Genomic DNA, 48,492 nt, shown 5'->3' with positions numbered 1-48,492 from the left:
GGAGACTTCCTTTATATCATTTTGATGCTTATCGTTTAGAGGGTCAAAATGAAGAGTTGGGATTTGAGGAAATGTTTGAAGATGAGGGAGTATGTGTCATTGAATGGCCCATTTTCATTCAGGATATTTTACCTCAAGAAAGATTAGATATACATATTATTAAAAATGAAGATGAGACACGTTCTTTCTTATTTGAGGCACATGGCGAGGTGTATGAAGAGATAACAAAGGAGATGGCATTATGATAAGTTTAATAATGGATACATCAAATCAATATTTAATGGTTTCATTATATAAAGATGGACAATGTTTAGAAACAATCCAGGAATTGGGATCTAAACGTCAATCTGAAAATGCTATTCCATATCTATCATCGTTACTAGAAAAACATAATATCGAGTTATTAGCCATTGATGAAATGATTATTACGCGTGGACCAGGTTCTTACACTGGTGAAAGAGTAGCTATGACTATTGCAAAAACTCTCAGTGTTATTGCACCTATTCGCATCAAAGCAATTTCATCGCTGTCTGCTTATGCCGGTTTACAGAAATGTGTATCTGTTATTGATGCGAGAAGTCAGAAAGTATTTGTTTGTGTTTATGAAAATGGAAAGGCACAGACTCTAGAAGAACTGATATCTATTGATGAGTTTGAAGGATTTATGGAAGGGTATAAAGATTACGCTGTTGTAGGTCAATGTGATGTTATTGGATATCCACTACAGGAAGTTGATTTGGCAAAGAATCTTTATGAACTTGCTCAATTGGTTGAACCAATTGAAAATGTTGATTCTCTTGTTCCGTGTTATTTAAAAGATGTTGAGGCTAAAAAGATATGCTTATAAGAGCGATAGATCTTGATGATTTGGATAGGATTGTTGAATTAGAACATATTCTCTTTACTTCTGCTTGGAATAAATCAGATTTTATTTATGAACTATTAGAAAATCAATTTTCTTTTAACTATGTTTTAGAAGAGAATGATCAAATTATTGGATATGTTGGTGTTTGGCTGATGTATGAACAATCTCAGATTACGACAATCGGTGTTGATCCAGCATATTGGCGACGTGGATTAGGACGCATGTTGATGCAGGAAATGATTGAATTGGCTATGAAGCAGGGTTGTGAAAAGATGAGTTTAGAAGTGAGAATTTCTAATCAGCCAGCAATTTCATTGTATCAGAGTTTAGGCTTTGAGACAGTAGCTATTCGTAAAGATTATTATCAAGATAATCATGAGGATGCTTATCTTATGGTCAAAGGATTGGAGGGATAAAAATGAGTTTAATACTTGCTATAGAATCAAGTTGTGATGAAATGTCAATGGCTATATTGAAAGATAAACGGGAACTTTTATGTAATGTTGTGGCTTCGCAAATAGATACGCATCGTTTGTTTGGTGGTGTTGTACCAGAAATTGCAAGTCGTATGCATGTTGAATGTGTTTCAACAGTATTAAAAACAGCTTTACAGCAGGCACAAGTAGACATACAGGATATTGATGCCATTGCAGTAACGAAAGGACCTGGATTGGTTGGTTCTTTGCATGTAGGCATGCAAGCAGCAAAAACATTAGCACTTGCTTATCACAAACCATTGATTGGTGTCCATCATATTGCAGGTCATATTTATGCAAATGAGTTAGTCGAAGATATTATTTATCCTTGCTTATGTTTAGTTGTTAGTGGTGGACATAGCGAACTTGTCTATATGAAACATGAGTTTTCTTTTGAAGTTATTGGACAAACTTTAGATGATGCTATTGGCGAGGCTTATGATAAAGTAGGAAGAGTTCTTCATTTACCATATCCTGGTGGTCCTGTTATTGATCGTATGGCTCATGAGGGAAAACATCGTTATGCATTACCATTACCATTAAATGATGATTCATATAATTTCTCTTTTAGTGGCTTGAAATCAGCAGTTATCAATTTATGTCATAATGCTTCGCAACGTGGAGAAGAAATTATTCCAGAGGATTTGGCTTGTTCTTTTCAGGAAGTTGCAATAGATGTTATGGTTTCTAAAACAATAAAGGCAGCTAAAGATTATCAGGTGAAAGAGATTATTGTTGCAGGAGGGGTGAGTGCCAATAAAGGATTACGAGAAAAACTCACAAAAGAAAGCCCAATTAAAGTTCTTTTTCCACCGATGAGTTATTGTACAGATAATGCTGCAATGATAGCATCTGCTGCACGGATTATGTATGAATATCAGAAGTTTTCAGCACTTGACTTGAGTGTCAAGCCATCATATGATTTAGAGGAGGAAAGTGTTGATGAGTAATATTGAAAAAAAACATCAAAAAATCTCAAAAGCAACAATGTCTCGTTTTCCAATTTATTTAAAAGCTTTACGTAATATGCAACATGAGGGTAAAGAAAATTTCTTGTCAAGTGAGTTGGCTGAGGCAACAAGTATTTTGGATACAACAATTCGTAGAGACTTTGGTTTTTTAACAAGCAAGGAATCTCTTGGTAAAAGAGGAATTGGTTATGATACGAAAGATATTATTAATATTCTTAATAATGTTTTGGGTTTAGGCTTAGATGAGCCTATTATACTCATTGGTGTTGGGAATTTAGGAAGTGCTATTTTAAAATACAATCGTTGGCAGTATACTGTTGGTAAAATTGTTTGTGGGTATGATCAAGACCAAAATAAAGTAGGAGAACGTTTTGGTGTGAAACTATTGCATATTGATGATCTTGAAAAAACATTTCCTGATGGATGTAAAATTGCTATTTTAGCAATTAGTGAACAAGTTCAGGAAACTGTTGATCGTTTGATGAATTTAGGGGTCAAAGGAATTGTTGACTTTACACATACTCATTTTACAGTTCGTAGTGATGTGGCTGTACAAACAGTAGATGTTGTTGTTGCTATTCAGGAATTGGTTCTAAAAATGCATGCAAATGATGAATAAGATACGAAAAGTATTGAAATAATAAAGAAAAGGTGTTAATAATATTATAACAAGTGATGATTTGAGAACATATTTTTCATTTTGTTTGTTAGCGATTCCTGGATGGTGTAAGCAGGAGAAACAAAGAAAGTATGGAACACTCAATGAACTGGATAGGAGAAATATAAGTAGACTATCCCGCAAAACAGCGTTAATGTTACAGAGTGCATAATTGAAAGATTATGAATGAGGATGGTACCGCGATATTAGTCGTTCCTTAATTGGAATGACTTTTTTATTACAAAAAAGGAGGAAGAAAAAGATGTTTGAATTTATGACTGTAAGAGAACTTTATGAAATGGTTATGGCAGGCGTTGAGTTTGAAACTGAAAGTTTAGAATATGTTGAATTAGATGGTTGGGTGCGTACAAATAGGGATAATGGAAAAGTTGGATTTATTGCATTAAATGATGGGACATATTTTAGAAATTGTCAGGTTGTTTATTTGGCTGAAACATTAGAAAACTATGATGAAGTGAAGCATATTAGTACTGGAAGTTCAATTCGTGTATTAGGAAAATTTAAATTGACACCTGATGCGAAACAACCTTTTGAAATTGAGGCAACACAAATAGTTGTGGAAGGGTTATGTGATGATGATTTTCCACTTCAAAAGAAAAGACATTCTTTTGAATATATGAGAGAAATTCCTCATTTAAGACCACGTGCGAATACTTTTTACGCTATTTTTAGATTAAGAAGTGTTTTATCAATGGCTATTCATGAGTTTTTCCAATCACAAGGATTTGTTTATGTTCATACACCTCTTATTACTGGAAATGATGGTGAAGGGGCTGGAGAAATGTTTAGAGCAACGACTATTGATAACACTGATTTTGATAAAGATTTCTTTGGTAAGGAAGCTTTCTTGACTGTTACTGGACAATTACATGTTGAAGCTTTTTGTATGGCTTTTAGAGATGTTTATACTTTTGGACCAGCTTTTAGAGCTGAAAATTCTAACACATCACGCCATGCAAGTGAATTTTGGATGATTGAACCTGAAATTGCGTTTGCTGATTTGGAAGATGATATGGATTTGATTGAAGATATGGTTAAATATTGTATTGATTATGTTTTAGATAATGCTCCAGAGGAAATGAAATTCTTTGAGTCAATGATTGATAAAGATTGTATTAAACGTATTACTCATGTGAAGAATAGTGATTTTAAACGTATGACATATACTGAGGCTATTGAAATCTTAGAAAAAGCAGACGTTAAGTTTGAAAATAGAGTTGAATGGGGAATGGATTTAAATAGTGAACATGAACGCTATATTTGTGAAGAAATTATTGGAGGACCAGTATTCTTAACTGATTATCCTAAAGAAATTAAAGCGTTTTATATGCGTCTTAATGATGATGGGAAAACTGTAGCAGCTTGTGATTTATTGGTTCCTGGTATTGGAGAATTAGTAGGTGGTAGTCAACGTGAAGAAAGATATGATGTTTTAGACAAAATCATGGATGAAAAAGGTATGGCTAAAGAAGGTTTACAGTGGTATATGGATTTAAGAAGATATGGTGGATGTAAACACGCTGGGTTTGGTTTGGGATTTGATCGTTTCTTAATGTATTTAACTGGTATGCAAAATATTAGAGATGTAGAGCCATTTCCTAGAACACCAAGAAATCTTAAATTTTAAGGGCAGGAAACTGCTCTTTTCTTTTGTTTTGAAATTTCAATCAATAATATATTCATTTTATTATTTTTGTAGTATAATAGCGCTGAGGTGAATCATAGTGAAAGATATTGATTTCATAAATACATTTTTTAATATCATTTATCAAAACGAATTGGCTTATATGCGAGATCTCATGTCTTCATATGAGTATACACATGCCTTTTGTCAATGGTTAAAAAAGCGTAATATTTCTTGCTTTTTATTAGACCAATTAACAAAAGAAGATTTTCAGTTGTTTTCAAAGAGATTAAAGGCAGAAGATATTGATCATATTTTACATATTCCATTCTCAGCAATGTTAAGAGACATGGCAGATCAATATCAAAAGGCAACACATATATTATACTTGCCAGGATTTTCCTCACAGCCTTGTTTTAAAAAGAATTATACATCATATCATGATGTATATATTTATATAGTGGAAGATATATTTCAACGTAAAGATTTATCATTTTTTGATCCTTTCCCAGCTTTTTTTTGTGCTATGAATCATGCTGATTTATGGCCTGGTGTATTAATTTTTAATCAGTACAATCAAATATTTACATCTATTCAAAATGAAGAGGAATGGAATCAATTGTTTAAACATATTGATTTAGGAGATAATCTCTTTGATATTTATAATGATTATCAAAATGATTCTTACTTTATTCAATTAAGTGATCTTCACTTGGGTAAAAACAAAAGACAAAGAGGGTTGATGCAATTGTATAATTCTTTGGATTATATTATCCCTTTGTTACAATCACACCAGCAGCTCAAATTTTTAATTACAGGTGATTTAATGGAATCACCTAATCGTAAAAATATGTATCTTGCGAATGATTTTATGAATAGTCTCAAAAAGAAATATAAAGCGAATGTCACTTTTATACTAGGAAATCATGATGTCATTGTTCATGGCTTTAATATGGCACGTAATCAGAAGAGTAAAGTCATTGCTTATTTATTAGGAGAAAGTGTCAGAGTTTTAGAAAATGAAAAGATTATTTTGATTAAGATGGATACAACAAGTGAAGGAAATCTTGCGAGGGGTAAAGTTGGACAAAGGCAATTAAATGAAATAGATGATGAATTAGCAGCTATCGATAATTTAGAGAGTTATACGATCATCTTAATGCTTCATCATCATGTTTATCCGATTACCAAAGCTCAGTTTATTAAGAGTAAGTGGCATGAAAGAACATTTATTAATCGTATTGTTGAAACATCTAAGGTATTGGTTGATGCACCAATTTTAATTGATTGGATTAAAAAGCGAAATATTCAGTATATATTCCACGGACATAAGCATTTACCTTTTTTTAGAAGTCAAGGACAACGTTATTATATAGGTGCTGGTAGTGCAACAGGAGGGTTAAAAGAGAGTCAGAGTCGTTATATATCTTATAATATTGTAAAATATAATACTTTAGAGAAGAAAATGAAAACATGTATGATTTTTTATGATGATAAGGCTAAAGCTGAAAGACAGCGTGTAGAGGTTTATCTATTTAGGGAGGATGAAGAAAATGAAAATTGTTGATAAAATGAAAGATGAAGATTTAGGAACAGCTCTTCTTTATAATTTTACAAAAGGATATGGAAAGCCAGTTCCTATGGAATTATATGATCTTGTTTTACCTTTCTTGTACAATGATACTTTAAGAGTAGAAATTATGAACTTCGATACAATAGAAGCCTGTTTACAGGCATGTTCACAAAAAGAAAAACATTTTAAACAAAATATTTTAACAGCTATAGAAGATGATAAAACAATGACATCAAAAGCATTAGGTGTTGCCATGCTACAAAAAATTCTTCAATTTCAAATTGTTGAACAAACAATGTGTGGTATTGCTAATAAAACATCGATTCTTGATTTAAATGAAACGATTAGATTAGGAGAAATGCTACAAGCAAGAACTATTGATGACATGATGACTTTGTTGAAACAGGAAGATTTTCATATTGTTGTATTGCAAAGTGCATCAGTAGGAAAAGATGTTGATTTGTCAATGATAGAAACTTTAGGAAATGTTGTGATGTATGAAGATACAAGGGAAGATCAAGTGAGAGGACGCATTCTTGGCGCTGATATTGTGATTACCAATAAGAATCAAATGACAGCAGAAGTCTTAGAAGGATTACCACGTTTAAAACTAATTTGTTTATTTGCAACAGGGACAAATAATGTGGATTTAGAATATTGTCGAGAACACCACATTAAAGTTGCTAATGTTAAGGGATATTCTACGGATACAGTGGCACAGCATACACTTGCATTATTAATGCATTTGGTTGAAAAAAATGCAAATTATGATGATTATGTAAAATCTAAAGAATATGCTCATAGTGGTCGTTTTAGTTATTTTGATGATGTATTTCATGATATTGCTACTATGACTTGGGGAATTGTTGGATTAGGAGATATTGGACGTAAAGTTGCGATGATTGCAACAGCAATGGGAGCAAAGGCTCAATATTATTCTACAAGTGGACATAATGCAACAAGTGATTATTTGCAGGTTGATTTTGATACATTATTGAAGACATCTGATATTATCAGTATTCATGCTCCGCTTAATGAAAAGACACATTATTTATTTAATGAAGAAGCTTTAAGAAAAATGAAAGAAAATGCTTATTTAATTAATGTTGGACGTGGTGGAATTATTGAAGAGAATGCTCTTGTTAAAGTGTTGAATGAAGGTCATTTAGCGGGCGTTGGTTTGGATGTTTTTGAACATGAGCCATTATTAGAAGATGATGCAATTTATTCAATTAAAGATATGAATAAGATCATTTTAACACCTCATATTGCATGGGGGTCTATTGAAGCAAGACAAAGATGTGTTGATGAAGTTTATCAGAATATTCTTTCTTTTTTTAAAGGTGAAGATAGAAATATTGTGAATCTATAGATTTTGTATAGACAACAAAACAATCAGTTGTGAAATAAAAGATTTCGTTTAGAAATCTTTTATTTTCTATGAAAACTATTGTATTTTGTATACAATCATATTATTATATGACCTATATTAAAAAGAAGGAGGAGTCTACATTAGTAGCAAAGAATGTACGGTCAATTGATCGGAATTAACGCCTGTGGACTAGAAATGAGGACGAAGCAGGAAACATTTGTTATAAGTAGCATTATGTTATGGAACAAATTATTTTAGGTAGTATGATTATTGTATTAGGGATTTATGTATTTAAGTTTTATCCTTTTGAAAAGGGAAATGTCATGAAATTAGTGATTGCTGCTATTTTTATCATTTTAACAGCAATCTGTAAAAGGTTAGCTATTATGATTCCCTTATTTGGAGCTGAAAGCTTAAAAATTGGTTTTGAATATATTCCTTTGATGATTGCAGGTTTTTTCTTATCACCAAGTTATGCTTTCTTAGTTGGTTTGTGTAGTGACCTGATAGGTTTGATACTGGTTCCAACAGGATTTCCATTTTTAGGATTTACACTTGGAACTATTCTTGTGAGTGTGATTCCATCATTGGTTAAAGAACATCTGCAAAAAGTAAGTCAAAAGGTTGTGCAGTATATTGTCATGGGACTGATTCTTATTTTAGGAATAGGTGCATCGTGTTATATTTATACGATGGACCAAGTCACAATATCTCAAACTGTTCATCTAATGACTTTACAAGAAAAGATAACTTTGATTTCTATTTGTTTAGTATTGACAGCTATCTTTATTATATTGATTATGGTCTTAAAAAGACAAATTCATGATCAGGAAGCAAAAGAATTTTCAACATGGATCTTATGTGTTGTGTTAGTAGAAGTGATTGTAACGCTTTGTTTAACACCATTATGGTTAGATATGATGTATAAAATTCCCTTTGTGATTTCTTTATGTATTCGTGTTATTAAAGAATGTGCTGTTTTACCAATAGAAATTTTTATTGGATATACATTAATTAAATTAATGAAAAGAGTATTTATACGACTTGAACGTAAATAAGGATCAAGAAGCAACGCTTTTTGATCCTTTTCTTATTAAGTATGAATACCAAAATGAAGCGTTTAATGTTAGAGAAAAAGATTCTATAGGTTATGTATTGCTTGATACATATCCTATAGAATCTTATTTTGAATTGATGACTTTTTCATTTCCATCTTCATCAACTTCTACAACTTCAAAGTAGCGATATATGAAATTTTTAAACCAATTTTTTACTTTTTCCATCATCTTCACCTTCCTGAACTATTATATGTTAAAAGTGATAAGAAAATACGTGAATTTTGTAAGATGAAATTGATGTTTGAAATTTTAAAATATGTAAACACTATGTAAGAGGTGAAATTTATGGATAGAAAAGAATATGATCGCTTAGCTGAAGAATTAAAACCTGGCGGACATAGAGTTAAAAATGGATTAAATGCTTTTTTGTATGGAGGAGTAATTGGAGCCATTGCTCAAGGATTATTAGAATTTTTTATGAATGCTTATCATTGCAGTGAAAAAGATGCGATTCCAATGATGACCATTACTCTTGTATTTGTAGCATGTTTATTAACAGGTTTAGGCTTGTATGATAATATTGCCAAACATGCGGGTGCAGGCACTTTTATTCCTATTACAGGTTTTGCCAATAGCATGACTTCAAGTGCGTTAGATAGTAAAAGTGAAGGACTGATTATGGGAATTGGAAGTAATATGTTTAAACTGGGAGGAACTGTCATTACTTATGGAATTGTCAGTGCTTCATTGTTAGGAGTGATTCGTTATGTCTTCACGCTTTTTGGGTAATTCAATTAAATTTAATAATGTTTATATTGTTTCAACGGGAACAACTTGTGGTCCATTAGAATTCCAAGGACCTTTAGGAACTTATTTTGATAAGGGATTTAATGATCATCATTGTGGTGAGGATTCTTTTGAGAAAGCTGAAAGAAAGATGTTAAGAGATTCTTTAGATATATGTTTAAAGCGAGAGAAATTGAAATATAAAGATATTGATATTTATTTGGGTGGTGATTTAATGAATCAAAATACAACAGTTCATTATCTTGCTAGAGAAATCACAAAACCATTTATAGGTATCTATGGTGCATGTTCTAGTTTTGCTCTATCTATGGGATTGTCCTCATTATTGATAGAAGCAGGATTTGTGAATCAGGCTATAGCCATGGTTTCAAGTCATAATGCAACCGCTGAACGTCAATATCGATATCCAGTTGAATATGGTGTTCAAAAGAAACCAACAACAACATTTACTGCTACTGGTGCTGTTTCGACTTTGTTAACACATCAGCCAACTCAGGTACGTGTAGAATCATTAACATTAGGACGAGTCATTGATTATTCACAAGATGATCCTAATGATATGGGAAGAGCAATGGCACCTGCAGCTTTTGATACAATTACTACACATTTTCAGGATCTGAAACGTTCTTTTAAGGATTATGATTTGGTTGTTACTGGAGATCTTTCTACCTATGGTCATCAAATTTTAAAAGAAATGCTTCAACGTCAAAAAATAGATGTTGTTCATTATAATGATTGTGGATGTATGTTATATGATACGCAAAAACAAGAAGTTTTTCAAGGTGGAAGCGGCTGTGCATGTAGTGCTTTAGTGACAATGGGATATCTTTATCCTCAATTAAAGGAAAAGAAATTAAAACGTGTTTTAGTAGTAGCAACGGGAGCCTTATTGTCACCAATGATGAGTGCTCAAAAAGAAAGTATACCTTGTGTTGCACACGCAATCAGTTTGGAGGTTGTAGAATAATGAATTATGTTATGGCATTTTTATTTAGTGGTTTTATATGCTTTTTGGCACAAATGATCTATGATAATTCTAAATTAACACCAGGACATATTACCAGTTTATTTGTTGTTATTGGATCATTTTTAGATTTATTTCATATATATGATAAACTGATAGAAATCTTTCATGCAGGAGCTTTAGTTCCTATTACAAGTTTTGGACATTCATTAATGCATGGGGCAATGGAAGCCACAGAGAAATATGGTATTTTTGGTATAGCTTCTGGGATGTTTGATTTAACAGCAGCAGGTATTACAGCTGCCATTCTCTTTGGATTCTTGGTTGCAATTATCTTTAAACCAAAATCATGAACAATTCATATGATTTAAAGTTACGTGTCCTTAACTTTAGAGGAAGACTCATTTATCTCTATTTTTTAGCGAGTCTTTCTAATGATACATTAATATCAAGACTTGTAGAAGGAATAGAAAACAATCAAGGTCAAGATTTAGAGAATTGCTTAAATATGGGAGATGTTGAGATTGTTAATACAAATGATATTCAAAATATTCAATATGCTTTGATGTGTGGGAACAGTGCTTTGTTTGATGGTGAAACAACATATATTATGGATACAAAAAATTATCCTAATCGTTCTATTGAAGAACCAGAAACGGAAAAAAGCGTCCGAGGTGCAAAAGATGGATTTAATGAATCAATTTTAAATAATACAGGACTACTAAGAAGACGTATCAAGTCAGTAGAATTATGTTTTCATAAAGAAACAATTGGAACTAAAAATCCTATTGATATTGCAGTCACTTATTTAGAAGATAAAGTTGATAAGAAAGTGTTGAATCAGGTTCTTAGCCGTATCCAAGAAATTCATGCGCAAGAACTTATTATGAGTGATCGGGCTATTGAAGAATTGTTATTGGATCAGGGATATAATCCGTTTCCGTTGGTAAGATATAGTGAACGTCCTGATATTGTTGCCACGCATATACAGCATGGATATATTGCTATTATTTGTGATACATCATCTTCGGTTTTAATGTTACCAACCACAATTTTTGAAATTTTAGAACATGTGGAAGAACATCGACAAACCCCATTAATAGGTACTTTTATACGTATTATTCGATTAAGCGCAGTACTTCTTTCTATTTATTTAGTATCTATTTGGGCATTGTACGTATCTTTTATGAAATGGGATTGGACATTTTTTATTCAAATTCTTCTTGTTGAACTCTCAATAGAACTTCTAAGAATAGCAACAATTCATACACCTGAATCTATTTCCAATGCAATGGGGTTAATCGCTGCATTGTTATTAGGACAGTTTGCAATTGATTTAGGTTTTTTCTCTGAAGAAATACTTTTATTTTGTGCTGTAGGAGCTATTGGTGGATTTGCAACTCCTAATTATGAACTTTCACTTACAAATAAATATATTAAAGTTATGTTAATTGTAAGTATTATGTTATTGAATATTTATGGTTTTATTATTTTTAATATTTGTTTATGGATTTATTTGGCAAGACTAAAGCCTTTTGGAATGTCATATTTATATCCACTCTTTCCATTTGATTTGAAAGGATTAGTACAATTTATAATTAGAAAACCTAAGAAAGGCAAATGATTGCCTTTTTTCTTTAGAAAAAGAGTGGTAGAATGAAGAGAGAGATATGGAGGAATGATTATGGAAAATAAAGTTTATACAAATTATGTGCAGATATTAAAAGAGGAATTGGTACCAGCAATGGGATGTACAGAACCCATTGCATTAGCATATTGTGCAAGTAAGTGCTTTGATACACTTGGTGATGACGTTCAATCTGTAGATATATATGTAAGTGGAAATATTGTTAAGAATGTAAAAAGTGTTATTGTTCCAAATACTGATGGATTAAAAGGTATTGAAGCCAGTGTTGCTGCAGGAATTGTGGCTGGACAAAGTTCAAAAATATTAGAAGTTATATCTGAGGTTACACCACTTCAAAAAACAGAAATGAAACATTTTTTAGAAATCATTCCGATGAAAGTTCATCCTATTGAAAGTGATTGTGCTTTGGACATTTGTATTCATATTCAGGGAAATGATCATCATGCAAAAGTACGTATTGCCGGCTATCATACAAATATTGTTTATATTGAAAAAGATGGTCATATTTTATATCAATCAGGGGTTGTTGCATCAAGTGACACTTCTTTGACTGATCGCAGTTTATTGAATGTTCATGATATTTATGAGTTTGCCCAAACTGTCAATCTTGATGATGTCAAGGAAATTTTACAAAGACAGATTGATTGTAACTTAGCTATTTCTAAAGAAGGACTTAACCATGACTGGGGAGCCAATATTGGCAGCATTCTTTTAAAAACATATGGCGATGATGTTAAGATAAAAGCAAAGGCCTATGCAGCAGCTGGTAGTGATGCAAGAATGAGTGGCTGTGAAATGCCAGTCATTATTAATTCTGGAAGTGGTAATCAAGGAATGACAACTTCTTTGCCAGTTATCATTTATGCTCTTGAAGAAAACATATCACAGGATAAATTATACCGTGCTTTGATTATTTCTAATCTATGTACAATTCATCAAAAAACGGGAATTGGTAGATTATCAGCGTATTGTGGAGCTGTGAGTGCTGGTGTTGGGGCAGGTTGTGGAATTGCTTATTTAAAGGGTGGAGATTATCAAACGATTGCCCATACATTGGTCAATGCCTTAGCAATTAATTCTGGAATTGTTTGTGATGGAGCTAAACCATCATGTGCTGCAAAGATTGCTGAAAGTGTAGATGCTGGTATTTTAGGATATTATATGTATAAGAATGGCTATCAGTTTAAGGGTGGCGATGGTATAGTTTCAAAAGGTGTTGAAAATACAATTCGTAATATTGGACGCTTATCACGTGAAGGAATGAAAGAAACGGATAAAGAAATTATTAAGATGATGTGTGATTAGGAGGGATGAAACGAAAGACAGGTCAAAGAGAATTTAATCAATTCAGTAAGAAAGGACTATGAAATATCTGAATTTATATAATATGTAAAAGATAAATTGGTTGAGCAACTGAATTCTGTTGAGTTTCATAAAGTCATATTAGAAAGAGAATCTAGAGAAGTAAGTCGGAGAATATATAAAATCATATGAATAAGGATGGAGAATCTTTTAAAGGGAAATCCATCCTTTATCTAAAAAATAAATAAAGAAATTTATAAATAATTATGCTATAATAACCAACAGGAGTGTGATGGTATGAGTTATGAAGTTGTTCTTAATGATTTTCAGGGACCATTAGATTTATTGTTGCATCTTATAAAAGAGAAACAAATGGATCTTGAAACATTAGAGGTTTCTGTTATTACTGATCAGTATTTGGCTTATATTGATCAAATGTCTCCAGATCAGTTAGAAGCAATGTCTGAATATCTTGTTATGGCAGCTCAATTAATTGAAATGAAGAGTAAAATGCTTTTGCCTAACGAAAAAGTAGAACTAGATGACGACTATCAGGAAGATCCACGTGAACAATTAATTAGACGATTAATTGAATATAAAAAATATAAAGATGTTTTGGATGACTTTAGAGAGTCCTATGAACAACGACAAACATTACATACAAAAGCACCGGCTTTAATGGATGATTATGTTGTGGATACAAGTGATATGATTCCTAAAGATTTAGAAGTCTATGATTTAATACGAGCTATGCAAAAGATGTTTCAAAGAAAAGCCTTATTAACACCTCTTGAATCAAGAATAGCACGTGTTGAAATATCTATTGAAGAGCGTAGTGATCAAATTAGACAATATTTTAAAAGTCATAAAAATCAGAGAATTGATTTTGAAGATCTTTTTGAAGAACCAACAAAGATCTTCTTTGTTGTAACATTTTTATCAATTCTTGTTTTAGTCAATACGAATGAATTAATCATTGAACAAGAGGGAAACTTTGAAAAAATATATTTAAAGGAGAATAATTAATGGAACATAATGAAATATTAAGTATTCTTGAGGGTATGCTTTTTTTGTCTGGAGATGAAGGTTTGACAATAAAACAGATTTCATCAGTTTTACAGTTATCTAAAAAAGAAGCAACTGAATATATGGATGAATTAATCCAAATAGAAAATGAAAAGATTATAAAAGGTTTTGAAATTGTTAATTTTGGTGGAGTTTTTAAATTTGCTACATTATCTAAACATCATGAATATTATCAACGTATGGTTGAACAAAACGAAAACAGTTTATCTAATGCGGCATTGGAGACATTAGCAATTATTGCTTATAATCAGCCTGTAACACGTGTACGCATTGAAGAAATTCGTGGTGTAGGATGTGATGCCATGATTCGTAAACTCGTTGCAAAAGCATTAATTAAAGAGATTGGCAGAGAGGAGACACCAGGGAAACCTATTCTTTATGGTGTGACTGACGAATTTATGGATGCTTTCTCATTAACAACTTTAGATGAATTACCTGAATTAAAAGAAATAAAGGAAGATTTTGATCAGGAAGATATTTTTAATACAAAATACACAGAGAGTGCAGAAAATAGTGAAGTGGAATAAAGATATTTGTAAAGGATATCTTTTTTATTTATTTGACATTTTAGTTAGTCTATGCTAACATTCGTATATTGAGTTAGTTTTAACTAACTGATATATAGGAGGAAATAAGATGTTTGATAAAAGATTGATAAAAGAATTACCTGAAACAAAACCATATGTTATAAAGCAAGTGATTTGTCAATGGATTGCCTTATTAACAAATATTCTTTTTACAATTGGTTTATGTTTTGTATTTGTTGCTTTATATAAAAATAAACTTACGTTAAATCAATTATTGATATGTGGTATTGCTGCTATTGGTTTATTTATCATTAGAGCAATTGTTTTGAAGAAGGCAACTCTTTATTCTTATCAAGGTGCAAGTTTTGTTAAGAAAGCAATGCGTCAAAGATTGTTTGAAAAGATTCTAAGTTTAGGAACACATTATCAGGATTATGTATCGACGAGTGAATTGGTGCAATTATCAGTAGAAGGGATTAATCAGTTAGAAATTTACTTTGCCTTGTATTTACCACAACTGTTTTATAGTGTACTTGCACCATTGTCATTATTTATAGTTATAGTATTCTTTGATTTTTGGGGTGCTTTTGTTTTATTGATATGTGTTCCATTTATTCCTATATCAATTATTCTTGTACAAAAATTTGCTAAAAAATTATTATCTAAATATTGGAGTAGTTATACCACTTTAGGGGATAGTTTTTTAGAAAACTTACAAGGTTTAACAACATTAAAAATATATCAAAGTGATGAATATAAACAAAAACAAATGAATCAGGAAGCTGAAAATTTTAGAAAAATAACAATGCGTGTTTTAATTATGCAATTAAATAGTATTAGTATTATGGATATTGTTGCTTACGGTGGTGCTGGATTAGGAAGTTATTTAGCAGTGAGTCATTATATGAATCAAAGTATAGATTTATTTGGGGCGTTATTGATTATATTACTATCGTTTGAATTCTTTATTCCCCTAAGACAGTTAGGTTCCTTCTTTCATATTGCAATGAATGGTATGGCAGCTAGTGAAAAGATTTTTAAAGTTTTAGATATCAAAGATCAACATAGAGGAGAATCTTGTGTGGCTTTTCATAATATCGATATTGATATATCAAATCTTTCTTTTCAATATGATCAAGAACGTTCTCTTCTTAAAGATATTTCTTTACAGGTTAAACCTCATCAATTTGTTGGTATTGTTGGAGAAAGTGGATCAGGTAAGAGTACAATTGCCAAACTGATTATGGGTTATCATCAAAATTATAAGGGGTATTTAAAAATTCAAGGTAAACAAAGATATGATATAAATGATCAGCAATTTTTAAATAAGGTCGTGTATATTACTCATGACCCGATGATTTTTAAAGGCACATTACGAGATAATCTTGATTTCTTTCATCAATATTCTGACCAGCAGATATTAGAAGCACTTCATAAAGTATGTTTAGATGAATATTTTTTACAATTAAATGGGTTAGAAACAAAATTATTAGAATCAGGAAGTAATTTGTCTGGAGGGCAAAAACAACGCTTAAATCTTGCTAGAGCATTATTGGCAGATTGTGAATTGTATATTTTTGATGAAGCAACGAGTCATATTGATGTTGAGAGTGAAGAGAATATTTTATCTGTGATTCAAGAGTTGACAAAGTCAAAAACAATTATAATGATTACTCATCGTTTGAGCACTGTTAAGAATTGTGATCAGATTTTTGTTATGAAAAATGGTCAATTAGTTGAAAAAGGAACACATCATTCATTACGAAAACAAAGAGGATTGTATGATCATTTATTGAATCAACAAAGAGTATTGGAGGTTTATCAATAATGAAAAAAGAAATGAATAATTTACAAATCATCTGGCGTATGATGAAACTTGTCAAACCATTAACTTTGCCAATGTGTTTTGCAGTTTTGATGGGAGTGCTTGGTTTTGTATGTGCCATTGGAATTCCTGTTCTCTCAGCCATGGCTTTATTACAAGTGAGTGGAATGTATCCGCATTTACCAATCAATATATTATTGCCTATCTTGATTGGGTTAGCAATTATGCGTGGAGTTTTGCATTATGCTGAACAGGCGGCAAATCACTATATTGCATTTAAATTATTGGCAGTAATCCGTGATCATGTTTATACAACACTAAGAAGGTTAGCACCAGCAAAATTGGATGGAAAAGATAAGGGAAATTTAATATCATTGATTACCAATGATATTGAATTGTTGGAAGTCTTCTATGCTCATACCATTTCACCTGTTTTGATTGCAGTTTTGACATCAATCATCCTTTTTATATGCTTTGCTCATATGCATATAGTTGCCATGTTTATAGCCGTGTTATCTTATCTTGGTATGGCAATAGTTATTCCTTTTTATGTCAATCATAAAGGTCGTGCTATTGGACAAGAAAATAGAGATAAGATAGGCCATATGAGTAGTTATATATTAGAAAGTTTTAGAGGCCTTTCGACGATACTGCAGTATCGTATAGGAACATTACGTACTCAGGAAATGTTAAAACAAAATGATGAAATTGAAGAATTACAAAGACAAATGAAATCCATTGAATCTGATCAGGTTGTTGCTTCACAAATTCTTATTTCACTTTCAGCTATTCTCATGTTTCTTATGATGTATGGCCTATATCAAAATCAAAATGTGAGTTTCTATAGTGTTATCATGTCAACTGTTATGATGGTTTCAAGTTTTGGACCAGTGATAGCATTATCAAATTTAGCGAATAATCTTCTTTCTACACTCAGTAGTGGTCGTCGCGTCATTGCTTTGATGGATGAAGAAGAATTGATTCATGATATCACTCATCAGCCTGTTATTGAATTTGATGATATCAAAGCACAGCACTTATCTTTTGCATATGAGAAAGAAATGATTCTTAAAGATTTAAATCTTCATATTTTTAAAGATCAGACAACAGGTATTGTTGGAAAAAGTGGTAGTGGAAAATCAACGCTTTTAAAACTTCTTATGCGTTTTTATGATCCAACATCAGGAATATTGACAATTAATGGGAAAGAACTACAAAAAATAAATACCCAAAATATGCGTCATATGTTTGCTTATGTTACTCAGGAAACTGTACTTTTCCATGATTCTATTCTTAATAATATTCGTATCGCTCACTTAGGAGCAAGTGATGAAGAAATCATAGAAGCATGCAAAAATGCTAGTATTCATGATTTTATTATGTCACTACCGCAAGGCTATCAAACAACTGTTGCAGAATTAGGGTCATCATTATCAGGTGGAGAAAAACAAAGAATTGGATTAGCACGTGCTTTTTTAAGTAATGCTCCATGTATTTTGCTTGATGAACCAACAAGTAACTTGGATGTTTTAAATGAAGCAGTTATTTTAAAGGCTTTACAAAGTCAAAAAGATAAAACCATTGTTTTGGTAACACATCGTGAGTCTACAATGAAAATTGCTGATCAAGTGATCACAATGAATCAAGGAAGAGTCAGTTAATGAATATCGAAAGCAAACGTCTAAAAGAGATTGATATTGTTAAATTGATGATCAATCTCTATTGTTGTCATCATAATGATATCAATGAAAAAGAATTAATTGATTATGCAACTCTGAGAATTAAAAAATGTCCCATGATAAAAGATAAGACATTCTGCAGTCGCTGTAAAATCCATTGTTATGAAAAGAATATGCAAGAACAAATAAAAAAAGTGATGCGTTATAGTGGTCCGCGAATGATTTTTCATCATCCCATTTTAGCAATTAAACATATCATGAAAGGTTAGGTAACGATATGAAGTCTATTTATTTTATTTTAGGAATGGTTTGTTTTGCTTTAGGAGCAATTGGTGTTATTTTACCAATTCTTCCAACAACACCATTTTTATTAGCATGCGCATTTTGTTTTGCAAGAAGTTCATCAAGAGTCAATAACTGGTTTTTATCAACGCAATTATATAAAAATCATCTTGATTCGTTTGTTCAGCAACGTGCAATGACGTTAAAAACAAAAATCTGCATTCTGACATTTGCAAGTATTATGCTCGCCTTCCCACTTATATTTTCATCAAATATTTATATAAGAATAATGATTGTTTGTTTATATTTGATAAAATATTATTATTTTATCTTTAGAATTAAAACAATTTCTAAACCTGTACAAAGTATTTAACATGTTATCAATGACGAATTTTAAATATAGAAAAAGTCAGTATAGTTTAAACTATACTGACTTTTTACAATATCCTTATTAAGGATATTGTTTCATGGTTACCCGATAACTGTTACGTTAGCAGCTTGAGGCCCTCTGTCTCCTTCAACGATGTCAAATTCAACAGTTTGTCCTTCTTCTAAAGTTTTGAATCCATCTGCTTTGATAGCTGAGAAATGTACGAATACATCTTTACCATCATCAACTGTGATGAAACCAAATCCTTTATCAGATTTAAACCATTTTACTTTACCTGTACTCACTATGAAGTACCTCCTTCAATAATTTGCAAAAAACCAGTACCTCATTTTTAAAACAACTACTAAATCTTTAAAGAAATACTAATACTTTTTAAAACTGCGTGCTATGTTCCTTTGCTGAAATTATTATATCATAGTCTTTAAAATCATACAAGTTATTGTTGACTTTGATAAAGAAATGGGTATCATTTTAATAAATGAGAGAAAAGGTGGATATTTATGTTAAAAAAATATGCTGAATTAATAGTAAAACAAGGTGTAAATTTACAAAAAAATCAGGAATTGGTTATTGATGCATCGATTGAGTGTTATGAACTTGTTCGTTTGATTGCGGATGTTGCTTATCAGGTTGGAGCAAAAGATGTTATTGTTCATTATTCTGATGAAAAAATATCACGTTTACGTTATGAAAACTGTGAGGTAGAACATTTTCAAGAAGTTCCATTATATTTAGTTGAACTTAGAAATCAATACGCTTTAAAACATGCTGCAATTGTCACAATTACATCAAGTGATCCAGAAGCAATGAAAGGAGTTGATCCAAGTAAAATTCAAACTTGGAGCAATGCTTTACATGTTGCATGTCAAACGTTTTATGATCATTTAGATTTAGGAATTAATCGCTGGTGTATTGTAGGTGCTCCTAGTGTGGGATGGGCCAATAAAGTTTTTCCAGATATGAGTGATAAAGAGGCAGTTACTGCTTTATGGCAAGCTATTTTTAAAGTTACACGTTGTGATCAAGATAATCCAATAGAAGCCTGGAATGAACACCGTCGTTCTTTTGAAAAACGTGTTCAAATTTTAAATGAGAAGAAAATAAAATCATTGCATTATCATAATGATTTAGGAACTGATTTAATCATTGGAATGAATCCTGATTATTTATTTGCTGGTGGTGGAAGTTATACAACAGATGGTGTCTATTCTTTCCCTAATATACCAACTGAAGAAATCTTTACTTCACCAAATAAGAATCAAGTGAATGGTATTGTTTATAGTTCTATGCCATTAAATTATAATGGCAATATTGTTGATGAATTTTCTATAACATTTAAAAAAGGTAGGGTTGTTGATTATACAGCCAAAGTAGGATATGAAATTTTGAAAAGTATTATTGAAACAGATGAAGGAAGTCATTATTTAGGTGAGGTGGCTTTGGTTCCTTATGATTCTCCAATTAGAAATATGGGTATTTTATTCTATAATACATTGTTTGATGAAAATGCTGCATGTCATTTGGCCTTGGGAAAAGGATTTGGAGAATGCATGAAAAATGGTTTACAAATGACAAAAAAAGAATTATTTGATAAAGGTATTAATGATTCATTAACACATGTTGATTTTATGATTGGAACAAGTGATTTATCAATAACAGCATTGTTAGAGAGTGATGAAGAATTTATGATCTTTAAAGATGGAAACTTTGTATTTTAAAATTGACAAATCTTAAGAATTTCATTAATATTTAAAAGGATAACGACATAGGAGGGAATATCATGTCAGAATTTATAGAAGAAGTTAAAAAACGTAGAACATTTGCGATTATTTCCCATCCAGATGCAGGAAAGACAACATTAACAGAAAAATTCCTTCTTTATGGAGGAGCTATTCAGGAAGCTGGGATGGTTAAGGGAAAAAGACAATCTAGACATGCTGTAAGTGACTGGATGGAAATTGAAAAACAAAGAGGTATATCAGTAACCTCTTCAGTACTGCAATTTAATTATGATGGTTTTTGTATTAATATATTAGATACACCGGGCCATCAGGATTTCTCAGAAGATACTTATCGTACATTGATGGCAGCTGATAGTGCTGTTATGGTTATTGATGGTTCTAAAGGGGTCGAAGATCAAACAAGAAAATTGTTTAAAGTTTGTGCAATGCGTCATATTCCAATTTTTACTTTTATTAATAAGATGGATAGAGAAGCAAAAGATCCATATGAACTTATGGAAGAAATTGAAAGAGAATTAGGGGTTGAAACTTGTGCAGTCAATTGGCCAATTGGCTGTGGGAAAGAATTTAAAGGTGTTTATGAACGTCAAAAAGAAGAGGTAATTCGCTTTATTCCTGTTCTAGGTGGGAAAAAAGAAGTTGATGTTAAAATTTGTTCGGCTCAAGATGAATCATTAAAAGATGCATTGGGTGAATTGTTATATCAGCAGTTACAAGATGATATTGAATTATTAGATGGTGCTGGAGCAGAGTTTGATTTAGAACGTGTACAAAGTGGCCAATTATCACCAGTTTGTTTTGGTTCAGCATTAACAAATTTTGGAGTCGAACCATTTTTAAGACATTTTCTAGATATGACAACATCTCCGGTATCTCGTCATAGTAATATTGGAGATATTGATCCATTATCAGAAGATTTTAGTGCTTTTGTTTTTAAGATTCAAGCCAATATGAATAAGGCTCATCGTGATAGAATGGCATTTATGCGTATTTGTTCTGGTAAGTTTACAAAAGGTATGGAAGTGTTTCACTATCAGGGAAATAAGAAAATTAAGTTAAATCAGTCTAAACAGATTATGGCTGAAAATAGGGAAGAAGTGGAAATTGCTTATTCTGGTGATATTATTGGTGTGTTTGATCCAGGTGTTTTTGCTATTGGAGATACATTATGTATGCCTAAAAATAAATTTGCTTTTGAAGGTATTCCAACATTTGCACCTGAACATTTTGCAATGATTAGAAATACGGATACAATGAAACGTAAACAATTTGTGAAAGGTGTTGAACAAATAGCACAAGAAGGAGCCATTCAGATATTTACTGAATTAGGTGGAGGTATGGAAGAAATTATTGTAGGAGTTGTTGGTGTATTGCAATTTGAAGTTCTTGCATATCGTTTAAAGAATGAATATAATGTTGAAATCGTCAATACACCTCTTGCTTATCAGCATGTTCGTTGGATTCAAAATAGAGATATTGATTTAAAATCATTAAATTTATCTTCTGATACAAAGAAAGTACAGGATTTAAAAGGACAATACTTACTCCTATTCTCTAATGAATGGGGTGTTCGCTGGGCAACAGAAAAGAACCCAGATTTACAATTAACTGAGTTTTCACAAAACTAAGACCTTTTTGAAGGTCTTTTTAATATTCGTCGATATATTTTGTGAAAAAGTTAATATGTTGAAATATCTCATCTACCTTTCTTGTCCTTGAAAAAAGTGATACTATATAGAAAAGGAGGTGTCACTTATGGCTAATGATGGAAAACGTTGTTATTGTCGTTGCATTGAAGAAATGACAATGATTATAGGTAAGCAAGAAATGACTCTTTTTGTGTTTAAAAAGGTTTATCCTTGTATGATTAGAACAAGTGACACAGAAGTGAATTATTATAAAATATATGGTGAAGAGTTTGCTTTGAGTTGTAATGAAACAGAATTTAAAGAGCATTTTAAACTCATTGTTCACCCATAAGATATATAGATTTTTGAAGATGGGTTTGTTTTTATGAAAAAATATGTTATGATGTCTTGAGAAAGGGTGATCATTTTGTCGAAAAAAACATTTGAAATATCAAATATTCAATCAGTTGAAGAATTGAATAAATTGAGCCTTGAATTAAATTCAAGAGAACAGGTTTCACATATTAAAATTAATAAGGCTAGCATTACTTTTAACTGTATTGATATTGATGCTTTAATACGCCTTATTCATGGGATTAATAAAGAATTAACAATTAAAGAAATTGTTGATGGCGTGAAACGCCAATATGATTTTGCACAAAAAAAAGAAACAAAACATTATTTTATGTTTAGAAATATGATAACAGAAGATGATATTGATGTCTTGGTTAAGAATCTTGAAGAAGATACAAGATATCATGATGTTCGCTATGATTCACAAAATAAATTATTAACATTAATTTCATCACAGCGTGATGTATTAAGTTTGATTCGTAAGGAATTGTTTAAAATCAATCCTTCAATAGATATTATTGAACATCGTAAGCCTATTCGATCTCAGGATGTTTTTAATCAGAAATATTTACAGACATATATTCGTATTGGTATTTTTCTTGTTGTCATTGCACTTGCAATTATTACATCTAAAGACCATAGTCAAATAACACCAATTTTATGGTTTATAACTATGTTATTATTAGGTGAATCAGTATTAAAAAATGCTTTTAAAGATATCATGCAAAAGAAATTTTTTAAGGAAGATGTTTTAGCATTATGTGCTATGATTATGGGGATTGTATCAGGGGCCTATTTAGAAACGTGTATTGCTATTGTTTTATATCAGGTGACAACACCATTATTAAATAAAGTTCTTGAGCGTTCTTTAGAAAAGATTGATAAGGCAGTAGAAATGCCTGAAACAGGTATAAAGGTTGCTGATAATCAGGAAGAAGAAGTTTCATTGTATGAAGTAGAGGTTGGAGATGTGCTTGTGATTAAACCGGGAGAAACAATACCTATTCCTGGAAAGGTTACAAAAGGACCTTCTGAATTGAATACTTATTCTAATACAAGTACTTATGAATTGGTTAAAGTGAAAAAAGGTAGTATTGTACATAGTGGTGATGTGAATGCTGGTCAAAATCCTATTTATGTTAAGGTCAGTGAAACTTATGAAAGTTCAAATTATATTGAACTTATGAATATAGCAAGTGTGGCACCGTCTTTTGAATCTAAAATAGAAAAATATGTTAAAATATTATCTAAGTTCTATACACCTATTATGGTTATTTTAGGATTGGTGTTAGGAATTGTTTTACCAATTATTAACTTTAAGGATTATGGGCAATATATTCATGTAGGTGCTATTTTATTGTTGTTATCTGGAGCTTTATCTAGTGACCAATCAACATCATTAGGAATGCTGGCTGGATTTGCTAAAGCGTTTCAAAATGGAATTATTATTGAATCTTCTTTAGGATTGGATTCTATTAATGCAACGCAAACGATTGTTTATGATCGATTTGATGGTGTAGAGGTGACTGAGGAAGAATTGGAATTATTTAAGAAATTATCACATATGGGAAGAGTGCTGGTGATTTTTAATGATGGACCAGTAGCTTTAGAAAATGATCAATATACAATATATAATGATTTATCTGTTGAAGAAAAATTAGAAAAAATGGATTCATTGGTGGGACCTATTGTTTATATTGGAGATAGTTTCAAAGATATTGAATTGTTGCAAAAGAGTTATGTTGGAATATCTAGAGGTGGTTTGGCTGACTCTAAGGTTGTAGAAAATAGTGATGTTGTTTTAATTGATTCAGAATTAAATAGAGTTTATGAAACATTCTTGATTGCACGAAAGATGCGTTCAATTGCTGTGGCTAATAACGCATTAACACTGTTTATGAAACTAGCTATCTTGATTACTGTGATTTCATTTACAGGATTACCACTTTGGAGTGTTGTTTTTATAGAATTCTGTATTAGTGCTTTTGTTATGATTTCTGCAACATTTATTTTAGAGTAGGATAATTTCTACTCTTTTTTTGGAGGGATGATCAATGAAAATTGTTATAGCACCAGATTCGTTTAAAGAAAGCATGAATGCGATGGAAGCTGCTTTGTCCATCCAATCAGCAATTCATCATTATGATAGTACAATTGAAACAATCTGTACGCCTTTAGCTGATGGTGGGGAGGGAACACTTGAAACACTTGTATATGCTATGCAAGGAATCATTAAAACATATCAGGTGACAGGTCCTTTATTTGAACCAATTGAAGCTCCAATAGGATATGTTGGAAAAATAGCTATTATTGAATGTGCAAAAGTCTGTGGTTTAGAATTATTATTAGAAAATCAAAAGAATCCATATCATACAACAACATATGGGTTGGGTGAACTTATTATAGAAGCAATGCATGCAGGAGCTAAGAAACTCATGATTTGTTTGGGTGGGAGTGCAACAAATGATGGTGGAATAGGGATGTTGACTGCATTAGGCGTTCGCTTTTATAACCAACAAAAATGTGATGTAAAACTGACTATGCAAGGTTTAGTGGAAATATGTGATATTGATATATCACATATCAATCCAATGATTCAAGAGGTTCAAGTTATTGGTGTATGTGATGTGAAAAATCCATTATGTGGGAAGCAAGGTGCAACTTATATTTATGGTGGTCAAAAAGGTGTTTTATTAGAAGATATGCCACATATTGACCAGAATATGGAAAAATATGCAAGACTTGTTGATCAATACTATGGTTGTGATTATCGATTTTATTCAGGGGCTGGAGCCGCTGGTGGATTAGGATATGCTTTATTAGCTTTCTGTCAGGGAACACTTCAACCGGGTTTTGATATTGTCAGTAAAGTTGTTGCTTTAGAAACACATATTGCTACTTGTGATAAAGTGATTGTTGGAGAAGGAAAAATAGATCGTCAAACTCAATATGGAAAAACACCATATGGTGTATTAAAGATTGCTCAAAAGTATCATAAAGATGTATTTGCTTTTGCTGGTAAAATTGAAGATAGAGATATTTTGAAAAAATTAGGATTTAAAAATGTTTATAGTATTACACCGGAAGACATGGCGTTGGCTTATGCTTTGAAAAATGGACGCTCGCAGTTAGAAAAATGTGTTTTTAAGCATATGGAGGAAATTATACATGAAATATAATGTTGAACATGCAATGCCATTAATGGAGTTTTTACTTAATAAAACGCAAAAGAAAAGAAATGATATTAAAAAACTACTTAAATTTGAAAATATTTATGTTGATGGGCATATTGAAAGTTATTATGCATATCCTTTACAAATAGGACAAGTTGTTGAAATTCAAGCAAAAAAAGGAAATCAATTACTTTTTTCTATTTTATATGAAGATAAGGAATTGATTGTGATTGATAAGCCTTGTGGTTTGTTAAGTGAACAAACGGCTGGAGAAAGTGAAAAAACAGCTTATAATATTGTCAAACAATATCTTAAGAAAAATAAAGAAAATATTTATATGGTGCATCGTTTGGATCAATATACTTCAGGTATTTTAATGTTTGTCAAAAGTAAAAAATTATATGACCTATTAACACATGATTGGAATCATTATGTAAAGATTAGAGGATATATAGCAATTGTGGAAGGTAAGATGAAAAAATCAAAAGGAACAATTGAAAACTATCTAACTGAATCAAAGACTCAAAATGTTTATATAACAACCAAAGAAAAAGGTAAAAAAGCTATTACACATTATAAACAAATTCAAACAAATAAATATTATAGTATGTTAGAAGTCTATCTAGACACAGGCCGTAAAAATCAGATTCGTGTTCATCTTTCTTCTTTACATCATCCTATTATTGGGGATGATAAATATGGTGCAAAGACAAATCCAATCAAAAGATTAGGATTACATGCTCATGAATTGATGTTTATTCATCCTATTACGCATAAGGAAATGCGTTTTACATCTCAAACACCAGAATCTTTTCAAAAACTCTTCAAAAAAGGTTGACATATACGATTGAATTCGTTATGATGTATCAGTAAATGAAAAGTAGTGGAAAGAAGAAGTGCCTACTTCTCGCCCGAATGAGAACATCGTTGGGCTAACGTCACTAAGATATCATATCTTAATGTCAATATGTGGGTACTTTATGTGCTCACTTTTTATTTGTACTACAAAATTTATAGGAGGTGGCTATTATTAGCAAGTATAACAACCAAACAACAAATGATGACTTGGTGAATGAAAAAATTCGTTTTAAAGAAGTTTTAGTTATTGATCAAAATGGTGATCAATTAGGAGTCATGTCGAGTAATGCTGCAAGAAATATCGCATATGACGCTAATCTTGATTTAGTCTGTGTAGCTGCAAAAGCAAAGACACCAGTGTGTCGTATTATGGACTATGGAAAATATCGTTTTGAACAACAAAAGAAACAAAAGGAAATGAAGAAGAATTCCAAGGTTGTCTCTTTAAAAGAAACACAATTATCTCCAACAATTGATGTTCATGATAAAAATGTCAAATTGAAGAGAACGATAAAATGGTTAGAAGATGGAGACAAAGTGAAAATTGCTGTACGTTTTAGAGGAAGACAATTAGCTCATATTGATATTGGTCAAAAAATACTAAATGATTTCGTTGCTGAATGTGCTGAGTATTGTATTATCGAAAAACCAGCAAAAATGGAAGGACGAACATTAACAGCTATATTAGCACCAAAGAAGAAATAACAGGAGGACAGAATTATGCCAAAAATGAAATCTCACAGTGGTCTAAAAAAACGTTTAAAAAGAACAGGTTCAGGGAAATTGAAACGTAGTCATGCGTATGTTTCACATTTATCTCATAACAAGACTCATAAACAAAAGAAACACTTAGCAAAAGCAACTTTAGTACACCCTTCAGATATGAAGAGAATTAAATCTAGATTACAAGGGTAATAAATAGGAGGAAAGAAATATGGCAAGAGTTAAAGGTGGATATACAACTAGACGTAGAAGAAAGAAAATCTTAAAGTTAGCCAAAGGATATTTTGGTTCAAAGCATACATTATATAAAACAGCTCATGAACAAGTCATGAACTCATTAGAATATGCATATAGAGATAGAAGAAATTTAAAACGTGAAATGAGAAAATTATGGATTGCACGTATTAATGCAGCTGCAAGAATGAATGATATTTCATATTCTCAATTAATGCATGGTTTAAAATTGGCTAATGTGGAAATTAACAGAAAAATGTTATCTGAAATTGCAATTGCTGATCCTAAAGGATTTACAGCAATCGTAGATTCTGCAAAAAAAGCTTTAGCAAAATAATCAAACTACACATTGTGTAGTTTTTTTCTTTGTAAAAAAGAAAACGCTTTCTATTGACAAGTGATATGTAAGAATTTATACTTATACGTAGCATGCTACATATAAACGGAGGAAGATGATGGATAATCTAGATATCAGTGTTTACATTTATAAAATATCAACTGCGATAGTGACATCTATTAATCATAAGTTAAAACCATATCATTTAACTTTTCAGCAATTCTTAATACTTTGGTTTATTAGTCAGCAGAAAGGTGAAGTGATAGGAAAGGATATCTGTCAATACTTAGGAATTTCACATCCTACAGCAGTAGGATTAACATCAAGAATGATTCGTCATGATTTTTTAATTTTTTCTATTTCTAAAAAAGATCGTCGACAAACTTCTTTTGCATTATCAAAGCGTGGCAGAGAAGTTTTAGAAGAGACTCAGGGAATTGTTGATGGTGTTCAAAAGAAGATTATATTGGCATTAGGAGGAAATACAGATTTATTTAAGGAATGTTTATTGGGTTTAGAAAATGTTTTATAAAGGAGTTTGAAAGATGGGAACATTGAAGTTTTCTATAAGAATGTTAAAAAAAGAGTATAAGAAGAGCATGGTTTATACATTGACATTATCTTTAACAATTGCTGTAACATTCTTGTTTTTTAATATTATTGATAATGTTTATTTAATGAATGAAAGGCATACAAATGCTTCTCTTTCAGGAATAGATATTCCTTTTTCATCAACATTATCATTTATCATTATTATTTTTTGTGCTTTTATGATTATTTTTGCAAATAATTTCTATATTTCTCGAAAGACTAAAGAAATTGCTATTATGACTATGTCTGGTTCTGGATTTATGGATACAACTATGTATTTATTCTATCAAAATTTGATAATGACATTGATGGCGTTTCCTCTTGGTATTGGTTTAGGAGCTATTGCATCAATAGGAGTCAATCAGTGTATTTATCAATACTTAAGTTATCAGGTACCGATGTTTTATATTCCTGTCAATGCAATCTTTGATACAATGATTTGCATTTGTGCAATAATTGGAGCACAGCTTGTTTATGCTTCAGGGTTCGTATATCGTAAAGATATCCAATATATGTTATCACAGGAAAATAGAAATACTTTAAAAGATGAAAGGATTTTACAAATCCCTACTTCAGTTTATTGGGTGGTTTATGTATTAGGGTTTATTTTACTTGTGAGTACTCCATATACGTCCTCTTCAGCATTGTTTCCGTGCTTTATTGGAGCTGTAGCAACAGGAGGTATGATTAAATATTGTTTTTCATCTTTGTTTATGAAACTCAAACAAAATCATTTTATAGCAAATCGCTTATGGCTTATTGCTTTATCAAATCTTTATTATTCATTGCGTAGAGCAGTTTTGCTTATTGGTATATATGCTGTTTCATCAAGTGTGATGATTGCAATTATGATTTCGCAACAGAATAATCCACGTGAGATGGTTACATCTATTGTAGGATTTGTTGTGATTATATTATTGCTACTGGCTAGTATTCTTTATAAATATTCAATGGAAGCAACAACACGTAAAATGTTTTATTATAATCTTTATAAATTGGGTTACACAAATCATCAGTTATTATCTATTATAAAAAAAGAAGTGTCTTCATTTTATGCTATATTATTGGGATTACCATTTGTTTATATTATTGTTACATTGATTCAGGCATTCATACATCAGGGAATTAGTTTGGAATTCATGATAACAGTTATACTGACACAAATATTGTCTGCCTTAATAGCAGGAGTGTTAACCTATATATCATATAAAAATGCTGTGTTAAAGGCACTTAAGGAAGGAGTTCATTATGAATAAGGAAATTTTAGTTGCTGACCATGTTACGAAAATATATGGCATTGAGACAAAGAATCCTGTAACAGCTTTGTCAGATGTTTCTTTAACAATGTATGAGGGGGATTTTATATGTGTGATGGGACCATCAGGATCAGGAAAATCTACATTTATTAATAATCTTTCAACGATTGATGTACCTACAAAAGGTTATGTTTATATTGATGGTAAAGAAGTGAGAACAATGGGAGAAAATGAAATTGGTCGTTTTCGTTATGAGAATCTTGGTTTTATTTTTCAAGAATTTAATTTATTGGATTCATTAACAATTTTTGAAAATATTGCTGTTCCTCTCTCATTAGCTAATATTCCACTTCAAGAAATGAATGAAAGGGTTGAAACAGTTGCTCAAAAGTTAAATGTACATCAACTCTTAAATAAGTATCCTTATGAATGTTCAGGAGGTCAAAGGCAACGTGCTGCCATTGCAAGAGCATTAGTTACTAATCCTAAACTGATTGTTGCTGATGAACCAACAGGAAATCTTGATAGTCAAAATTCACATGAATTATTAGAATTGTTTAAACAGTTAAATGATCAAGATGGTGTTTCAATTTTAATGGTGACGCATGATTCTATGATTGCGAGTTATTCACAAAAATTATTATATATCAAAGATGGGGAAATTGAGGAAACAATTGAAAGAGGTCATTTATCTCAAAAAGATTATTTTTATAAAATTGTTGATGTGAATTCAGTAGAGTCGCAGAAACTCTTTGTAGATTAACAGGCTTAGCCTGTTTTTTGTATGAAATAAAAAAAAGTGTGTATACTTTGTTTGGTTCATATTCAGTTGAAATGATTTGTTTATGATAAGAAATAGTTATATAATATATGACTAGGAGGTTATAAAAATGGTAGATTTAGAAATGTTAAAGAAAATAAGTTTAGTGAATGGAATTTCAGGATTTGAGAAACAGGCAACACGTTTGATGAAATCATATATTGAGGATTGTGTTGATGAAATTCAATATGATCAATTAGGAAGTTTGATTGGAATTAAGAATGGTCAAAGTGATTTGAAGGTTTTATTAACAGGACATGTTGATGAAATTGGGTTTATTGTGAAAGATATAGATGAAGGTGGATTTATTAAAGTGCAGCCAGTTGGTGCTTGGATGGGACAGAATTTACCATCTTCTTTAATGGCAATTACAACACGTGATGGACGTGAAATTAAGGGCGTATTTGGGTCTGTACCACCACATGGAAAGTCAGTAGAAGAAAGAAATAAAGTTGTTGAGCCAAAAGACTCATTTATTGATATTGGAGTGTTAAGTAAACAGGAAGCACTTGATTTAGGAATTCATAAAGGCGATCCAATTACACCTGTTTCTGAGTTTACAGTCATGGGAAATGAAAAATGTTTGATGTCAAAGGCATGGGATGATCGCATTGGTGTAGCGGTCATTATCGAAGTTTTGCGTCAATTAAAAGGACAAGATATTTACCCTACATTGTATGGAGCAGGAACTGTTCAAGAAGAAGTTGGGCTTAGAGGAGCTAAAACAGTAGGACAAATGGTCAAACCAGATATTGCGATTGCAATTGATGTCACTTTCTCACAAGATTTACCAAGTGAAAAAGGAGATGTGAAATTAGGTAGTGGTGTTGCGTTAAGCGTGATGGATGGTAGCGTTATTGCTCATACAGGTTTATTAAAAGCGTTAGAGTCATTATGTGAGGAACATCATATTGCATATCAGTTAGATATGATTGCGGCTGGTGGAACAGACTCTGGAGAATTAAGCAAGGTTGAAGCAGGTGTTATGAATATCACGTTATCTATTCCATCACGTTATATGCATTCCCATCGTACAATTATTCATGTGGATGATTTTGATGCGACTGTTCAATTGTTAGTTGCATTTATTCGTACATTAGATCAAAATTTATATACTGCAATGGTTGAGGATAAAAGATAATGGGAGCACTCATTTTAGAAGGTGGAACATTTCGTCCCATCTTCTCAAGTGGGGTCATGGATGCATTGCTTGATGCTGGTATTGATTTTCCTTATATTATTGGTGTATCGGCTGGCATCACTGATGGCTTTTCTTATGTTTCTAAACAAAAGAAGCGTAATTATGATATTCTCATGAATCATCGTCATGATAAACGTTATGTTGGAATACGTAATTATTTAAGTGACCGAAGCTTGTTTGGATTGAAATTTGCTTATGAAACAATCCCAAATGAGTTGTATCCTTTTGACTGGAATTGTTTTTTAAATAATCCAGCACAAATTAAAGTAGGCGTCACAAATGTAGATACCGGACAATGTGAGTATTTAGATGGCAAAGAATTGGATGAACATTGTACAATGCTTAAAGCAACATGTGCAATTCCTTTCGCTTTTCCAGTGATTCATCTTAATGGAAAAGGATATTATGATGGTGGTATTTGTGATCCGATTCCTATTAGAAAAGCAATGGAAGATGGACATGAGAAAATGCTCATTGTCTTAACAAGACCAAAAGGATATTGTAAAACTCTTTCTAAGGCGAATGTATTAGCGAGTCGTCGTTTGAAGAAAAAGTATCCAAAACTTGTAGAGCCACTATTGACAAGACATGATCATTATAATCAAACAGTAGCTTATTGTGAACAGTTGGAACGTGATGGAAAGGCTATTATTTTAAGACCCACTCAGAAAGTTCAAATTGATTCTTTTGAAAAAGATTTACAGAAGATAGAATGTATTTATCGATTTGGTTATGATTTAGCTATGAAAAATATTGAAAGTATAAAAAAATTACTTCTGTAGATATTTTTTGACATTTTCACACACTTTTAAAATAATGTTTTGTCAATTATCATATATGATAATACTGTAAGAACAATACATAGAGAAAGGAAGATTGTAAAATGGAAGATATGAATGAAAATGTTTTTGAAGAAAACAAAGAGTCCCATGAATATATAAATCAGCCAAATGGCCAAAAAGGACCACGAAATAAGTGGAATAAGAATACGATTTTTAAATTCATTGTATCGGTTTTATTAGTTGTCTCTTTGGCTTGTAATGGATTTTTGATGTATAAGGTTTTAGGAACGTCATCTTCTACGAATGGTTCAACAACTAATGCGAAAGTTCAAACAATTAATTATGATGTGAAAACGGATTTAACTGATGTGATTAAGAAAGCAAAAGAATCAACTGTTGGTGTTGCTGTTTATCAGAATAATAAACTTTCTGGTAGTGGTAGTGGTGTTGTTTATAAGATTGATGGAAAAACAGTATATGTCATAACAAACCATCATGTTATTGATTCAGCACAATCTATTGAAGTGATTTATTCAAATGGTGAATCTGTGAAAGCAGAGTTGGTTGGTAGTGATCAATATGGAGATATTGCAGTCTTGAAAATGAATGTGAATTTTGATGTGACTGCTTTTAAAACTGGAGATTCTGATTTGTTAGATTCTGGTGAACCTGTTATAGCCGTTGGAAGTCCATTAGGAATTGAATATGCTGGCACAGTTACACAAGGAATTGTCTCTGCTGCAAAACGTACTGTTTCTGTTGATTTAAATGGTGATGGAAAAGAAGACTGGGATATGAATGTTATTCAAACTGATGCAGCAATTAATCCTGGAAATAGTGGTGGTGCATTGATAAATGCAGTTGGTGAATTGGTTGGAATTACTTCAATGAAATATTCATCAGAAGAAGTAGAAGGTATGGGCTTTGCTTTACCAATTAATGATGCGATTAAACTTGTAGAGGAAATTATTTCATCAGGTAAAGTCAATCGTCCAACATTAGGAATTTCTGGTTTATCATTAGATGGATATTCTTCATATGAACTGTATATGTATCGTATTCAAACAAATTTGAATAAAGGTATTTATGTTGCGAGTGTTCAAAGTGGATCAGCAGCAAGTTCAGCAGGTATTCAGGCTGGCGATGTTATTACAAAATTCGATGGTGAAGAAATTCAGTCATATAAAGACTTTTTAACAAAACTTTATTCTAAAAATCCTGGTGATACTGTGAAATTGACAATAAATCATAATGGTTCTACATCTGACGTCAATGTAAAACTTGGATCTTCTTAAGGAAAGACGAAAGGTCTTTCCTTTTTTCTATAAAAACTATATAATGTGAAATGGTGATATTATGAATAAAGAAATCAAAAGACAATTAATTTTATCAGTTGTTTTATTATGCATGTTAGTTGTTACATTGTTTTTTTGGTATGATAATTTTATTTTTCATACATATGTGAACACAAGTGATTATCAGTATTGTTTTATGGGAAATAATGATGATTTGAGTGTTAATGGTTATGAGTTTTATAAAGATCATGATGAACAAAGTCATGGTGGGGCAAGAATTGTTGCATTAAATGATCGTTTCTTTTTGGAAGGTGATCAAGTTATAGCGACTTTTGTTGTTAAAAATGGTAAAGAGGAAATGCGTTATGTGCATCAATTAGATGTGAAAAGTGATAATGAAGTTCTTTTTATGAATCATGAAAAAACACAAGAACAGATGTCTGGTGATGAGTTTAAAGAGACAAGTTTAGAAGTTATTGTAAAGCGTGATGATGAGAAAGTTTATGAACAGACGCTGCCAATGAATATGCAACAGATTATTGCATACAATGGAGCTAATAAGAATTATGCTTTGCAAAATGTATATGCAACAGCATCGTGGTTAAAAACAGGGGATTTTGTTTCAACAGATAAACAAATTGATAAGGAATATCCTTATATTATTATTGATTATCTTTATTTGAAAGAAAATGGGGATGTTGACAATATTAATGATTATGAACGTTTTGCTTATGTTAAAGGAAAGACAGAAGATATTTTGAATGGTAAAAATAAAACTGTTGCTTTCTATGATGATAAAGGATCTTTATTAGAACGTGAACTTCGATGTGTAGTGACATTAACAAAGAAAGATACAGACACTGAGGGATATACATTTATGCTAAATTTAAAAGGGGCAATTAAGGCGGTGGATAGTCATGAAAAGTAGAAAAGATTTTGTTACTATTTATATGTTTAGAAATGCTCTTGCGACTTTAATGGCAGCTTTTATAGCTTTTATTATTTCGTTGATTCAATACTATCAGTGTTCATTTGCTGAAGCTATTCAAAGATTATTTGTTTTTGATATTTATACAACCTTATATTTTCTTTTAATGTGGGTGTTTGATTATGTGGTTTTTGAAATATCAAAAATTGTTTATGATATTTATGAAGAGAAAGTGACTTTTTTACCATGTATTGGTTTATGGATTCTCTGTATTTGTATATTCTTTATTCCTATTCTTGATTTATTTCAATACAATTTATTTATTTTATGTTTATTAATAAGTTTAAGAATGATTAAGGAAATGTGGAAAAGAACGCCAGAGTTATTTGTATGGGTGCATAAAATAATTGATAAAAAAAGCAGACCAGAAACTGGTCTAAAGTAAATCAGAAATATTTTGGAGAAACTGTTGTTTAGAATGGGTATCTAATGAATTATAGTATTGTTCAAATAAAACACCTAATCCAACAAGAATTGTTTCTTCTTTTGAGGCAATACCATCATCTATTGTCTGTTGGAGTTGAGAGGCTGAAAAGCCTTTTAAGTTCATTAATAGAGCTTCACGCATTTGTATCATCCTTTCTTATATAATATAGGTCATTTATATCGAGTTTATTCAAGGAGTTATATGAAAAGTTATCAAATTGTTTTAAATCAGCAAATTATTGATTATGATGTTTATTTTAAACAAATGAAATCCATTCGGATGAGAGTGAAAGATGGCAGAATTGTTGTGAGTGCACCTTATTTGACACCTATTTCATTTATTGAAGATAATATTCAAAAATATCAACATCAATTATTGAAACAAATAGAAATATTTGAACCTTATGCTCAATATCAAAATCATGGTTATATTTATATTTACAATCATAAATATGAAATTCTTTTGAGAAATGTTGAACAAAAGAAGTGTCAGATACATGATCAAAAATTATATGTATACCATCAAAATATTCAAAGTTGTATAGATATTTATTTAAAAAAAATATTGTTAGACTACATTGAAGAGAAAGTCATTGCATATTTAGCACATGACTTTGATCTAGATATGCCACATATTGAAATCAAAAAATATAAAGGAAGATGGGGAAGTTGTTATTATCGAGAAAATAAAATAACTTTTAATCTTTCTTTGGTTCATTTAGAAAAAGAATTAATTGATTATGTCATTGTGCATGAACTGGCACATTTTTTACAGCCTAATCATTCTTCTCAGTTTTATCTGGAAATTGAAAAAAGAATGCCTGATTATAAAAGTAGATTAAAAAGTTTAAAGGAGAAACATGTATGATTACATCTATTCAAAATGAAACAATAAAGAAAATAATGAAGTTAAAGCAAAAAAAATATCGTGATGAGATGAATCTTTATCTTATAGAAGGTTTTCATTTAGTAGAAGAAGCTAGAAAACATCAGTGTATTCGATACATTATCACAACATTAGATCAACACTTTGATGAAGAAACTTTATATGTTTCTGAGTCAATCATGAAAAAATTAGCTTTTACAAAAACGCCTCAGCCTATTATGGCAGTGTGTCATAAACCACATAATCAACAACTTCAGGAAAATGGTAAAAGATATGTGTTGTTAGATAGGGTGCAAGATCCAGGAAATGTTGGAACCATTATGCGTACGGCTTTAGCGTTTGGCTATGATCAAATCATTATGTCGCCAGATTGCGTTGATTTATATAATGATAAGGTCGTTCGTGCAACACAAGGGGCGTTGTTTCAAATGAATGTTTGTATTATGAATTTAACAGAAGCAATTCGATTTTTACAAGATATAGGTGTTGATGTTTATGGAACATGTTTACATCAGGCGCAAAGTATAGATTCATATAATTCAAAAGAGAGAATGGCTTTTATTATGGGAAATGAAGGGCAAGGTGTGAGTGAGGATATTCTCGGTTTATGTAATCATCGGCTCTATATTCCAATTCAAACTGTTGAATCTTTAAATGTTGCAATTGCAGCTGCAGTAACAATGTATCATTTTCAAGTATGATAAGAGGAGAATGAAAAATGAGTGTAGATATAACAATTTATCAACAAGGATTATTTAAAAAGAAATTAAAAATGAAAGATATTTTAATGGATCAGTTTGCTTATGGAAGATATGATCAAAATTATGTTTTGATTCCTGATGAAAGAAATGATAATGAATTGACTATTTATCATCCTGATCATATTGCTAGAGGAATCAGTGTGATTTGGAATGAAAATGAAGCATCGCAGATCGGTTTGCATATGTTATTACCTACAACGAGTGAAGAGATAGATGATCTTTATTTATTAATTGAACATCTTTGCAAACTTTGGAAAACAACAACATTTATACAGGATGGTGAAGAAAAATCATTGAATGAAATCAATGAATTGAAATCATATATTAAAGATTTTAGTTATGCATCATTACAGTCTTTTTTGAATGATCATGATAATGGTAACTTCTTTTGTACAATGTGGCCCTATTATTTTCGTTCTCAAGATGTACAGCATTGGCTAACTGATAAAACATTAACAAACTTTGCTAATGATTTGCATCAAAATCAGATAAAAGACTTGTATTATGCAAATGCTCATATGTATAAAACACAAGATGATTCTATATTAGGGGTCTATACAGTAACAGCGACTGTTGATACAATCTTTCCATTAAAACCAATGATACCTATGTCATGTATAAACTTTCAAACGGGTGAAAGTATTGAAGCAGATCATTATATTGTTGCACTTGTCTCACTTGAAAAAGAAAAGATGCTGGGAGATATTTCTTTTGATGAATTTATGAAAGAGTTATCTCATCATGAATTACATGAATTTGATAGTGAACATATTTTCTTTGAAGGTTTAAGTGAAGAGGAAATAGAAACGATTTATCAAAAATATAATGGATAATTTGTGTTATATAAAAAAGACTTGTTTTTATGTTGAGTTTTGGCTATAATATGAACAGTAAACACGATGAAGAGGACAAGTAGATAAAGAAATTGTGAAAGAGAGGAAAACAGTTGCTGTGAGTTTTCTGACAATGCATTTATTGAATTCACCTTGGAGTGCGACTAATCATCGCCGTCAACACAACGTTACTGTGAATTAAGTGCATAACAAGAGTTTGTTATGAATTAGGATGGTACCGCGATTATAATCGTTCCTAGATGGAACGATTTTTTATTTTGAAGGAGGAACATATGGACGAACTATTAAAGATTAAGGAAGAAGCCTTAACAAAGATTCATGATTGTATATCATTAAAAGAATTAAATGATTTAAGAGTCTTCTATCTAGGAAAAAAAGGGCCAATGCAAGCGGCAATGAAATCAATGAAAGATATGTCAAAAGAGGAAAGAGCTTCTTTTGGTCAGGTTTCCAATAAAGTTAAACAAGAAATAACACAAGCTATTGATGAGAAAAAATTAACTTTAGAAGAAGCTGAGATGAATGAAAAACTTAAGAGTGAAAAAATTGATATTACTTTACCAAGTAATGCTTTAGCACTAGGGAGTATTCATCCATTATCTATGATTAGAGAAGAATTAGAAGAATTGTTTATTGGTATGGGATATTCTATAGCTGAGGGGCCAGAAGTTGAATCTGATCATTATAACTTTGAATTAATGAATCTACCAAAAGGACATCCGGCAAGAGATATGCAGGATACTCTTTATATTGATGAAAATACTTTGATGAGAACGCATACGTCGCCAGTACAAGCGCGTACTATGCTGGATGCAAAAGGAAAAGGACCAATTAAAATTATATGTCCAGGAAAAACTTATCGAAGAGATGATGATGATGCAACACATTCTCATCAGTTTAGTCAATGTGAAGGACTGGTTATTGATAAAAATATTACAATGGCTGATTTAAAAGGAACATTGGAATTATTTGCTAAGCAAATGTTTGGAGAAAAACGTGAAATTCGATTAAGACCATCATATTTTCCTTTTACAGAGCCAAGTGTTGAAGTTGATATTAGCTGTCATAATTGCGAAGGAAAAGGTTGTCCAATGTGTAAATATACAGGATGGATTGAAATTTTAGGAGCTGGTATGGTCAATCCTAAAGTGCTAGAAATGTGTGGTTTTGATCCTGATGTTTATCAAGGATTTGCTTTTGGAATTGGATTAGAACGTGTTGCAATGTTGAAATATGGTATTGATAATATTAGAAATTTCTATAGTGGTGATTTAAGATTCTTAAATCAGTTCACGAGAAAGGATTAGTGTATGGAAGCAAGTTTAAAATTATTGAATCAATATGTAAAAGTTGATGATTTCACAGCAGATGAAGTAGCTGCTAAATTAACATCAATTGGTCATGAAGTGGAAGGTATGCATGTCTTTGCAAGAGGTGATAAACTTGTTGTGGGATATGTTCAAGATAAAGTCGCTCATCCAGATTCGGATCATTTAAATGTATGCCAGGTTGAAATTGCTCCAGGTGTTGTGAATCAGATTGTTTGTGGTGCTCCAAATGTGGATGCAGGACAAAAAGTCATTGTTGCATTACCTGGATGTGATTTGGGAGATGGTTTTAAAATTAAAGAAAGTCATATTCGTGGTGTCGAGTCTAATGGAATGATTTGTTCAATTGCTGAGCTTGGAATTGAACAACGTTTGTTAAAAGAAGAAGATAAAGCGGGAATTCATGTATTAGATAGTGATGCACCAATTGGTGTTGATGCTTTGAAATATATGGGTTATGATGATACTGTTTTAGAAATTGGATTAACACCAAATCGTTCTGATTGTATGGCAATGATTTCCTTAGCTTATGAAGTAGGGGCTTTACTAAATCGTGAAGTCAAAGTTCCAAAAATGATTGATATGGATGAGTTAGATAGTGAAATCACAGTAGAAGTAAAAACTGATTTATGTCCATTCTTTGGTGCTAAATTAGTTAAAGGTGTTATCACTAAAGAATCACCAGAATGGTTAAGAACAGCATTACTTGCAAGTGGAATGAAACCTATTAATAATATCGTTGATATTTCTAACTTTGTGATGATAGAAACAGGTCAACCTATCCATATGTATGATTATGACAAACTTAAAACAAAAGGTTTTGTTATTAAAACAGGTTTTCAGCAAAAAGCAATTTTATTAGATGGGCAAGAATATGATATTCTTCCAGAAGATATTATTGTATCTACTGATGATGGAATTGGATGTGTTGCTGGTGTCATGGGAAGTAATGATACAAAGATTGATGAAAACACAGTTAATATTGTGATTGAAGCAGCTACCTTTAATGGTGCTAATTTAAGAAATACAGCACGTCGATTAAATTTATTAACAGATGCATCTCAACACTATATTAAAGGTGCTATTGACACAGCGAATACAGAACGTGTTTTGAATCGTTGTGCATCTTTATTAAAAGATTTAGCAGATGCAAAAGAAATTTATAAGAGTGTTACAACGCCTTATACACCTGAAAAGAAAATTGTCACATTAACAACAACACGTGTTAATGGTTTGTTAGGGACAAAAATTTCTACTGATGATATTGCAGATATCTTTACAAGATTACATTTTGACTATACTCTAGACGAAGAATCTTTTACAGTGACTGTGCCAACATATCGTAATGATATGACAATGGCAGCTGATTTGATTGAAGAAGTCGCAAGAATGTATGGCTATGATTATATTCCTAGTACATTACCGTATATGGAAATGACCAAAGGGGCATTAAGTCCAGTGCAAGATAAAACAAAGTTTATTAGACATTTATTAGCTGATTTAGGATTACATGAAGTCATGACATATACATTAACGTCTCCTACAATGGTTAATGATTTTAATCTTTTCCATAAAGCGGATACAATTGAATTAATGATGCCTTTAGGAGAAGAAAGAAGTGTGACTAGAAAATCAGTCATTCCTTCATTACTACAAGCTATTAATTTTAATAATTCACATGCTAATAAAGATGTTTGTATTTATGAGTTATCTCATACATATTCAAAAGATACAGAGATTCAAACTCTATCGATTGCCTGTTCAGGAATGTATCATACGGTACCATGGTTACAACAATCTCAAAAGGCTGATTTCTATTTAGTAAAAGGGTTTGTTGAAACAATCTTTAAGAAATTATGTATTGAAGAATCTCGATATACACTGAAACCAGTTGAAGAAAACAATCAATATTTCCATCCAGGAAGAAGTGGTTATATTGTTATGGGGAAAGATATTGTTGGTGTGATTGGTGAAATTCATCCACGTATGGCTAAAAAGTATGATGTAAAAGATACTTATGTTGCTGAATTAAATCTTTCTGTTCTTTTAAATTTAAAAACAAGAGCGTTGAAGTTTACTCCAATTCCTCAATTTCCTTCAGTAACAAGAGATATTGCTTTAGTTATGAATCAGGATATTCCAACATATGATGTTGTTCGTACTATTCAAAAAGCAAGTAAACGATTGATTTCTAAAACACAGATTTTTGATGTTTATGTTGGTGAACATATTGATGAAGGAAAAAAATCAGTTGCTATTGCATTAACTTTCCAGGATTCAACAAAGACGTTGGATGAAACAACAATTAATGAAGTTATGGAGCAGATTCTTGAGGCTGTTACAAAAGAATATGACGCTCATTTACGTGCATAATAAAAAGGGACATTGTCCCTTTTTGAATATAGTAGGAGGAAATGATATATGAGACATTTAAAAAAAAGGGTTTATGTTTTGCCTATTTTATTTGTTGGTATCATAGGTTTAATTTACTGTTTATATCATCGTAGTCATATTGATGTGTTAAATAACGGTCGTATTTATTTAGAGGCCGGAGAAAAATTAAGTCATGATGCAAGTGAGTATCTTAATTTGAACTTTTATCTTCCTCATGAAAAAGAAAAAATTTCTCAATCAGCACAAATTCTTATTGAAAGTATAGAGTATATGGATGAAGAAAGCTATCCAGCAATAGGCGAGTATCCAGTGAAAGTTGTTTATCAAGATGATATCTATGAGTGTGCTTTGATTGTTCAAGATACGCAGCCACCAACTATTCAATATCAGTCTGATATAGTTTATAAAGACAAAAATTTTAATTTAATGAAGTGGATTCAAGTAGATGATAATTCGGGAGAAGAGTGTCAGTTAAAAATTATTAAGTCTAATCTTAACATTGATAAAATTGGAAAATATACAGTAGAAGTTGAAGCAACTGATTCAACGGGGAATATAGCACATGAATCATTGACTTTGAATGTTGTAGATAAGACTGCGCCAGTTATTTCTTATGGTAATCAATTGATTGTTGTAGGGAATACATTTGATCCTTTGAAAGGTGTAAAAGCAATTGATGACTTAGATGGTGATTGTACTGCTAATATAACTGTCAATGGAGATGTTGATACTCAAAAAATAGGTGTGTATCCTATTGTTTATCAGGTCAGTGATCAGGCTGGTAATCAAGCAAAAATCAAAAGAGAAGTCGTTGTTGCAAATCGTTCCTATAAAATAAAAGATGTGCCAATGATTATGCAAAATCCTGGCTATTATAATGGCTGTGAATCAGCATCATCAACTATGTTGCTGCAATATCATGATTATGAGATGTCTTTATCAAAACTTGTTAAACAAGTGCCAACGATTCCTTTGCAAACAAAAGATGGAAAACTTTATGGAGCTGATCCAAATGAAGCTTTTACAGGAAGTATGAGCCGTGAAGGATATGGTATTTATTGTAAACCAATGATAAAGGTTGTTCAAAAAGTGATAAAGAATCAATCTGGTGAAGAGAAAGTTATTGATTTAACAGGTGTCAGTGTTGATGAACTATTCAGTTATATAGCACGAGATTATCCAGTTCAAGTATGGGCGACTGCTTCTATGAATGATGTCAAATATTCTTCTACAAAAAAATGGTATGTGAAAACAATAAGTGGAGAGTATACAAATCAAAGAATATCTTTTCCTATTGCAGAACATTCATTATTACTGGTGGGTTATGATGAAAATAATGTTATAATGAATGATCCTTTATCTGGAGTTCGTAAGTATTCACGTAAAGCATTTGAAAAAGCTTATAAGAGTATGGGAAGTCAAGCTTTCACTATAGTAGAATAAAAGAAGAGATGTGTCTCTTCTTTTATTCTACATTTATAAAATTCTTTGTTTTTATACGTTTATAAACTTGTAATGTGGTAGAAGATATTAAAATAGCTAATGCTAAAGAAATACCAATTCCTAAGGTAGATAAGAAACTTTCCATGAATAAATCATTCATACCTTGTACAGCATAGAGCATAGTATAATAAATACCACTTCCTGGAACAAGCGGGAAACAACCAACAATAATAAAGATAGTTGCAGGAGCCTTATAGTAACGAGCCATCATTTCAGCTAACAAAGCAACACAGAGCATAGCTATAAAACTTTGTAAGAAAGTATTATTTAGAAATTGGGTCACTAGATAAATCATCCATCCTAAGGTTCCAATCAGAGAACCTGTAAAAGCAAAACGTAAATTCTTATGAATTCTAAATATAAAAGTAAATCCAAAGCAGCCAACAAAAGCTGATAGACACTGAATAACTTCCTGCATATTATGCTCCCTTCAATAACATCATCATAATCCCAACACCGATTGCAATACTTGCAGCAATTAAAATGGCTTCAATCATGCGTGATAAACCAGACACAAAGTCACCACCAATAATATCTCTTAAACTATTTGTAATAGCGATACCAGGCACCAATAACATCAATGTTCCTGTAATAACTGATTGCTGATCACCAATCAAATTCATTTTATGTGCAATGATTGCAATGGTTGACAGGACCATGCTTGATAGAATGGTTCTTACAATGCCATTCATATTTAATTTTTCCATTAAATATATAAAATAATATAAAACAAATCCAATGATTGCTGAAACGAGCATTTCATTCCATCCACCACCAAAGAAAACACAAAACATAGCAGCAGAAACAATATAACCAATTAAGATTAATTGAAAATTTAATTTTTGAGATTTGATTTCATCAATTTTTTGACGTATTTCATTATTATTTAATTCTTGATTGCTGATTTGACGAACAAGATTATTTAATTCATAAAGATGATCTAAATGCATACGGTTTGTACGTGAACGTTTAGACGAATGATAAGGTGTACCATCATGACGAGTTAAGGAAAGTGTAAAATAAGTAGGAATCGCAAAAACTTCTACATTTTGAAATCCTAATCCTTGACACATACGCTGTAAAGATTCTTCTACACGATAAATCTCTGCACCATGTTTTAATAATAAATAACCTATTTCATTAATCATTTCTAATATTTCTAAATCGTTCATGTTTTCACCTCACAGTATTTATTTATAACATAAATTGATGTCTCTGCATAGTCTTGATTAAAATTATTTTCTTATTTTGTAAATTGCTATAATGTCTTTAAATATACTGTAAAATAAATAAGAGCAAAGGGTGGAAAAGAAGTAGATAAAAATCGTTTTTGAATAGTTCTATTGTATATGAATATATTCTTAATCTCTCTATCAAATTGAAAATTATGTGAATTATCCAAAGAAAACCTTATGACGAAAGAATGATAATTTCAAAGCGAATAATATTACGAAAAAATATTATTTCAAGTTATTGTTAAAGATTTAAAGTCCTCTATTGAATAGAATGAGATTGTGAAATTAGAAAAGATGGAATAGGTGAGACAATAGATGAAGATGAGGTAGGTCTATATGAAACTGTTTTTAAAGAGAGGTTGGATATAACATTTGACGGAGTATTACAACAGAGGATAAAAGAAAGTGTAAGATTGATTATATAAGAATAGGTGATCGTATTGTTAGTCTATTGATTGAATATATGTATTGAAAGGGACGTTTATGCATGAGATGATTTATGGTTTTGATGGTATTTATTTGTATTATAATCTTGGAGATGTATATAGTTTGGGAATATGAAAATGGTAAAATATTTAAGGGTTTTCAGGTAAAATTGAAAAGGAGTAAATTATGATAAGATTAATTGTATGTGATATTGATGGAACTTTATTAAATTATGATAATACATTTGATGAAGTGAGTTTTCATAAGATTAATGAAAAACGTGCACAAGGTATTGAGTTTATGTTTGCAACAGGAAGAGATTTTGATATGGTTGATGATTTTTGTCAGTTAAAAAAGGTTTATAGTCCATTGATTCTTAATAATGGAACACAATATAGAAGCTATAGTGGTGATGTTAATGATTACTATCCAATGGAGCAAAAGTCTTTTGAACAAGTTATGGAAATTTTGTTAAAATATCAATATCATATTTCTGTTCATACACAACAGGGAAAATATATTTTTGAAGATATTGATACTTATTATCAAAGACATATTGATATTCTTAAAAAATCACGTAATATTGAAGATGAATCATTGTTTCCCAATGCAGCATTTTTTACAAGAAAGGGTTTTTTAAGAAATGTTCATCCTGTTAAGCATATTGATGAACTTTATCAACAAGGAGCATTGCCCTTAAAAATAGATGCTCGTCATATAGATCCGTCTATGGTTGCAGGAGTCAGCCATTTGTTCGATGAAATAGGTCATTTACATATATCTTCTTCTTATGCTGAAAATATTGAAATTACAAGTGATATTCATGATAAAGGTAGTATGCTTAAAGAAGTTATAAAAGAGAAAGGGCTGTCTATTGAAGAAGTGGCAACTTTTGGAGATGGTCTTAATGATGTAGGGATGTTAGCAGGTTTCCCTTATTCATTTGCACCTGCAAATGCACATGCCGCTGCAAAAGAAAAAGCATCTTATTCATTAGATGTAACAAATGAACAAGGTGCTGTGAAAAAAGGAATTGAGATTTTAGAAACATTACATCTTATTTAAGATAAGGAATATGAGAATATTCCTTTTTTATAAATTCTTCTTTTTGTGGTGATAATAAAGAGAGAAGTTTTGTTGCCTTGATTTCTATATCTAAGGCTGGATGTTGATAACGAGATATATTTGTAACAATTGTATAAGGGCATTGCTTTTTAATATGGGATAAGTATTCGCGTCCGCTTTCATTCATAGCAAGGATTCGTAAATAATCGATATGCATAGCTTCTTGAATAGAACTTTTACTATTGTTCATAAGGATATGAATGAGCATTCTTTGAATACGAGGTTTAGTATAACGTTTTGAAGAAACAGCATTAATGAATTCTGACATAGAGTGCGCTTTTTGAATGTGTTGAATTAGTAAGTTTTCTAATCCCTCATCTACAAGATGGATATTATGTAATTCGTGTTTATCAATTGTTAGAAGGCGATAAGTCAAATAAGGATAAAAATCATCAAGTGAATAGACTTCTCTATCATATAATTCTGGATGAGGAAGTGAGTGCTGATAGTCTATTTGTTGAAAGATAGCTTGTCGTATAGCAGTAGCACTAGCAATATGCTTGAGTTGTGTATCGTGATAATCATTGGTTCTTTGAAAACAATGAGGGGTTATTGGATACTGATGGGAAATGATTTCTTTCACATAACTGAGCCCTAATAAATCATTTGGTGTCCTAACTTCTTTTCCCATAATTTGTTTAAGAGCCTGATTACAGGCATCAGGGTAACGTAAACCATCTTTCATTGCTTTTTGAACAACAAGGTCATATTCTTTTTGATCTTTAAAAATGGCATGAGCAATTTCTATGAATGTATCAATATGACCATCTTCACTTCCAAAGCAGATATCAGTGACACCAATGGCATGTAGTAAATCAATGGCTCCCATTGCAAAATAATCTGCACTTTGACAACTGTATACAAAAGGAAGTTCAATCACTAAATCAACACCAAATTCAATAGCTAATTGGCTACGATTCCATTTGTCAATAATAGCTGGTTCTCCTCTTTGGACAAAAGAAGATGACATAATAGCAATTGTATAATCACACTGTATCATTTCTTTGGCTTTTTGTATATGATATTGATGTCCATAATGAAATGGATTGTATTCAACAATGATCCCTAAAACTTTCATATTCTCACCTCTTTTGGATAGTTTATCATAGTTTTATCATTATGGGTAGATTATAGACAAAAAGAATGAATTATTCGCTGAAATATGATAAATTATGATTGACATATTTAGCAGTTTTATATATAATTGGCTATGCGGTGTAAAGGGTGATTTTTTTGAAGTGGAATTTACAATGGATTGTGAAACAGAAAGATGGGTGTTTTGATTTTGAAGAAACACTATACTTTCCATCTGAAATGTTCCACAACTTATCTCAAATCAATGGTTTGAAGAGTGTGTTTGTGACTGGACAAGGACGTCTAGACATGAAAAATCGTCACTTATACGTTGATTTTAAAGTCAAAGGTCAAATGATTCTACCATGTGCCGTTTCGTTAGAAGATGTGGATTATCCTTTTGAAATTAATTCTTCTGTAACTTTTGCTTTTTATAAACCGCTAGATGACGAAGATGTCATAGAAGTGAAAAGAGATACAGTAGATTTAACTCCAGTGATTTTCCAAGAAATCATGTTGGATGTCCCAATGCGCGTCGTCAAAGATGGTGCAACTTTGAAAACCGAAGGCAATGGTTGGAAAGTATTAAATGAAGAAGACGAACATGAGGATGAGGATTATATAGATCCTCGCTTAGCGAAACTTAAAGATTATTTTAAGGATAAAGAATAAGGAGGTGTACCTATGGCAGTACCACAAAGAAGAGTTTCAAAGACAAGAAGAAACAAAAGAAGAACACATGACAAGTTAACTGTACCAGCTGTAGTTGTTTGCCCTGAATGTGGAGAATACAAATTATCTCATAGAGTATGCAAACATTGCGGAACTTACAACGGACAAAAAGTGTTATAAAAAACTGCCTTAGAAAGGCATTTTTTTATTTTATAAAGTTTTTAAACTTCATTAACTTTCAAAATTATAAAGTTGTTCCTTTTGTTCATACAAGTTGCTATGTTCTTATCTATGCAGAAACATCATCTATACAACTTCAATTATGATGTTACCTTTGGCAATCTGTGCAAAATATTCTTTTCTTGGATGTGGTCTATCACCAGGAACAACATAATTAAATATGTTATCATTAACAAATCCACAAGATTCCAGTCGATATCTCCATTATATAAGAAATATCAGCTTGTGAGTATATATTCATCATCATTTTTATTTTTTATAAGATTTGATTGATAAATATGTAAATAATCGGCAATCATCTGTACTTTATCTATTTGTGGATATTTTTGCACTTACCCAATCAGAAACATTGCTTGAGGTAATATGTAAGTCATTAATTATATCTGATTGTGATTTTAATAAAAAATCTTTATTTTTAAGGTATGGTTTGTTATGATATAGAACCTGACTTTAGAAG

At 31.2% G+C, this 48,492-nt stretch carries 51 protein-coding genes and 2 other annotated features; of the genes, 46 read left to right on the top strand and 5 right to left on the bottom strand.

Annotated features, from left to right (window positions below; genetic code table 11):
* The 20 genes from tsaE to BN350_RS12790 form a co-directional block, all read left to right on the top strand.
* Positions 1-245 (top strand): tRNA (adenosine(37)-N6)-threonylcarbamoyltransferase complex ATPase subunit type 1 TsaE (gene tsaE, locus BN350_RS19195; RefSeq protein ID WP_147573593.1); only part of this gene is annotated, 245 nt, incomplete at its 5' end.
* Positions 242-847 (top strand): tRNA (adenosine(37)-N6)-threonylcarbamoyltransferase complex dimerization subunit type 1 TsaB, encoded by a 606-nt coding sequence (tsaB, locus tag BN350_RS12890; protein ID WP_028043980.1) that lies wholly within the window; start codon positions 242-244, stop codon positions 845-847. The genes tsaE and tsaB, both read left to right, overlap by 4 nt.
* Positions 838-1,281 (top strand): ribosomal protein S18-alanine N-acetyltransferase, encoded by a 444-nt coding sequence (gene rimI, locus BN350_RS12885; RefSeq protein ID WP_028043979.1) that lies wholly within the window; start codon positions 838-840, stop codon positions 1,279-1,281. Before tsaB ends, rimI begins: the two co-directional genes overlap by 10 nt.
* 2 nt (positions 1,282-1,283) lie before the next feature.
* Complete coding sequence (gene tsaD, locus BN350_RS12880; protein WP_028043978.1) at positions 1,284-2,291, top strand: tRNA (adenosine(37)-N6)-threonylcarbamoyltransferase complex transferase subunit TsaD; 1,008 nt, start codon at positions 1,284-1,286, stop codon at positions 2,289-2,291.
* Positions 2,284-2,931, top strand: coding sequence for a redox-sensing transcriptional repressor Rex (locus BN350_RS12875; RefSeq protein ID WP_028043977.1), 648 nt, complete (start codon positions 2,284-2,286; stop codon positions 2,929-2,931). The genes tsaD and BN350_RS12875 overlap by 8 nt, the downstream gene beginning before the upstream one ends.
* A 47-nt stretch (positions 2,932-2,978) precedes the next feature.
* Positions 2,979-3,191: a binding site (T-box leader), on the top strand.
* Between the two features lie 41 nt (positions 3,192-3,232).
* Entirely contained in the window at positions 3,233-4,618 is a 1,386-nt protein-coding gene (gene asnS, locus BN350_RS12870; protein WP_028043976.1) for an asparagine--tRNA ligase, read from the top strand.
* A 97-nt stretch (positions 4,619-4,715) separates the two neighbouring features.
* Positions 4,716-6,182 (top strand): metallophosphoesterase family protein, encoded by a 1,467-nt coding sequence (locus BN350_RS12865; protein WP_028043975.1) that lies wholly within the window; start codon positions 4,716-4,718, stop codon positions 6,180-6,182.
* Entirely contained in the window at positions 6,169-7,560 is a 1,392-nt protein-coding gene (locus BN350_RS12860) for a D-2-hydroxyacid dehydrogenase (RefSeq protein WP_081652914.1), read from the top strand. The genes BN350_RS12865 and BN350_RS12860 overlap by 14 nt, the downstream gene beginning before the upstream one ends.
* 239 nt (positions 7,561-7,799) lie before the next feature.
* Positions 7,800-8,618, top strand: coding sequence for a folate family ECF transporter S component (locus BN350_RS12850; RefSeq protein ID WP_028043973.1), 819 nt, complete (start codon positions 7,800-7,802; stop codon positions 8,616-8,618).
* Positions 8,619-8,963: 345 nt separating this feature from the next.
* Entirely contained in the window at positions 8,964-9,407 is a 444-nt protein-coding gene (gene spoVAC, locus BN350_RS12840; RefSeq protein ID WP_028043972.1) for a stage V sporulation protein AC, read from the top strand.
* The gene (gene spoVAD / locus BN350_RS12835) at positions 9,385-10,392 is read left to right on the top strand and encodes a stage V sporulation protein AD (RefSeq protein WP_028043971.1); all 1,008 of its coding nucleotides are present in this window, start codon (positions 9,385-9,387) and stop codon (positions 10,390-10,392) included. Before spoVAC ends, spoVAD begins: the two co-directional genes overlap by 23 nt.
* Positions 10,392-10,742, top strand: coding sequence for a stage V sporulation protein AE (gene spoVAE / locus BN350_RS12830; RefSeq protein ID WP_028043970.1), 351 nt, complete (start codon positions 10,392-10,394; stop codon positions 10,740-10,742). The genes spoVAD and spoVAE overlap by 1 nt, the downstream gene beginning before the upstream one ends.
* Entirely contained in the window at positions 10,739-12,013 is a 1,275-nt protein-coding gene (locus tag BN350_RS12825; RefSeq protein ID WP_028043969.1) for a spore germination protein, read from the top strand. Before spoVAE ends, BN350_RS12825 begins: the two co-directional genes overlap by 4 nt.
* A gap of 54 nt (positions 12,014-12,067) precedes the next feature.
* On the top strand, positions 12,068-13,342 hold the full coding sequence (locus BN350_RS12820; RefSeq protein WP_028043968.1) for an L-cysteine desulfidase family protein: 1,275 nt from the start codon (positions 12,068-12,070) through the stop codon (positions 13,340-13,342).
* 294 nt (positions 13,343-13,636) lie between these two features.
* Positions 13,637-14,365, top strand: coding sequence for a segregation/condensation protein A (locus BN350_RS12815; protein WP_028043967.1), 729 nt, complete (start codon positions 13,637-13,639; stop codon positions 14,363-14,365).
* Positions 14,365-14,952 (top strand): SMC-Scp complex subunit ScpB, encoded by a 588-nt coding sequence (gene scpB, locus BN350_RS12810; protein WP_028043966.1) that lies wholly within the window; start codon positions 14,365-14,367, stop codon positions 14,950-14,952. The genes BN350_RS12815 and scpB overlap by 1 nt, the downstream gene beginning before the upstream one ends.
* A gap of 109 nt (positions 14,953-15,061) precedes the next feature.
* Positions 15,062-16,780: an ABC transporter ATP-binding protein/permease gene (locus BN350_RS12805; RefSeq protein WP_028043965.1), complete on the top strand. Its 1,719-nt coding sequence runs from the start codon at positions 15,062-15,064 to the stop codon at positions 16,778-16,780.
* Positions 16,780-18,438: an amino acid ABC transporter ATP-binding/permease protein gene (locus BN350_RS12800; protein ID WP_028043964.1), complete on the top strand. Its 1,659-nt coding sequence runs from the start codon at positions 16,780-16,782 to the stop codon at positions 18,436-18,438. The genes BN350_RS12805 and BN350_RS12800 overlap by 1 nt, the downstream gene beginning before the upstream one ends.
* Positions 18,438-18,725 carry a nitrous oxide-stimulated promoter family protein gene (locus tag BN350_RS12795; RefSeq protein ID WP_028043963.1) on the top strand — a complete coding sequence of 96 codons (288 nt, stop codon included), beginning with the start codon at positions 18,438-18,440 and terminating at the stop codon, positions 18,723-18,725. Before BN350_RS12800 ends, BN350_RS12795 begins: the two co-directional genes overlap by 1 nt.
* An 8-nt stretch (positions 18,726-18,733) precedes the next feature.
* Entirely contained in the window at positions 18,734-19,111 is a 378-nt protein-coding gene (locus tag BN350_RS12790) for a YbaN family protein (RefSeq protein ID WP_028043962.1), read from the top strand.
* 98 nt (positions 19,112-19,209) lie between these two features.
* On the opposite strand, the gene BN350_RS12785 is transcribed toward BN350_RS12790, so the two are convergent.
* On the bottom strand, positions 19,210-19,413 hold the full coding sequence (locus BN350_RS12785) for a cold-shock protein (RefSeq protein WP_028043961.1): 204 nt from the start codon (positions 19,411-19,413) through the stop codon (positions 19,210-19,212).
* Positions 19,414-19,629: 216 nt separating this feature from the next.
* Here BN350_RS12785 and BN350_RS12780 point away from each other — a divergent pair, with 216 nt between their 5' ends.
* From BN350_RS12780 to BN350_RS12700, 17 genes are all read left to right on the top strand, one after another.
* The gene (locus BN350_RS12780; RefSeq protein WP_028043960.1) at positions 19,630-20,847 is read left to right on the top strand and encodes an aminopeptidase; all 1,218 of its coding nucleotides are present in this window, start codon (positions 19,630-19,632) and stop codon (positions 20,845-20,847) included.
* 62 nt (positions 20,848-20,909) lie between these two features.
* The gene (locus BN350_RS12775) at positions 20,910-22,499 is read left to right on the top strand and encodes a peptide chain release factor 3 (protein ID WP_028043959.1); all 1,590 of its coding nucleotides are present in this window, start codon (positions 20,910-20,912) and stop codon (positions 22,497-22,499) included.
* Positions 22,500-22,626: 127 nt separating this feature from the next.
* A complete protein-coding gene (locus tag BN350_RS12770; RefSeq protein WP_028043958.1) occupies positions 22,627-22,851 on the top strand; it encodes a hypothetical protein in 225 nt (74 codons plus the stop codon).
* A gap of 75 nt (positions 22,852-22,926) precedes the next feature.
* Positions 22,927-24,873, top strand: a complete 1,947-nt coding sequence (locus BN350_RS19190) for a P-type ATPase actuator domain-containing protein (RefSeq protein WP_044600316.1) — start codon at positions 22,927-22,929, stop codon at positions 24,871-24,873.
* A 34-nt stretch (positions 24,874-24,907) separates the two neighbouring features.
* Positions 24,908-26,032: a glycerate kinase gene (locus BN350_RS12760; RefSeq protein WP_028043957.1), complete on the top strand. Its 1,125-nt coding sequence runs from the start codon at positions 24,908-24,910 to the stop codon at positions 26,030-26,032.
* Positions 26,022-26,864, top strand: coding sequence for an RluA family pseudouridine synthase (locus BN350_RS12755; RefSeq protein WP_028043956.1), 843 nt, complete (start codon positions 26,022-26,024; stop codon positions 26,862-26,864). The genes BN350_RS12760 and BN350_RS12755 overlap by 11 nt, the downstream gene beginning before the upstream one ends.
* 182 nt (positions 26,865-27,046) lie before the next feature.
* Positions 27,047-27,589, top strand: coding sequence for a translation initiation factor IF-3 (gene infC / locus BN350_RS12750; protein ID WP_081652913.1), 543 nt, complete (start codon positions 27,047-27,049; stop codon positions 27,587-27,589).
* Positions 27,590-27,604: 15 nt separating this feature from the next.
* The gene (gene rpmI / locus BN350_RS12745) at positions 27,605-27,799 is read left to right on the top strand and encodes a 50S ribosomal protein L35 (protein ID WP_028043954.1); all 195 of its coding nucleotides are present in this window, start codon (positions 27,605-27,607) and stop codon (positions 27,797-27,799) included.
* A 19-nt stretch (positions 27,800-27,818) separates the two neighbouring features.
* Positions 27,819-28,178 (top strand): 50S ribosomal protein L20, encoded by a 360-nt coding sequence (rplT, locus tag BN350_RS12740; protein ID WP_028043953.1) that lies wholly within the window; start codon positions 27,819-27,821, stop codon positions 28,176-28,178.
* 118 nt (positions 28,179-28,296) lie between these two features.
* Positions 28,297-28,710: a MarR family winged helix-turn-helix transcriptional regulator gene (locus BN350_RS19185; RefSeq protein ID WP_049945571.1), complete on the top strand. Its 414-nt coding sequence runs from the start codon at positions 28,297-28,299 to the stop codon at positions 28,708-28,710.
* 13 nt (positions 28,711-28,723) lie between these two features.
* Positions 28,724-30,025: an FtsX-like permease family protein gene (locus BN350_RS12730; RefSeq protein WP_028043952.1), complete on the top strand. Its 1,302-nt coding sequence runs from the start codon at positions 28,724-28,726 to the stop codon at positions 30,023-30,025.
* Positions 30,018-30,788, top strand: coding sequence for an ABC transporter ATP-binding protein (locus BN350_RS12725; RefSeq protein WP_028043951.1), 771 nt, complete (start codon positions 30,018-30,020; stop codon positions 30,786-30,788). Before BN350_RS12730 ends, BN350_RS12725 begins: the two co-directional genes overlap by 8 nt.
* Positions 30,789-30,915: 127 nt before the next feature.
* On the top strand, positions 30,916-31,986 hold the full coding sequence (locus BN350_RS12720; RefSeq protein WP_028043950.1) for a M42 family metallopeptidase: 1,071 nt from the start codon (positions 30,916-30,918) through the stop codon (positions 31,984-31,986).
* Positions 31,986-32,828, top strand: a complete 843-nt coding sequence (locus BN350_RS12715) for a patatin-like phospholipase family protein (RefSeq protein WP_028043949.1) — start codon at positions 31,986-31,988, stop codon at positions 32,826-32,828. Before BN350_RS12720 ends, BN350_RS12715 begins: the two co-directional genes overlap by 1 nt.
* A gap of 101 nt (positions 32,829-32,929) precedes the next feature.
* Positions 32,930-34,123 (top strand): S1C family serine protease, encoded by a 1,194-nt coding sequence (locus BN350_RS12710; protein ID WP_028043948.1) that lies wholly within the window; start codon positions 32,930-32,932, stop codon positions 34,121-34,123.
* A gap of 61 nt (positions 34,124-34,184) precedes the next feature.
* Positions 34,185-35,051: a hypothetical protein gene (locus BN350_RS12705; RefSeq protein WP_028043947.1), complete on the top strand. Its 867-nt coding sequence runs from the start codon at positions 34,185-34,187 to the stop codon at positions 35,049-35,051.
* A complete protein-coding gene (locus BN350_RS12700) occupies positions 35,041-35,496 on the top strand; it encodes a hypothetical protein (RefSeq protein WP_044600315.1) in 456 nt (151 codons plus the stop codon). Before BN350_RS12705 ends, BN350_RS12700 begins: the two co-directional genes overlap by 11 nt.
* Here BN350_RS12700 and sspI read toward each other — a convergent pair.
* Positions 35,488-35,679, bottom strand: coding sequence for a small acid-soluble spore protein SspI (sspI, locus tag BN350_RS12695; protein ID WP_044600314.1), 192 nt, complete (start codon positions 35,677-35,679; stop codon positions 35,488-35,490). The two genes, BN350_RS12700 and sspI, sit on opposite strands and share 9 nt — an antisense overlap.
* Before the next feature lie 60 nt (positions 35,680-35,739).
* Here sspI and BN350_RS12690 point away from each other — a divergent pair, with 60 nt between their 5' ends.
* From BN350_RS12690 to BN350_RS12665, 6 genes are all read left to right on the top strand, one after another.
* Positions 35,740-36,405: a M48 family metallopeptidase gene (locus tag BN350_RS12690; protein WP_028043944.1), complete on the top strand. Its 666-nt coding sequence runs from the start codon at positions 35,740-35,742 to the stop codon at positions 36,403-36,405.
* Positions 36,402-37,124: a TrmH family RNA methyltransferase gene (locus BN350_RS12685; protein WP_028043943.1), complete on the top strand. Its 723-nt coding sequence runs from the start codon at positions 36,402-36,404 to the stop codon at positions 37,122-37,124. Before BN350_RS12690 ends, BN350_RS12685 begins: the two co-directional genes overlap by 4 nt.
* Positions 37,125-37,141: 17 nt before the next feature.
* The gene (locus BN350_RS12680; protein WP_028043942.1) at positions 37,142-38,017 is read left to right on the top strand and encodes a DUF4299 family protein; all 876 of its coding nucleotides are present in this window, start codon (positions 37,142-37,144) and stop codon (positions 38,015-38,017) included.
* Positions 38,018-38,074: 57 nt separating this feature from the next.
* Positions 38,075-38,278, top strand: a binding site (T-box leader).
* A 32-nt stretch (positions 38,279-38,310) separates the two neighbouring features.
* Positions 38,311-39,345 carry a phenylalanine--tRNA ligase subunit alpha gene (pheS, locus tag BN350_RS12675; RefSeq protein ID WP_028043941.1) on the top strand — a complete coding sequence of 345 codons (1,035 nt, stop codon included), beginning with the start codon at positions 38,311-38,313 and terminating at the stop codon, positions 39,343-39,345.
* Positions 39,346-39,348: 3 nt separating this feature from the next.
* Positions 39,349-41,739, top strand: a complete 2,391-nt coding sequence (pheT, locus tag BN350_RS12670) for a phenylalanine--tRNA ligase subunit beta (RefSeq protein WP_028043940.1) — start codon at positions 39,349-39,351, stop codon at positions 41,737-41,739.
* Positions 41,740-41,787: 48 nt separating this feature from the next.
* Positions 41,788-43,203 (top strand): C39 family peptidase, encoded by a 1,416-nt coding sequence (locus BN350_RS12665; protein ID WP_028043939.1) that lies wholly within the window; start codon positions 41,788-41,790, stop codon positions 43,201-43,203.
* A 22-nt stretch (positions 43,204-43,225) separates the two neighbouring features.
* Here the strand turns inward: BN350_RS12665 and BN350_RS12660 are convergent, their stop codons facing one another.
* Together BN350_RS12660 and BN350_RS12655 are read right to left on the bottom strand one after the other, a co-directional pair.
* Complete coding sequence (locus BN350_RS12660) at positions 43,226-43,681, bottom strand: threonine/serine exporter family protein (protein ID WP_028043938.1); 456 nt, start codon at positions 43,679-43,681, stop codon at positions 43,226-43,228.
* Position 43,682: 1 nt separating this feature from the next.
* Positions 43,683-44,435 (bottom strand): threonine/serine exporter family protein, encoded by a 753-nt coding sequence (locus BN350_RS12655; RefSeq protein WP_028043937.1) that lies wholly within the window; start codon positions 44,433-44,435, stop codon positions 43,683-43,685.
* Between the two features lie 675 nt (positions 44,436-45,110).
* Here BN350_RS12655 and BN350_RS12645 point away from each other — a divergent pair.
* On the top strand, positions 45,111-45,989 hold the full coding sequence (locus tag BN350_RS12645; protein WP_028043936.1) for an HAD-IIB family hydrolase: 879 nt from the start codon (positions 45,111-45,113) through the stop codon (positions 45,987-45,989).
* On the opposite strand, the gene BN350_RS12640 is transcribed toward BN350_RS12645, so the two are convergent.
* A complete protein-coding gene (locus tag BN350_RS12640) occupies positions 45,982-47,127 on the bottom strand; it encodes a nucleotidyltransferase (protein WP_028043935.1) in 1,146 nt (381 codons plus the stop codon). The two genes, BN350_RS12645 and BN350_RS12640, sit on opposite strands and share 8 nt — an antisense overlap.
* Before the next feature lie 146 nt (positions 47,128-47,273).
* Between BN350_RS12640 and BN350_RS12635 the strand changes: the two genes are divergently transcribed.
* The gene (locus tag BN350_RS12635; protein ID WP_231385284.1) at positions 47,274-47,795 is read left to right on the top strand and encodes a YceD family protein; all 522 of its coding nucleotides are present in this window, start codon (positions 47,274-47,276) and stop codon (positions 47,793-47,795) included.
* 12 nt (positions 47,796-47,807) lie between these two features.
* Positions 47,808-47,975 (top strand): 50S ribosomal protein L32, encoded by a 168-nt coding sequence (gene rpmF, locus BN350_RS12630; RefSeq protein ID WP_008790438.1) that lies wholly within the window; start codon positions 47,808-47,810, stop codon positions 47,973-47,975.
* The last annotated feature ends 517 nt before the right edge of the window (positions 47,976-48,492 follow it).

Origin of the sequence: Candidatus Stoquefichus massiliensis AP9 (assembly GCF_000455285.1) — a bacterium.
GTDB lineage: Bacteria > Bacillota_I > Bacilli_A > Erysipelotrichales > Coprobacillaceae > Stoquefichus > Stoquefichus massiliensis.
This window is presented reverse-complemented; position numbering and strand designations above follow the sequence as displayed.

What these genes read in the sequence shown, in the direction of transcription:
- tsaB (WP_028043980.1), top strand. Translation starts at nt 242, where the DNA reads ATGATAAGTTTAATAATGGATACATCAAATCAATATTTAATGGTTTCA.
- rimI (WP_028043979.1), top strand. Translation starts at nt 838, where the DNA reads ATGCTTATAAGAGCGATAGATCTTGATGATTTGGATAGGATTGTTGAA.
- tsaD (WP_028043978.1), top strand. Translation starts at nt 1,284, where the DNA reads ATGAGTTTAATACTTGCTATAGAATCAAGTTGTGATGAAATGTCAATG.
- BN350_RS12875 (WP_028043977.1), top strand. Translation starts at nt 2,284, where the DNA reads ATGAGTAATATTGAAAAAAAACATCAAAAAATCTCAAAAGCAACAATG.
- asnS (WP_028043976.1), top strand. Translation starts at nt 3,233, where the DNA reads ATGTTTGAATTTATGACTGTAAGAGAACTTTATGAAATGGTTATGGCA.
- BN350_RS12860 (WP_081652914.1), top strand. Translation starts at nt 6,169, where the DNA reads ATGAAAATTGTTGATAAAATGAAAGATGAAGATTTAGGAACAGCTCTT.
- BN350_RS12850 (WP_028043973.1), top strand. Translation starts at nt 7,800, where the DNA reads ATGGAACAAATTATTTTAGGTAGTATGATTATTGTATTAGGGATTTAT.
- spoVAC (WP_028043972.1), top strand. Translation starts at nt 8,964, where the DNA reads ATGGATAGAAAAGAATATGATCGCTTAGCTGAAGAATTAAAACCTGGC.
- spoVAD (WP_028043971.1), top strand. Translation starts at nt 9,385, where the DNA reads ATGTCTTCACGCTTTTTGGGTAATTCAATTAAATTTAATAATGTTTAT.
- spoVAE (WP_028043970.1), top strand. Translation starts at nt 10,392, where the DNA reads ATGAATTATGTTATGGCATTTTTATTTAGTGGTTTTATATGCTTTTTG.
- BN350_RS12825 (WP_028043969.1), top strand. Translation starts at nt 10,739, where the DNA reads ATGAACAATTCATATGATTTAAAGTTACGTGTCCTTAACTTTAGAGGA.
- BN350_RS12820 (WP_028043968.1), top strand. Translation starts at nt 12,068, where the DNA reads ATGATTATGGAAAATAAAGTTTATACAAATTATGTGCAGATATTAAAA.
- BN350_RS12815 (WP_028043967.1), top strand. Translation starts at nt 13,637, where the DNA reads ATGAGTTATGAAGTTGTTCTTAATGATTTTCAGGGACCATTAGATTTA.
- scpB (WP_028043966.1), top strand. Translation starts at nt 14,365, where the DNA reads ATGGAACATAATGAAATATTAAGTATTCTTGAGGGTATGCTTTTTTTG.
- BN350_RS12805 (WP_028043965.1), top strand. Translation starts at nt 15,062, where the DNA reads ATGTTTGATAAAAGATTGATAAAAGAATTACCTGAAACAAAACCATAT.
- BN350_RS12800 (WP_028043964.1), top strand. Translation starts at nt 16,780, where the DNA reads ATGAAAAAAGAAATGAATAATTTACAAATCATCTGGCGTATGATGAAA.
- BN350_RS12795 (WP_028043963.1), top strand. Translation starts at nt 18,438, where the DNA reads ATGAATATCGAAAGCAAACGTCTAAAAGAGATTGATATTGTTAAATTG.
- BN350_RS12790 (WP_028043962.1), top strand. Translation starts at nt 18,734, where the DNA reads ATGAAGTCTATTTATTTTATTTTAGGAATGGTTTGTTTTGCTTTAGGA.
- BN350_RS12780 (WP_028043960.1), top strand. Translation starts at nt 19,630, where the DNA reads ATGTTAAAAAAATATGCTGAATTAATAGTAAAACAAGGTGTAAATTTA.
- BN350_RS12775 (WP_028043959.1), top strand. Translation starts at nt 20,910, where the DNA reads ATGTCAGAATTTATAGAAGAAGTTAAAAAACGTAGAACATTTGCGATT.
- BN350_RS12770 (WP_028043958.1), top strand. Translation starts at nt 22,627, where the DNA reads ATGGCTAATGATGGAAAACGTTGTTATTGTCGTTGCATTGAAGAAATG.
- BN350_RS12760 (WP_028043957.1), top strand. Translation starts at nt 24,908, where the DNA reads ATGAAAATTGTTATAGCACCAGATTCGTTTAAAGAAAGCATGAATGCG.
- BN350_RS12755 (WP_028043956.1), top strand. Translation starts at nt 26,022, where the DNA reads ATGAAATATAATGTTGAACATGCAATGCCATTAATGGAGTTTTTACTT.
- rpmI (WP_028043954.1), top strand. Translation starts at nt 27,605, where the DNA reads ATGCCAAAAATGAAATCTCACAGTGGTCTAAAAAAACGTTTAAAAAGA.
- rplT (WP_028043953.1), top strand. Translation starts at nt 27,819, where the DNA reads ATGGCAAGAGTTAAAGGTGGATATACAACTAGACGTAGAAGAAAGAAA.
- BN350_RS19185 (WP_049945571.1), top strand. Translation starts at nt 28,297, where the DNA reads ATGGATAATCTAGATATCAGTGTTTACATTTATAAAATATCAACTGCG.
- BN350_RS12730 (WP_028043952.1), top strand. Translation starts at nt 28,724, where the DNA reads ATGGGAACATTGAAGTTTTCTATAAGAATGTTAAAAAAAGAGTATAAG.
- BN350_RS12725 (WP_028043951.1), top strand. Translation starts at nt 30,018, where the DNA reads ATGAATAAGGAAATTTTAGTTGCTGACCATGTTACGAAAATATATGGC.
- BN350_RS12720 (WP_028043950.1), top strand. Translation starts at nt 30,916, where the DNA reads ATGGTAGATTTAGAAATGTTAAAGAAAATAAGTTTAGTGAATGGAATT.
- BN350_RS12715 (WP_028043949.1), top strand. Translation starts at nt 31,986, where the DNA reads ATGGGAGCACTCATTTTAGAAGGTGGAACATTTCGTCCCATCTTCTCA.
- BN350_RS12710 (WP_028043948.1), top strand. Translation starts at nt 32,930, where the DNA reads ATGGAAGATATGAATGAAAATGTTTTTGAAGAAAACAAAGAGTCCCAT.
- BN350_RS12705 (WP_028043947.1), top strand. Translation starts at nt 34,185, where the DNA reads ATGAATAAAGAAATCAAAAGACAATTAATTTTATCAGTTGTTTTATTA.
- BN350_RS12700 (WP_044600315.1), top strand. Translation starts at nt 35,041, where the DNA reads ATGAAAAGTAGAAAAGATTTTGTTACTATTTATATGTTTAGAAATGCT.
- sspI (WP_044600314.1), bottom strand. Translation starts at nt 35,679, where the DNA reads ATGCGTGAAGCTCTATTAATGAACTTAAAAGGCTTTTCAGCCTCTCAA.
- BN350_RS12690 (WP_028043944.1), top strand. Translation starts at nt 35,740, where the DNA reads ATGAAAAGTTATCAAATTGTTTTAAATCAGCAAATTATTGATTATGAT.
- BN350_RS12685 (WP_028043943.1), top strand. Translation starts at nt 36,402, where the DNA reads ATGATTACATCTATTCAAAATGAAACAATAAAGAAAATAATGAAGTTA.
- BN350_RS12680 (WP_028043942.1), top strand. Translation starts at nt 37,142, where the DNA reads ATGAGTGTAGATATAACAATTTATCAACAAGGATTATTTAAAAAGAAA.
- pheS (WP_028043941.1), top strand. Translation starts at nt 38,311, where the DNA reads ATGGACGAACTATTAAAGATTAAGGAAGAAGCCTTAACAAAGATTCAT.
- pheT (WP_028043940.1), top strand. Translation starts at nt 39,349, where the DNA reads ATGGAAGCAAGTTTAAAATTATTGAATCAATATGTAAAAGTTGATGAT.
- BN350_RS12665 (WP_028043939.1), top strand. Translation starts at nt 41,788, where the DNA reads ATGAGACATTTAAAAAAAAGGGTTTATGTTTTGCCTATTTTATTTGTT.
- BN350_RS12660 (WP_028043938.1), bottom strand. Translation starts at nt 43,681, where the DNA reads ATGCAGGAAGTTATTCAGTGTCTATCAGCTTTTGTTGGCTGCTTTGGA.
- BN350_RS12655 (WP_028043937.1), bottom strand. Translation starts at nt 44,435, where the DNA reads ATGAACGATTTAGAAATATTAGAAATGATTAATGAAATAGGTTATTTA.
- BN350_RS12645 (WP_028043936.1), top strand. Translation starts at nt 45,111, where the DNA reads ATGATAAGATTAATTGTATGTGATATTGATGGAACTTTATTAAATTAT.
- BN350_RS12640 (WP_028043935.1), bottom strand. Translation starts at nt 47,127, where the DNA reads ATGAAAGTTTTAGGGATCATTGTTGAATACAATCCATTTCATTATGGA.
- rpmF (WP_008790438.1), top strand. Translation starts at nt 47,808, where the DNA reads ATGGCAGTACCACAAAGAAGAGTTTCAAAGACAAGAAGAAACAAAAGA.